The sequence below is a fragment of the Streptomyces sp. NPDC047515 genome, assembly GCF_040643055.1.
GTDB lineage: Bacteria > Actinomycetota > Actinomycetes > Streptomycetales > Streptomycetaceae > Streptomyces.
In genome coordinates this window covers 115,344-173,014 of the sequence record NZ_JBEYTM010000002.1, presented here as the reverse complement: position 1 = coordinate 173,014, position 57,671 = coordinate 115,344, and the positions used below count along the sequence as shown (strand labels likewise).

General features: G+C 70.6%; 49 protein-coding genes, 1 tRNA gene and 1 pseudogene (1 of these 51 only partly in view). 34 read left to right on the top strand and 17 right to left on the bottom strand.

What is annotated here, in order from left to right; all coding sequences use genetic code 11:
• The 5 genes in view from ABZ826_RS02185 to ABZ826_RS02165 are tightly spaced (at most 55 nt apart) and all read left to right on the top strand, a layout consistent with a single transcriptional unit that may run on beyond the window.
• On the top strand, positions 1–2,841 hold the 3' portion of the coding sequence (locus ABZ826_RS02185) for a nitrate- and nitrite sensing domain-containing protein (protein ID WP_361440823.1). The gene continues 204 nt to the left of window position 1, outside the view; only the last 2,841 of its 3,045 coding nucleotides appear in the window; its start codon lies off the left edge, out of view; the stop codon is at positions 2,839–2,841.
• The gene (locus ABZ826_RS02180) at positions 2,838–3,317 is read left to right on the top strand and encodes a roadblock/LC7 domain-containing protein (RefSeq protein ID WP_361440820.1); all 480 of its coding nucleotides are present in this window, start codon (positions 2,838–2,840) and stop codon (positions 3,315–3,317) included. The genes ABZ826_RS02185 and ABZ826_RS02180 overlap by 4 nt, the downstream gene beginning before the upstream one ends.
• On the top strand, positions 3,314–3,727 hold the full coding sequence (locus ABZ826_RS02175; protein ID WP_351077864.1) for a DUF742 domain-containing protein: 414 nt from the start codon (positions 3,314–3,316) through the stop codon (positions 3,725–3,727). The genes ABZ826_RS02180 and ABZ826_RS02175 overlap by 4 nt, the downstream gene beginning before the upstream one ends.
• Positions 3,708–4,358, top strand: coding sequence for an ATP/GTP-binding protein (locus ABZ826_RS02170; RefSeq protein ID WP_361440815.1), 651 nt, complete (start codon positions 3,708–3,710; stop codon positions 4,356–4,358). Before ABZ826_RS02175 ends, ABZ826_RS02170 begins: the two co-directional genes overlap by 20 nt.
• 55 nt (positions 4,359–4,413) lie before the next feature.
• Positions 4,414–5,652: a styrene monooxygenase/indole monooxygenase family protein gene (locus ABZ826_RS02165; RefSeq protein ID WP_361440812.1), complete on the top strand. Its 1,239-nt coding sequence runs from the start codon at positions 4,414–4,416 to the stop codon at positions 5,650–5,652.
• 176 nt (positions 5,653–5,828) lie between these two features.
• Here ABZ826_RS02165 and ABZ826_RS02160 read toward each other — a convergent pair whose 3' ends face one another.
• The 5 genes from ABZ826_RS02160 to ABZ826_RS02140 all read right to left on the bottom strand — a co-directional run bounded on the left by ABZ826_RS02160 (position 5,829) and on the right by ABZ826_RS02140 (position 12,094).
• A complete protein-coding gene (locus ABZ826_RS02160) occupies positions 5,829–7,010 on the bottom strand; it encodes an NlpC/P60 family protein (RefSeq protein WP_361440809.1) in 1,182 nt (393 codons plus the stop codon).
• Positions 7,011–7,162: 152 nt separating this feature from the next.
• The gene (locus ABZ826_RS02155) at positions 7,163–9,769 is read right to left on the bottom strand and encodes a PQQ-binding-like beta-propeller repeat protein (RefSeq protein ID WP_361440806.1); all 2,607 of its coding nucleotides are present in this window, start codon (positions 9,767–9,769) and stop codon (positions 7,163–7,165) included.
• 96 nt (positions 9,770–9,865) lie between these two features.
• Positions 9,866–10,132, bottom strand: a complete 267-nt coding sequence (locus ABZ826_RS02150; RefSeq protein ID WP_361440803.1) for a hypothetical protein — start codon at positions 10,130–10,132, stop codon at positions 9,866–9,868.
• Positions 10,133–10,149: 17 nt separating this feature from the next.
• On the bottom strand, positions 10,150–10,899 hold the full coding sequence (locus ABZ826_RS02145) for a TetR/AcrR family transcriptional regulator (RefSeq protein ID WP_361440800.1): 750 nt from the start codon (positions 10,897–10,899) through the stop codon (positions 10,150–10,152).
• Between the two features lie 259 nt (positions 10,900–11,158).
• Positions 11,159–12,094, bottom strand: coding sequence for a diiron oxygenase (locus ABZ826_RS02140; protein WP_361440797.1), 936 nt, complete (start codon positions 12,092–12,094; stop codon positions 11,159–11,161).
• A gap of 177 nt (positions 12,095–12,271) precedes the next feature.
• On the opposite strand from ABZ826_RS02140, the gene ABZ826_RS02135 reads away from it, so the two are divergent.
• Positions 12,272–13,393, top strand: a complete 1,122-nt coding sequence (locus tag ABZ826_RS02135) for a ferritin-like domain-containing protein (protein WP_361440794.1) — start codon at positions 12,272–12,274, stop codon at positions 13,391–13,393.
• A gap of 245 nt (positions 13,394–13,638) precedes the next feature.
• On the opposite strand, the gene ABZ826_RS02130 is transcribed toward ABZ826_RS02135, so the two are convergent.
• From ABZ826_RS02130 to ligD, 9 genes are all read right to left on the bottom strand, one after another.
• Complete coding sequence (locus ABZ826_RS02130; RefSeq protein ID WP_361440791.1) at positions 13,639–14,115, bottom strand: DUF3291 domain-containing protein; 477 nt, start codon at positions 14,113–14,115, stop codon at positions 13,639–13,641.
• Positions 14,112–15,179 (bottom strand): amidase, encoded by a 1,068-nt coding sequence (locus ABZ826_RS02125; RefSeq protein ID WP_361440788.1) that lies wholly within the window; start codon positions 15,177–15,179, stop codon positions 14,112–14,114. Before ABZ826_RS02125 ends, ABZ826_RS02130 begins: the two co-directional genes overlap by 4 nt.
• 4 nt (positions 15,180–15,183) lie before the next feature.
• Positions 15,184–16,641, bottom strand: a complete 1,458-nt coding sequence (locus tag ABZ826_RS02120) for a penicillin-binding transpeptidase domain-containing protein (protein WP_361440785.1) — start codon at positions 16,639–16,641, stop codon at positions 15,184–15,186.
• Between the two features lie 97 nt (positions 16,642–16,738).
• On the bottom strand, positions 16,739–18,118 hold the full coding sequence (locus ABZ826_RS02115) for an FtsW/RodA/SpoVE family cell cycle protein (RefSeq protein ID WP_361440782.1): 1,380 nt from the start codon (positions 18,116–18,118) through the stop codon (positions 16,739–16,741).
• 117 nt (positions 18,119–18,235) lie between these two features.
• A complete protein-coding gene (locus ABZ826_RS02110) occupies positions 18,236–19,585 on the bottom strand; it encodes a HAMP domain-containing sensor histidine kinase (RefSeq protein WP_361440779.1) in 1,350 nt (449 codons plus the stop codon).
• Positions 19,582–20,331: a hypothetical protein gene (locus ABZ826_RS02105; protein ID WP_361440776.1), complete on the bottom strand. Its 750-nt coding sequence runs from the start codon at positions 20,329–20,331 to the stop codon at positions 19,582–19,584. The genes ABZ826_RS02110 and ABZ826_RS02105 overlap by 4 nt, the downstream gene beginning before the upstream one ends.
• Before the next feature lie 159 nt (positions 20,332–20,490).
• Positions 20,491–20,826: a zinc-ribbon domain-containing protein gene (locus ABZ826_RS02100; RefSeq protein ID WP_361440773.1), complete on the bottom strand. Its 336-nt coding sequence runs from the start codon at positions 20,824–20,826 to the stop codon at positions 20,491–20,493.
• Positions 20,823–23,003 (bottom strand): PBS lyase, encoded by a 2,181-nt coding sequence (locus ABZ826_RS02095; protein WP_361440770.1) that lies wholly within the window; start codon positions 23,001–23,003, stop codon positions 20,823–20,825. The genes ABZ826_RS02100 and ABZ826_RS02095 overlap by 4 nt, the downstream gene beginning before the upstream one ends.
• Before the next feature lie 270 nt (positions 23,004–23,273).
• On the bottom strand, positions 23,274–24,170 hold the full coding sequence (ligD, locus tag ABZ826_RS02090; RefSeq protein WP_361440767.1) for a non-homologous end-joining DNA ligase: 897 nt from the start codon (positions 24,168–24,170) through the stop codon (positions 23,274–23,276).
• A gap of 61 nt (positions 24,171–24,231) precedes the next feature.
• Here ligD and ABZ826_RS02085 point away from each other — a divergent pair, with 61 nt between their 5' ends.
• Complete coding sequence (locus ABZ826_RS02085; protein ID WP_361440764.1) at positions 24,232–25,311, top strand: Ku protein; 1,080 nt, start codon at positions 24,232–24,234, stop codon at positions 25,309–25,311.
• Positions 25,312–25,400: 89 nt separating this feature from the next.
• On the opposite strand, the gene ABZ826_RS02080 is transcribed toward ABZ826_RS02085, so the two are convergent.
• Entirely contained in the window at positions 25,401–27,362 is a 1,962-nt protein-coding gene (locus ABZ826_RS02080) for a S53 family peptidase (RefSeq protein WP_361440761.1), read from the bottom strand.
• Positions 27,363–27,572: 210 nt separating this feature from the next.
• Positions 27,573–29,048, bottom strand: coding sequence for a hypothetical protein (locus tag ABZ826_RS02075; protein ID WP_361440758.1), 1,476 nt, complete (start codon positions 29,046–29,048; stop codon positions 27,573–27,575).
• A gap of 485 nt (positions 29,049–29,533) precedes the next feature.
• On the opposite strand from ABZ826_RS02075, the pseudogene glyA (ABZ826_RS02070) reads away from it, so the two are divergent.
• Both glyA (ABZ826_RS02070) and ABZ826_RS02065 read left to right on the top strand, forming a co-directional pair.
• Positions 29,534–29,932, top strand: a pseudogene (glyA, locus tag ABZ826_RS02070) (serine hydroxymethyltransferase); the annotation flags it as partial.
• Positions 29,933–30,409: 477 nt separating this feature from the next.
• On the top strand, positions 30,410–30,787 hold the full coding sequence (locus ABZ826_RS02065; RefSeq protein ID WP_361440755.1) for a hypothetical protein: 378 nt from the start codon (positions 30,410–30,412) through the stop codon (positions 30,785–30,787).
• 338 nt (positions 30,788–31,125) lie between these two features.
• Here ABZ826_RS02065 and ABZ826_RS02060 read toward each other — a convergent pair.
• A tRNA-Arg gene (locus ABZ826_RS02060) sits at positions 31,126–31,197 on the bottom strand.
• 238 nt (positions 31,198–31,435) lie between these two features.
• Between ABZ826_RS02060 and ABZ826_RS02055 the strand changes: the two genes are divergently transcribed.
• The 25 genes from ABZ826_RS02055 to ABZ826_RS01935 all read left to right on the top strand — a co-directional run bounded on the left by ABZ826_RS02055 (position 31,436) and on the right by ABZ826_RS01935 (position 57,544).
• Complete coding sequence (locus tag ABZ826_RS02055) at positions 31,436–31,849, top strand: response regulator (protein ID WP_361440752.1); 414 nt, start codon at positions 31,436–31,438, stop codon at positions 31,847–31,849.
• 55 nt (positions 31,850–31,904) lie between these two features.
• A complete protein-coding gene (gene nrtL, locus ABZ826_RS02050) occupies positions 31,905–32,900 on the top strand; it encodes an ArgS-related anticodon-binding protein NrtL (RefSeq protein WP_361440750.1) in 996 nt (331 codons plus the stop codon).
• Positions 32,901–32,926: 26 nt separating this feature from the next.
• A complete protein-coding gene (gene lysA / locus ABZ826_RS02045; protein ID WP_361440747.1) occupies positions 32,927–34,318 on the top strand; it encodes a diaminopimelate decarboxylase in 1,392 nt (463 codons plus the stop codon).
• A 125-nt stretch (positions 34,319–34,443) separates the two neighbouring features.
• Entirely contained in the window at positions 34,444–35,793 is a 1,350-nt protein-coding gene (locus ABZ826_RS02040; RefSeq protein WP_361440744.1) for a homoserine dehydrogenase, read from the top strand.
• Between the two features lie 6 nt (positions 35,794–35,799).
• Positions 35,800–36,870, top strand: coding sequence for a threonine synthase (gene thrC, locus ABZ826_RS02035; RefSeq protein WP_361440741.1), 1,071 nt, complete (start codon positions 35,800–35,802; stop codon positions 36,868–36,870).
• A 363-nt stretch (positions 36,871–37,233) separates the two neighbouring features.
• Positions 37,234–38,151, top strand: coding sequence for a homoserine kinase (gene thrB, locus ABZ826_RS02030; protein ID WP_361440739.1), 918 nt, complete (start codon positions 37,234–37,236; stop codon positions 38,149–38,151).
• Between the two features lie 384 nt (positions 38,152–38,535).
• Positions 38,536–40,548 carry a transcription termination factor Rho gene (gene rho / locus ABZ826_RS02025; protein ID WP_361440736.1) on the top strand — a complete coding sequence of 671 codons (2,013 nt, stop codon included), beginning with the start codon at positions 38,536–38,538 and terminating at the stop codon, positions 40,546–40,548.
• Between the two features lie 411 nt (positions 40,549–40,959).
• Positions 40,960–42,063: an LCP family protein gene (locus ABZ826_RS02020; RefSeq protein ID WP_361440733.1), complete on the top strand. Its 1,104-nt coding sequence runs from the start codon at positions 40,960–40,962 to the stop codon at positions 42,061–42,063.
• 142 nt (positions 42,064–42,205) lie between these two features.
• Positions 42,206–42,430, top strand: coding sequence for a 50S ribosomal protein L31 (gene rpmE / locus ABZ826_RS02015; protein ID WP_361440730.1), 225 nt, complete (start codon positions 42,206–42,208; stop codon positions 42,428–42,430).
• A 150-nt stretch (positions 42,431–42,580) separates the two neighbouring features.
• On the top strand, positions 42,581–43,657 hold the full coding sequence (gene prfA, locus ABZ826_RS02010) for a peptide chain release factor 1 (RefSeq protein ID WP_361440727.1): 1,077 nt from the start codon (positions 42,581–42,583) through the stop codon (positions 43,655–43,657).
• 41 nt (positions 43,658–43,698) lie between these two features.
• The gene (prmC, locus tag ABZ826_RS02005; protein ID WP_361440724.1) at positions 43,699–44,544 is read left to right on the top strand and encodes a peptide chain release factor N(5)-glutamine methyltransferase; all 846 of its coding nucleotides are present in this window, start codon (positions 43,699–43,701) and stop codon (positions 44,542–44,544) included.
• Positions 44,545–44,608: 64 nt separating this feature from the next.
• A complete protein-coding gene (locus ABZ826_RS02000; RefSeq protein WP_361440721.1) occupies positions 44,609–45,256 on the top strand; it encodes an L-threonylcarbamoyladenylate synthase in 648 nt (215 codons plus the stop codon).
• Complete coding sequence (locus ABZ826_RS01995; protein WP_361440718.1) at positions 45,253–45,894, top strand: protein-tyrosine-phosphatase; 642 nt, start codon at positions 45,253–45,255, stop codon at positions 45,892–45,894. The genes ABZ826_RS02000 and ABZ826_RS01995 overlap by 4 nt, the downstream gene beginning before the upstream one ends.
• 159 nt (positions 45,895–46,053) lie before the next feature.
• Positions 46,054–47,319, top strand: coding sequence for a serine hydroxymethyltransferase (gene glyA / locus ABZ826_RS01990; protein ID WP_361440715.1), 1,266 nt, complete (start codon positions 46,054–46,056; stop codon positions 47,317–47,319).
• 253 nt (positions 47,320–47,572) lie between these two features.
• A complete protein-coding gene (locus ABZ826_RS01985) occupies positions 47,573–48,958 on the top strand; it encodes an MraY family glycosyltransferase (RefSeq protein WP_361440712.1) in 1,386 nt (461 codons plus the stop codon).
• Positions 48,959–49,220: 262 nt separating this feature from the next.
• Positions 49,221–49,658 (top strand): hypothetical protein, encoded by a 438-nt coding sequence (locus ABZ826_RS01980; RefSeq protein WP_361440709.1) that lies wholly within the window; start codon positions 49,221–49,223, stop codon positions 49,656–49,658.
• Positions 49,659–49,868: 210 nt separating this feature from the next.
• Positions 49,869–50,705: a F0F1 ATP synthase subunit A gene (gene atpB / locus ABZ826_RS01975; protein ID WP_361441129.1), complete on the top strand. Its 837-nt coding sequence runs from the start codon at positions 49,869–49,871 to the stop codon at positions 50,703–50,705.
• Positions 50,706–50,777: 72 nt separating this feature from the next.
• Positions 50,778–51,005, top strand: a complete 228-nt coding sequence (locus tag ABZ826_RS01970) for a F0F1 ATP synthase subunit C (RefSeq protein ID WP_266426509.1) — start codon at positions 50,778–50,780, stop codon at positions 51,003–51,005.
• A 38-nt stretch (positions 51,006–51,043) separates the two neighbouring features.
• Positions 51,044–51,589: a F0F1 ATP synthase subunit B gene (locus tag ABZ826_RS01965; protein WP_361440706.1), complete on the top strand. Its 546-nt coding sequence runs from the start codon at positions 51,044–51,046 to the stop codon at positions 51,587–51,589.
• Positions 51,586–52,401, top strand: a complete 816-nt coding sequence (locus tag ABZ826_RS01960) for a F0F1 ATP synthase subunit delta (protein WP_361440703.1) — start codon at positions 51,586–51,588, stop codon at positions 52,399–52,401. The genes ABZ826_RS01965 and ABZ826_RS01960 overlap by 4 nt, the downstream gene beginning before the upstream one ends.
• Before the next feature lie 138 nt (positions 52,402–52,539).
• Positions 52,540–54,111: a F0F1 ATP synthase subunit alpha gene (gene atpA, locus ABZ826_RS01955; RefSeq protein WP_361440700.1), complete on the top strand. Its 1,572-nt coding sequence runs from the start codon at positions 52,540–52,542 to the stop codon at positions 54,109–54,111.
• A gap of 3 nt (positions 54,112–54,114) precedes the next feature.
• Positions 54,115–55,029 (top strand): F0F1 ATP synthase subunit gamma, encoded by a 915-nt coding sequence (locus tag ABZ826_RS01950; protein WP_361440697.1) that lies wholly within the window; start codon positions 54,115–54,117, stop codon positions 55,027–55,029.
• Positions 55,029–56,471 (top strand): F0F1 ATP synthase subunit beta, encoded by a 1,443-nt coding sequence (gene atpD / locus ABZ826_RS01945; protein WP_361440694.1) that lies wholly within the window; start codon positions 55,029–55,031, stop codon positions 56,469–56,471. The genes ABZ826_RS01950 and atpD overlap by 1 nt, the downstream gene beginning before the upstream one ends.
• Positions 56,472–56,581: 110 nt before the next feature.
• The gene (locus ABZ826_RS01940; protein WP_361440691.1) at positions 56,582–56,956 is read left to right on the top strand and encodes a F0F1 ATP synthase subunit epsilon; all 375 of its coding nucleotides are present in this window, start codon (positions 56,582–56,584) and stop codon (positions 56,954–56,956) included.
• Between the two features lie 141 nt (positions 56,957–57,097).
• Positions 57,098–57,544, top strand: a complete 447-nt coding sequence (locus ABZ826_RS01935; protein ID WP_361441127.1) for a DUF2550 domain-containing protein — start codon at positions 57,098–57,100, stop codon at positions 57,542–57,544.
• Positions 57,545–57,671 lie beyond the last annotated feature (127 nt).

Here is a 57,671-nt window from a genome sequence, read left to right as displayed (position 1 = left end):
CAGCGGCTGGTCACTCTCGCCGAGCTGAACCAGCAGGCCATCGCGCTCGCGCACGCCCTGGCGGACGAGCGTGACGAGGTCACCGCCTACATCGCGGCCGGCCGTGACGAGCAGTCCGGCCCGGTGGCGGAGGGCAAGGGCGACCCCGGCAGCCGGAGCGCCCGCGTCGACCAGCAGGTGGACGAGATCCGGGACGCGGCCCCGGCCGCACTGCGCCGCGACCTCTCGACCATCCCCTCGCTGCGCCGCGACGCGCTCAGCGGCAAGGGCTCGGCGCTGCAGGCCCATCAGGCGTACTCCGAGGTCGTCGCCAAGCTCCACGACCTCGCCGACGAGCTCGCCGAGAAGACCCCGCCGCGCGCCGCCGGGTCCACCCGCGCGCCGCTCGCGCTCGGCCGGGCCACCGAGCAGGCATCCGCCACCCGGGGGCTGCTGCTCGCCGCGCTCTCCGTGCCCCGCCCCGTCACGACCCCGCAGATCGACCCGATCACCGGGCTGCCCGTCCAGACCCAGGACCAGGGCAGCAGCAAGGACGCCCGCGCCCGTGACGAGCTGAGCGCCGCCGCCCAGCAGGCCCGCGTCCGTGAACTCGCCTCGCTCGCCGACTTCGACCAGACCGCGGGCACCACCGCCCGCGACAAGCTGTCGTCCACCGTCACCGGCCCCGAGGTCAACAGTGCGGAGAAGTACCTCAACTCCCTCACCGACCGCCCCGAGCTGTCCGAATCCGACCAGCAGACCAGCGGCAAGAAGGTCGAGGCGGCCCTCTCCGCCCGGATCGACCGGATGCGGAGCGTCGAGTCCGCCCTCGGCACCGCGCAGGTCCAGCGCCTGGAGCAACTGCGCGACGACGACGTCACCGCGCTCGAACTGCGGATCGCGCTGCTCGGCGGCTGTCTGCTGATCGCCGTCGGTGTCTCCACCGCCGTGGCCCGCACCCTCACCCAGCCGCTCGCCGTCCTGCGGATCGGTGCCGCCCGCCTCGTCGCCGAGCCCGACAACGCCGAACCGATCCGCTACACCGGCCGCAATGACGAGTTCGCCCAGGTCGTGCGGTCCATCAACGCCCTGCACGGCAAGCTGCACGGACTGCTCCACGAGTTCAACGGCCGCTTCGAGAGCCTGCAGGCCGAGCGCGCCGAGCTGGTCGCCGGACGCGAGGCCCTCACCGTCCAGCGCGCCGAGCTCCAGGTCCTGACCTCCGACCTGACCGCCCAGCTGGAGCGGCTGACGAACACGGTCAACCACACCTTCGTCAACCTCTCGCTGCGTACCCTCGGCCTCGTCGAGCGCCAGCTCGGCGTCATCGAGAGCCTGGAGGAGAAGGAGCACGACCCGGACCGGCTGGCCACCCTCTTCAAGCTCGACCACATGGCCACGGTCATGCGTCGGCACAGCGAGAACATGCTGGTACTCGCGGGCGCCGAGCACGGACACGGGCACGCGGGCCCGATCCCGCTGGTCGATGTGGCGCGCGCGGCCGTCTCCGAGATCGAGCGGTACGAGCGGGTCACCATCCAGTCCCTGCCGCCGCACGCCCAGATCGCCGGTTTCGCCGCCGACGACCTCAGCCACCTCATCGCCGAACTCCTGGAGAACGCCACCTCCTTCTCGCCGCCGGACTCCCATGTCCAGCTCTCCGGCTGGCTGCTGGAGACGGGCGAGGTGATGATCTCCGTCCAGGACGAGGGCATCGGGATGTCGGCCGTACGCATGGGCGAGCTCAACGCCCGGCTCGGTGATCCGACGCTCTTCGACACGGGCGAGGCGGGCGACAAGGGAGCGTCCGGGGCCGGACTCGGCCTCCAGGTCACCTCGCTGCTGGCCGCACGTCACGGCGTACGGGTCCAGCTGCGCGACCACAAGGGCAGCGGGGTCACGGCCGTCGTCATCCTGCCCAAGGTACTGCTGCCGAAGGCACCGCCGAACGCCACACCGCCGCCGGTGAAGGTGCCCGGGGAAGCGCCCGTGCTGCACCTGCCGGGGTCGGTCGCCGAGGCCAACTCCAACGCCCTGCCGGGGCGTACGCTCGGCCTGCCCGGCGACCCGCTGATCGCCGCGGCCGAGCAGACGATCCGCGAGTCCGGGGCCGCGGTCGAGCCCGAGCAGACGATCCCCGAGTCCGGCGCCGCGGTCGAGCCCGAGGCCGGGCCCGAGTCCGGACAGGCGGCGGACGCCGCGCCCGCTCCGGCCGCCGCCGAGACCGAGGCCGAGACCACGATGCAGGTCCGGCTCCCGGTGGTGCCGGAATTCACGGACGGCCCCGAGTTCACGGCGCCCGACCCGTACGCCATCGGTCCCGACCGCCACGAGCGCTCCGCCGACGAGTCGGCGGAGCCCCGTACCACCCCGGAGCCCGCGGCACACACCGCACCGGAGCCGTACACCGCTCCCGCGCCCACCCCGGAGCCCGCGGCACACACCGCACCGGCCCCCGCGCCGGCACCGGAGCCGTACACCGCCCCCGCGGCCGTCGCCGACGCCCTGCCGGGCCCGCGGCAGCCGGAGCAGTCGCAGCCGCAGCAGGAACGCATCACCGACAAGGGGCTGCCCAAGCGCACCCCCAAGGTCGTGAAGCCCGCCACGGCACCCGCCTCCGAACGCACGGGCAGCCTGGACAAGGAGGCCCTGCGCCGCCGGCTCGGCGGCTTCCACCAGGGCGCGAGGGACGGCCGCCGGGACGTCGAGGCGGAAATCGCCGAGATGACGGCGACCCAGCCGTTCCCCGCAGCCGCCGCTCACGCCGGGCGCCCCGCACATACCGACCACAGTGACCCGGCCGACCGCAATGACGGCCGAACCGATGAGACGGGGGACACAGTCGAGGAGGCACGCAGTTGACTGCGCCCAGCACATTCGGGCTGAGTACCGAGGCCCGGAACCTTCACTGGTTGCTGAGCAATCTGGTGGAGGAGGTGCCAGGGGTCCACTCGGTCACCGTCGTCTCGTCCGACGGACTGATGCTGCTCTCCTCCGACCCCGGCCACCAGACCACCCGCGCCACCGGTCGGCAGGACGGCCCCAGGGGCTCCAGCGCCGACCTGGCGACCATTGTCTCCGGCATCGGCAGCCTCACGGCCGGGGCCGCCAAGCTGATGGACGGCGGCGGCGTCAAGCAGACCATGGTCGCCATGGACGAGGGCAGCGTCTTCGTCATGTCGATCAGCGACGGCTCGCTGCTCGGTGTGCACGCCACCCCGGACTGCGACATGAGCGTCATCGCTTACCACATGGCGCTCTTCGTCGGCCGAGCCGGACACGTACTCACCCCCGAACTCCGCAGTGAACTGCGCAAATCGATGGAGAGCACCCAGTGACGTCCGCTGCTGAACCCGCCCGCAGGCTGCCCGTCCGCGGGTCCGACCGAAGGCCCGCGCGGGTCCGCCCGTACTCCCTCACCGGCGGCCGTACCCGCTTCGGACATGTCCTGCTCGTCGAGACGTTCGTCGCCGCGCTCGAAGCACCCGAGGAACGCCGTGAACTGACCAACGGCAACCTGGCCACCCGCGTCATGCCGGAGCTCCAGGCCATCGTCGAACTCTGCCGCCGGATGCGTACGGTCGCGGAGATCTCCGCCCTGTTGAAGATGCCGCTCGGCGTGGTCCGGGTACTGCTCAGCGACTTGGCCGACCAGGGAAAGATCCGCGTGTACGGGACCGGTCACGGCACCGGCCAGCCCGACCGCGCACTGCTCGAAAGGGTGCTCAATGGACTCCGCCGTCTCTGAGTCGCCACTCTTCGCCCCGCGCCAGCCCGGGGCCAAGGACCAGGCCGAAGAATCGCTGCAGGCCTGGCAGTTGGATCACACCAGGGCCCCCATCGCCACGAAGATCGTGGTCGCGGGCGGGTTCGGGGTGGGCAAGACGACCTTCGTGGGGTCGGTCTCCGAGATCACTCCGCTGCAGACCGAAGCGATGATGACGCAGGCCAGCGAGGAGACCGACGATCTCTCCGCGACGCCCGACAAGGTCACCACGACCGTCGCGATGGACTTCGGCAGGCTCACGCTCGACGACGACCTGGTGCTGTACGTGTTCGGCACACCGGGCCAGCAGCGTTTCTGGTTCATGTGGGACGACCTGGTGCGCGGCGCCATCGGCGCGGTGGTGCTCGCCGACACCCGGCGGCTCGCCGACTGCTTTCCCGCGCTCGACTACTTCGAGAGCTGCGGACTGCCGTACATCGTCGCCGTCAACCACTTCGAGGACACACCGGGTTACGAGGCCGTGGACGTCCGGGAGGCCCTGACCGTGCCCCCGCACGTACCAGTTGTGATCATGGACGCGCGTAACAGGATCACCGTCGTCGAGTCGCTGCTGGCCCTTGTCGGTCACGCCCTCGACGCCACCCCGGCCTAGGAGCGCGCGCAAGCGCCCTCCCAGCTCGCACGTCACACGTAACGGAGAAACCGCGATGCGGAAGATACTCATAGTCGGAGCCGGTCAGTCCGGTCTCCAGCTCGCCCTCGGACTGCAGTCCAGAGGCTACGAAGTCACCCTCATGTCCAACCGGACCGCCGACGAGATCCGCTCCGGCCGGGTCATGTCGACGCAGTGCATGTTCCACACGGCGCTGCAGTACGAGCGCGACTACCAGCTCAACTTCTGGGAGTCCCAGGCCCCGCGCATCGAGGGCCTCGGCGTCTCGGTCGCCGCGCCGGACTCCTCGCGCGCCATCGACTGGGTCGGCAAGCTGGACGGCTTCGCCCAGTCCGTCGACCAGCGCGTGAAGATGGCCGGCTGGATGGAGACCTTCGCCCAGCGCGGCGGACAGCTCGTCATCCACGGCGCCGCCGTCTCCGACCTGGACTACTTCTCCCGCACCTATGACCTGGTGATGGTCTCGGCGGGCAAGGGTGAGCTGGTCTCCATGTTCGGCCGGGACGCGTCCCGTTCGCCGTTCGACGCCCCGCAGCGCGCCCTGGCCGTCGCGTACGTCCACGGCCTGGGCCCGCGCCCCGAGCACCCCGAGTTCGACGCGGTCCGCTGCAACCTGGTCCCCGGCGTCGGCGAGCTCTTCGTGATGCCGACCCTGACCACCTCCGGCCGCGCCGACATCCTCTTCTGGGAGGGCGTCCCGGGCGGCCCGGTCGACGCGTTCCAGGACATCAAGGACCCCTCCGAGCACCTCGCCAAGACGCTGGAGCTCATGGAGCGCTTCCTGCCCTGGGAGTACGCCCGTGCCACCAAGGTCGAACTGACCGACGCCAACGCCACCCTGGCGGGCCGTTACGCCCCGACCGTCCGCAAGCCGATCGGCCGGCTGCCCGGCGGCGGTCTGGTCCTCGGCGTGGGGGACGTGGTCGTCGCCAACGACCCGGTCACCGGCCAGGGCTCCAACACGGCCTCCAAGTGTGCGAACTCCTACCTGAACTCGATCATCGAGCACGGCGACCGCGAGTTCGACGCCGAGTGGATGCAGGCCACGTTCGACCGGCACTGGGAGAACACACAGCACGTCGTGAAGTGGACCAACGCGATGCTCGGCGTACCGCCGGAGCACGTGCTGAACCTGATCGGCGCCGCCGGCCAGCTCCAGCCGGTCGCCAACCGCTTCGCCAACGGCTTCAACGACCCGGCGGACTTCGACAACTTCTTCTTCGACCCGGAGAAGACGAACGCGTACCTCGCCGAGGTCTCGGGCGCCGCGTAGACGCCTGACCGCGACAGCCGGGCCTGGTTCCGTCGGCGATCCGACGGGACCCGGCCCGGCTGTCATGTGCGGGCGCCCCGAGCGCCCTCTCCGCGGGTGGTCCAGGGTCTTTCGACCGGATCGGGCCGGATCGGCGGCCGGGGCGCGCGAGCCCGGCGTGATCCGAGCCAGAGGCCCTAACCCTGGGGCGCCGACGACGAGCCGTACCCCGCGTCCGAGTCGGCGGACGCGCTCTGCGGGAGCTGCGGCAGCTGGTACGCGGAGAGCGGCGTGCTCTGCGGATCCGGCCGTACGGCGCCCAGCAGCGGATTCGACGCCACGGGCGAGACCTTCACCTGGGAGCCGGGCCGGGGCGCCTGCACCACCAGCCCGTTGCCGATGTACAGCGCCACATGAGTGGCCTTCGGGAAGTAGATCACCAGGTCGCCGGGGCGCAGCGCGTTCAGCGGCACCTTCGGCAGCTGCCGCCACTGCTCCTGCGAGGTCCGCGGAATGATCCGGCCCGCCTTCGCCCAGGCCTGCGAGGTGAGCCCCGAGCAGTCGAACGAGTCCGGCCCCTCCGCGCCCCACACGTACGGCTTCCCGAGTTGTCCGATCGCGTACTCCACCGCCGTGCCGCCCGCCTCGGACGGCGGCCTGGCCGAGGACAGGGCGCCCGAGGTGACCAGGGCGCCCTGGGCCTTCGCCATGCCCTGCTGTTCCAGCCGGGAGAGCTCGGCGAGCTGTGCGGCGGAGAGTGTGGCCAGTTTCGCCTCGACGGTCCTGAGCCGCGACCGTACGTCATCCCGTTGCCCCCTCTGCCTCGTGGCCAGGACCTGCTGCCGGTCCAGTACCTTGCGGGACTCGGCCGCCAGGTCGTGGGCGCGCTTCTCGGTGCCGGTGAGCCGCTTCACGGTCGCCGCCCGCTCGGCCGCCGCATGCCGCAGCACATGCTCCTGGTCCAGGAGGTGCTGGGGATCGCGGGCCAGCAGCAGCTGCATGTACGAGGAGAAGTCGGACCGTCCCTGGTACTGCTCCCGGGCCAGCTGCCCCGCCTGGTCGCGGCTGTCGGACAGCGCGGTCCGGGCGGCGGCGAGGGAGGCGCTGAGCCGCTTCGCCTCCGCCGCGCGCCTCTTCAGCTCCGCCGCGGTCCCGTTGTACGTCTCGGTGGCCTCCTCGGCCTGCTGGTACAGCTTCTGGAGCTGGGCCAGCAGCTGGGCGACGCTCTTGTTCGCGGCCGTGGGGGCCGGGGCGGCGGACGGCTTCGCGGTGCCGCTCGTCACGGGGTCCGGGACCACGGGCGCGGCGACTGCCTGCGGGGACGCGAGGAGCGTGACCAGGGCCGCGGTGCCGACCGCACACAGGACACTGCCTGACACGACATCACCTCCGTTGACGGGGCGAATCATGGGGGTGCCCCAAAAGCGAGCACAATGGAACAATTCGACCACTCGGTGTCAGGAGATGCAAGAACCCTGCGGTGTGGCGGCCTGCGGGTTCGCCCGGAAGGCGGTGGCCGCCCGACAGGCTCTTAGGCCACCGGGAACGCGTAGAAGATCCGGTCGCGCTGGACGACGGCCGTCCTCCCGGTCGCGAGCACCCGGTACGGCGCGGTGACCGTGGGTCCCTTCGGGTCCTGGGACCCGATGTCCTGGAACTTCCACAGCCGCCGCCCGTCCTCCGCCGCGAACGCGGTGACCTGGGCCGTGTCCGCGGCCAGCAGCGTTTTGCGGGACGCACTGAGCGTGACCGCGGGGGCGGCGGGGCCGGGTGCCGCCTCCGTCGAGCGCCGCCAGCGCAGCCGCCCCGTCTCCCGCTCGACCGCGCCCACTTCCTGATCGCGGTTGGTGGTGTGCAGCAGGGTTCCGGAGGCGACGGAGGTGCCGTACGCGGTCCCGGTGGTGCCGTTCACCGTCCACTTCGGCTTGCCGTCGGGGAGTTCGAATGCCTGGAGGTCGTCGCCCACCGCCGCGTACAGCAGGCCGCGGGCGTCACCCATGGCGGCACCGTCGGGCGCGACCGTGCCGAACGACCTGCTCCACAGCAGCTTCCCGGTCTTCTGGTCGAAGCCCCGGAAGACGGCTTTCCCCTTGGCGGACTTCACGTCGCCGGAGGTGAGCGTGGCCGGGCTCTGACGTACGACGAGGTCGTCCCGCCCGACCGCGATCAGCCGGTAGACGGGGGCGGCGGGGCCGCGCCCGGTGGGTACGGGGGTCCGCCACAGCTCCTTGCGCCGCGAGACGTCGTAGGCGAAGAGGTAGGACTTGACGGCCTTCTGGTCCTTGCCGCGTTTCTTGCCCTTCTTCGGGGGCGGGGCCTTGACGGTGACTTCGTTGGAGCCGGTGAACCAGACCACCGGTCCGGAGCCGCCGACGATCTCGGCCACCGCGAGATTCGGAACCCCGGCGAACTGGTCCGCGTAGCCGACCCGGTGGGTTACCTTGCCGTCCTTCGGCGACAGCCACAGGAACGCGGACGGACCGGCGACGAAGCAGAGGTCCTTCCCGGCCGGCAGTGCGGCCCGTCCCTTGGCGGCATCGGCGCTCTCCCAGACCCGGCGCCCGGTGCGCAGATCGACACCGGTGGCCCCGTTCTCGCCGGTCAGCACGAGCAGCCGGTCGTTCCAGAGGGCGGCGGTGAGCGGTGACGGCTCGGCCGCCGGGTGCGTGTACACCCAGCGCGGCTGCGGGGGCAGCCCCGCGACGACGGGGCCGCTGCGGCTCGGCGCGGGCTTGGGATCGTCCGTCCTGCCGCCGTCCCCGGACCCGAACGCGAGCGCCCCGCCTCCGCCGACGATCAGCCCCGCGGCCCCGGCGGCGAGTCCGATGAACAGACCGCGCCGGTCGAGGGCGGGGGAGGAGGGGGCGGGGGCGGGCGTGGGACGTACGGGGACCGGCAGCGGTACCGGCGGGAGCACGGCGGGGAGCGCGGCCGGGGGTTCGGCGGCCGTCCCCGCGCCGGGTCCGGTGAGCTCGCGCGGCACGGACAGCTGGGTCGTGGTCCGGTCGGTCCTCGACGCCTGGCGCCCGATGTCCCCGAGCTGCGCGGTACGGGTGTCCCGGGCGGGGAGGGGCTCGCCGGCCGGGGCGGGTACATGGGCAGCCGGGCCGGCCGTCGCCCCCGAAGGCGTGCCGACGCGCGCGTCGGCCGGCCCACCGGCCGGGGCGGCATCCTCGGGTCCGTCGACGGCCCCGTCGGCCGGTCCGCCCGCCGGAGCGTCGACCGGATGACCGGCAGCGGCCAACTCCCGTACCCGCACGGCCTGTTCCGCCACCGCGGCCGCCACCCGCTCAGGCAGTCGGCCGCCCTTCGCCGAACCGGCCGCCCCCTCCGGGGCCAGCTCCGCCGCGACCGTCCCCGCGCTCGGCCGGTCGGCCGGGTCCTTCGCCAGGCAGCGCGCGATCAGATCGCGCAATTGCGCCGGGACCGCACCGAGTTCGGGGTCGGTGCGGGCGATCCGCTCGGCGCCCTCGGCGGCCGGACCGTCGGCGAGCGGGGTCGTGCCGGTCGCCGCGTACGCCAGCAGCAGGCCCAGGACGAAGAGGTCGGAGGCCGGTCCGGGGTCCTCGCCTGCGACCTGTTCAGGGGTGAGATAGCCGAGCCGTACGGACAACTGCCCACCGGGCCGGGCCTCGGCGGCCGCCGCGGCGCCCAGCGGGCCGAACGCGGTGAGCCGCGGCCCGTCCTCGGCCAGCAGCACCGTCCCGGGGGCGAGGCCCTGGAGCACTGCTCCGGTGGCGTGCACCCGGGAGAGCGTCTCGGCGATGCCCGCGCCCAGTATCCGGACGGCACGCTCGGGGAGCGGACCCATGACCTCGATCGCCTCGGTGAGCGTCAGAGCGGGTGTGTAGGGGACGGCCGTCCACGGCGGGACGTCGTCCGCGTCTTCGGCGGAGGCGTCCAGCGACGGCTGGACCCAGCCGCCGGCCAGCCGCTCCGCGGTGCGGGCCTCCGCCTGGAAACGGCGCCGGAAGGCGGGCAGCGCGGCGAGTCGGGGACGGGCGGCGTTGATCACCACGGGTCTGTCGCCGGCCGCGTCGTGCGCGAGGTACTGCACGGCGCTCGCGGTCTCGCGGAACCGCGCCAGTACGGCGTACGGACCGATGCGGCGTGGATCGTCCTGACGCAGCGCCTCCATGGCGCACCCCCTTGCTGACCGTGCCCGGCACCAGAGCGTCGATCTTAGACCGGCCGGTCTCGGCCCTGCCCCACGGCCGGGAGGGGCCGACTGCCCTCAGTCCGGCTTCGACCAGGGCCACTTGGGGCTGTGCCGCGCACGGCCCTCGGGGGCGTACTCGTACACCCAGCCGCGCGGGAGCCCCAGCCGCTCGGAGTGACCGGCCGGGACCCTGTGGTACGCGTACACGGTGGCGGGCCCGCCGTCGGCGGCCGGTACCGGGACCTCGTACCACTTGGGCGGATGGCCGGTCGGGCCGACGAGGACGGGCAGGACCCGCCCGTCCAGGGGGCCGCCGGTGAAGGGGGTGTTCTCGCTTCGCACCGTCCCAGTGTGACCGATCAGTTCTCGGGCAGCAGATGGGCCGCTCCGCCGACCACCGGGATCAGCCGCTCCGCCAGCCGTCCGGCCGGGCCCGCGGCGGTCTCCAGCGGCAGCAGTTCCGTCACCGCCGAGGCGGTCTCCGGGTCCGTCGCCGCCGTGGCGGCCAGCAGCACGATCAGCTGGTCGACCAGCCAGTCGCGCAGATCGGCCGCGGCGGGCCGCTTCCCCTCGTCCAGCCAGATCAGGGACGCCGCCTCGACGGCAGCGATCCAGGTGCGCACCATCATCCGCAGCCGGGGCCCGGGAGCCGTGCCGCCCCGGCCCAGGTGCAGCAGGATCTGCTCGGCCGCCGCCCGCCGTACCTCGTCGACGATCGCCGTCGTACGGGACGTCCCGACGACACTGCCGCCGCGCAGCAGTGCGCTGAACCCGGCGTCGTGCTCGTCGACGAAGGCGAGATAGCGGTCGAGCACCCGCTGCACCCGCTCGGTGGGCGGCCCCACGGGCGGCTCGCTGAAGCACAGGATCAGCTTCTCGGCGGCGGACCGGAGTGCCGCCTCGTACAACTGCTGCCGCCCGCCCGGGAAGTAGCGGTACACGAGCGGGCGGGAGACTCCGGCGACCGTCGCCACCTCGTCGAGCGAGACCTCGTCGGGGGCCCGGTGGGCGAAGAGGGTGAGCGCCGCACCGAGGAGCTGGGTGCGGCGTTCCTCGACGCTGAGCCTTCGGTAGGCGCGGGTCGGCGGGGCTGCGGCGGCGGAGGTCATACGTCGAAGCCTAAGGGCTGTCCCGTAAGCCCTGGCGGGCGTGCGACGACAGCTGAGGCGCCGCGCTGCGTTGTCGGAACGTCCGCATACATCCGGTGTGCGGACGTCTCTCCGCCCTGCGATGCACCGCATCCGACGCCGCGCGCTGATCCGCCAGGGATTACGGGGCAACGCTCAGGGTCTTCCGCCGGGATCGGGTGTGGCCCCGGACGCGATCCGCCGGACAGGCCCCGGGTGGGTTCCGCCCCAGGGGGACGGTTCAGGCCAGCAGGCCCGAGCTCTTCCACAGCCTGCGTCCCACCCCGCCCAGCACCCCGATGTCGTCGAGGAAGTCCGTCAGTCGCTTCGCGCCGCTCTGCATGACCTCCGCCCGGTGGCCGCTCGCCTTCACCTGGGCGACTGCCTCGCGACGGTCCAGGCCGACGCTCTCGTAGGCCCGCGGATTGATGAAGCAGACGGAGAAGACCCGGGCCGCCTCGCCGCAGCTCACCCGGGTGAGTTCGCGCTCCCAGCGCGGGGCGGTCACCATCTGACGGCGCAGCTCCTCGCGGGCGTAGCGGACGTGCCGGGCCTCCTCGACGACATGGATGCGGGTCACCCCGCGCACCAGTGTCTGGACGCGCTCGTCCGGGAACGTCAGCCGCTGCATCCAGTCGAGGATCTCCTCGCCGAGCAGGGTCGCCGCGAACGAACCGGGCGTGGTGGAGATGGTCTTCAGTACGCGTGCGAGGTTGTGATAGACGCGCGGCACGGGGTAGTCGGGTGCCCGGCTCCACTTGATCATGCGGCCGAACATCATCGAGTGCCGGCACTCGTCGGCTATCTCGGTGAGCGCGTAACGGACGTGGTTGCTGGTCGGCGGCTTGTCGTAGATGTGCCGGACCAGCAGCTGCATGAGGATGATCTCGAACCAGATGCCCAGCGAGGCCAGTGACGCCGCCTCGTGCCTGGACAGGTCCATCCGCTGTTCCTCGGACATCTTCCGCCACAGCGGGGTGTCGTAGAGCGAGACGAGCTCGGGCGGCCAGAACCATTTGCCGTCCTCGGTCCCCGCGTCCCAGTCGAGTTCCTTGTCCGGGTCGAAGGAGTGCTTGGCCGAGGATTCGAGCAGCCGCTCGGCGATCTGTTCGCGGTCCCGGAGCGGGCCGAGTGCGTCGCGGAGCAACTGCACGTCGCGTGCGGTCACGGTCGTCATGGCTGGAGATACCTCACCTGTGGGTTACCGGCGGTCACTCCTTATGAGACTGCTCGTCAGCAAGGCCGTCAATCCCTTGCGTGTTACTTGTTGACCCGGTGTCTAGCAACGTGTGAACCTGCCAACTGAGGCAACCGCCGCGGAACTTATCGGAAACGCAAGGCGAAGGAGCCGTCCGTGTCGACACACGACCTCTACACCACCGCCCCCGACACGCCGCTGTGGCAGGTGCCCGCCTCCGGAGCGGCCCGCTTCAGCTGGGACTACGACGACGGCCGCGAACGCCTGCTCGCCCTCTACCAGAAGGGCAAGGACAAGCAGTGGGACGGCAACAAGCGCATCGACTGGTCCCTGGAGGTCGACCCCGCCGACCCGCTCGGCACCCCCGACGACGCCCTCACCCTGTACGACACTCCGCACTGGGCAAAGATGACCGAGAAGGACCGGGGAGAGCTGCGCAAGCACTACACCGCCTGGCAGTTCAGCCAGTTCCTCCACGGTGAGCAGGGCGCCATGGTCTGCGCGGCCAGGATCGTGGAGTCCGTGCCCGACCTGGACGCGAAGTTCTACTCCGCGACCCAGACCATGGACGAGGCCCGGCACGCGGAGATATACGCCCGGTTCCTGCACGAGAAGATCGGCATGCTCTATCCGATCAACGACAACCTCCAGGGGCTGCTCGGCGACACCCTGCGCGACTCGCGCTGGGACATGCCGTACCTCGGCATGCAGGTCCTCATCGAAGGGCTCGCCCTGGCCGCGTTCGGCATGATCCGCGACACGACGAACAAGCCGCTGCCCAAGCAGATCCTGGCGTACGTCATGCAGGACGAGGCCCGGCACGTCGCCTTCGGGCGGATGGCGCTGCGGGACTACTACAAGCAGCTGAGCGACGCCGAACTGCGCGAACGCGAGGAGTTCGTCATCGAGGGCTGCTACCTGATGCGGGACCGGCTCCGAGGCGTCGAGGTGCTGGAGAACTTCGGCGTCGGCAGGAAGGAGGCCAATGACCTCTCGGAGCAGTCGCCGTTCCTGCAGCTCTTCCGCAAGCTGCTGTTCAGCCGGATCGTGCCGTGCGTCAAGGACATCGGCCTGTGGGGCGAACGGCTCCAGAAGGCCTACGTCGACATGGGCGTCTTCGAGCTCGGCGACTCCAGCCTGGACCTGCTCATGGCCCAGGACGAGGAGACCGCCGAGCAACTCGACCGCGACCGGTTCGCGGCCGAGGAGCAGGCCAGGGTCGCCGAGGTCGAAGAGGCGATGGCGCAGGGCGGCGCGGCGGGCCCGTCGGGGGAATGAGGGGGCGGGCGCGGCAGCCGTGGGCGGCAGGGGGTGCTGGGGCGCCGGCGCGACGGCTGTCACCCGCGCGCCGGTGAACCGGGGCGTCAGGGCTTTAGCGCCCGGTGCCGTGCGCCCTGTCCGCCCCCGCCCGGCGGGCCCGTCACGCCCGGTGCCGTTCGCCGAGTCCGGTGCGTCCGTCGCGGCCGGTACGGTTCTCCGCGTCCGGTCGGCCCTTGGCGGCAGGCGGCCTTCGCCCCGCCCGGTCAACCCGTCGCGACAGGCGCGGGGAAGGGCTTCCGCAGGGTGAACGCCCTCTCCGTGGGCCCGTGTTCGCGCAGGTGGCGCAGGCGTTCCTCGGCGTTCCGCACCGTAGGGCGCTCGCCCGACGGTACCCACCACAGGGCCGTCATCGCCTCCTCCACGCGCTCGAACCACTCGCGCCGCCGCGCCAGCAGTTCGCGGTGCTGCCCCTGGTACATGAACGCCGTCAGCGCGTCCGTGTCGCGCCACACCGACATGTTCACGATCAGCCAGCTGTCCCCGAAGACCGGTACGTCGGTGGCGTTGCCGGTCTCGCTCTGCAGCCGCCAGACGAAGCCGGCCGCCTCGTCGGCGACCGCGTTCACCGGGTCGAGGGCGTCGACGAAGTCCTTCAGTTCGGGGGAGTCCAGGGGAAATCTGAGGCGGGCTATGTTCACCTGGGCCAGTTCGTGGCCGGTCTGCCGGTCGCTGAAAGTCATGGCTGCACGGTAGTCAGTGCGCTCTCCACCGCACGGGCCATTCCGAGCAGCGAGACATCCGCCCCGCGCTCCGCGACCAACTGGAGTCCGACCGGGCAGCCATCCGCCGTGAATCCCGCGGGCACGCTCGCGGCGGGATGTCCGCTGAGGTTGAACGCCCAGGTCAGCGCGGTCGAGTAGAGTTCGCCCGGACCGTCGTGCCCGTGCGGGCGGTTGGGGGTGGCCGGGGTGAGCAGCAGGGGCGTACGGGCGAACAGGGCGTCGAGCCGCAGGTCGTTCTCGCGTCGGAGCTCCGAGGCGGCCGGGGTCGGCTCCCCGCTGCGGACCGCCTGCCACGCCTCTCGCGGATCGAGCAGCCCGCACGTACGGTCCACGAGCCGCACCACTTTGGCCGTCACGAGCCGCCGCACCGCCCGCCGGACGACGGACCCGACCTCCGGGTCGACCCGCGCGTACCCCAGATCGGGGCTGAGCACGGCGGGGACGGGGAGGGTCGCGGTCGCCGGTTCGCAGCCGTCCAGGACACAGCGCAGGAACGTCTGGGCGTGCGCCGCCGAACGGGCCAGCACCCCGGCGGACGCGAGCCCGGACCGGTCGGGCGACGGCAGCAGGCCGTTCGTCGTCTTCAGGCCGAACACCCCGCACCATGCCGCCGGGATCCGGACCGACCCCGCCCCGTCGCTGCCGGTCGCCAGGTCCACGAGATCCGCCGCGACCGCCACCGCCGAACCCGCCGAGGAGCCGCCCGGGGTGCGGTCGGGGCGCCACGGATTGACCGTACGGCCGTGCGTGCCCAGCCCCCACGTCTGCCAGGGCGTGCCGGGGCCGGGCACCGAGGTCGCGCCGACCGGCAGGCCACCGGCGGCGATCAGCCGTCGGGCCGTGTACGAACGGATGCCGGCAGGCCCCTTGACCGCGAACGGCATTCCGCCCAGCGGGAGCCGACGGGCGGATTCGGCCCCGGCGGCCACCCTCTCGTGCCACACCTCGATGAACGCGCACAGGCGCGGATCCTCCCGACCGATCCGCTCCAGCGCCAGGTCCGCCGCACCCGCATCCGTCACACGCTCAGCCTCCCAGAGCCGCCCGCATGACGGAACGGGCGATCGGGGCCGCGTTGCCACCGCCGCTGATGTCGGCCCGGTCGGCGGCGGCGTCCTCGACGACCACGGCGACCGCGACGGCCGGCTGCCCCGAATCCGGTGCCTGCGCCCAGGAGATGAACCAGGCGTACGGCCTTCCCGTGTTGTCGATGCCGTGCTGCGCGGTGCCGGTCTTGCCGCCGACCGTCACCCCGTCGATGGCGGCGTTGGACCCGGTGCCCTGCTCCACGACGTCGACCATCATCCTCCGCAGCCGAGAGGCCGTTGGCGAGTCCATGGCCCGGTGGTAGGTGCGCGTGCCTTCGCGGTGGACGGTCGAGCCGCCTCTCGTGGTCGTACGCTCCACCAGATACGGGTACTTGAGGTCGCCGCCGTTCGCCACGGCCGAGGCCACCATCGCCATCTGGAGCGGTGTCGCCGTCGTGTCGAACTGGCCGATCGACGACAGCGCCAGCTGGTCGTCCGACATGCGTGTGTCGAAGTTGCTCTTCGCCACCCCCGACGGGATCTTCAGTCCGGTGTCGTTGAAGCCGAACTTCCGCACCGCGTCCACCATGCCCTTCAGCCCGACCCGCACCCCCAGTTCCGCCATCACCGTGTTGCAGGAGACCCGGATCGCCTCGGCGAGCGAGGCGTTCTCGCAGCCCTGCGCCTCGTTGGGCAGCGTGGTCGTCGTGCCCGGCAGTACATAGGGGGACGGGGTGTCGGTCTCGGCGTCGGGATCGGTGACGACGCCCGCGTCGAGCGCCGCCGCCGCCGTCACGATCTTGAAGGTGGAGCCCGGCGGATAGGTCTGCCGGATCGCCCGGTTGAGCATGGGCTGGCTCCTGTCCGCGTTCAACCGCCGCCAGGCGTCCGTCACGGACGAACCCGTGCCGGAGAGCAGCCCGGGATCGTACGAGGGGGACGAGACCAGCGCCAGGATCCGGCCGGTCGACGGTTCGACGGCGGCGACCGCGCCCCGCCGCCCGCCGAGCCCGTCGTAGGCGGCGCGCTGCACCGTGTCCTTGATGGTCGTGACGACGTTGCCGCCGGGCTGCCGGCCACGGGTGATCTCGTTCCACAGGGGCAGCGGGGCGAGCATCGGGTCGGTGCCGGAGAGGATGTCGTCCTCGGCGTGCTCGATCAGGGTCGTGCCGTACGTCTGCGAGGCGTAGCCGGTCACCGGTGCGTACAGCGGGCCGTCCTTGTACGTGCGCTCGTACGCGAGCTGCTCACCGGTGTTCTCGGAACCGGTCACGGACGTGCCGTCGACCAGGATGCTGCCGCGCGGTTGGTGGTAACGGGCGATCGTGAGACGGCGGTTGGCCGGGTTGTTGTCCAGACTGTCGGCCTCGAAGACCTGGATGCGCGCGGCGTTCAGCAGCAGCGCGACGAGGAGCAGCAGACAGAGCGCGGCGGCCCGGCGGATGTAGCGGATCACGGCCTGTCCTCCGGGGCCGACGGCGGGTGGGGGGTCACGGCTCGCGGGTACGGCGGCACCGCCTGCTGGTGCGAGCGCGCCGCTCGCGGGTACGGGGTCACGGCTCGTCCTCCACCATCCGTGCGACGATTCCGGTCTCCGCATGTTCGGGGTGCGGTCTGCGGGCCTGGTCGCTGACCCGGATCAGCAGCGCCACGATGATCCAGTTGGTGACGACGGACGAACCGCCCTGGGCGAGGAACGGCATCGCCATGCCGGTCAGCGGGATCAGCCCCATCACCCCGCCCGCGATCACGAACACCTGGAGGGCCAGGATCGAGGCGAGACCGATCGAGAGCAGCCGCCCGAAGGGGTCGCGCAGGGCGAGGCCGGCCCGGTAGCCGCGGGCGACGAGCAGCGCGTACAGCAGGAAGATCGCGGTCAGCCCGGTCAGCCCGAGCTCCTCGCCCGCGGTCGCCAGAATGAAGTCGGACTTGGCGGCGAAGCCGATGAGGATGGAGTGGCCGAGCCCGAGCCCGGTACCGAGCATCCCGCCCGCGGCGAACGCGAACAGCGACTGGGCCAGCTGACTGGGGCCCTGGCCCGCCTTGATGGTGGCGAACGGGTCGAGCCAGTCCTCGACCCGGCTGTGCACATGCGGTTCGAGGGAGCCGACCACGAACGCGCCGACGGCGGCGAGCAGCAGGCCGACCGCGATCCAGCCGGTCCGGCCGGTCGCCACGTACAGCATGATCACGAAGAGGCCGAAGAACAGCAGTGACGTGCCCAGATCGCGCTCCAGGACCAGCACACCGACGCTGAGCAGCCAGATCGCCACGATCGGGCCGAGCACCCGCCCGGTGGGGAGCTGGAGCTTCCAGATCTGGCGGCCGGTGTAGGCGAGGGCGTTGCGGTTCGCGGCGAGATACGCGGCGAAGAACACGGCGAGCAGGATCTTGGCGAACTCGCCCGGCTGGAAGGAAAATCCGCCGACCCGGATCCAGATCTTGGCGCCGTTCACCGCGGGGAAGAAGATCGGCACGATCATCAGGACCAGGGCGGTGGCGACCGAGAGGTAGGCGTACCGCTGGAGCACCCGGTGGTCGCGGAGGAAGACGACCACCACGATGAAGAGCGCCACCCCGAGGGTGGACCAGATCAGCTGGGTGGGGGCCGCCTGGTCCTTCGGCGTCTCCAGATCGAGCCGGTAGATCAGCACCAGGCCGAGCCCGTTGAGCAGTACGGCGATGGGCAGCAGCAGCGGATCGGCGTACGGGGCCCGGAAGCGGACCGCGAGATGGGCCAGGAGGGCGAGCAGCCCCAGGCCCGCGCCGTATCCGGCCACATCGGGCGGGACCGCGCCGTTCCGGGCCAGGCCGACGGCGGCGTAGCCGTAGACGGGGATGAGGACGGCCCCGATGAGGAGCAGAAGCTCGACTCCGCGCCGCTTGGGCAGACGTAGATCGGGCGGGGGTGCGTCCGCCGTCGTTGCGGTCATGCCCCGCAACGTAGCAAGAGGTGGTGTCTATTTCCCTTATGTCATAGTGCGTATGTCCGGATGTCTGAAAGGCGCGCTCGGCGTCCGGCAGCGTCGGGGTGCGGCGCCGAAGTGCCGTCACCTCTCCCGGTGCGAAGAGGGATCCGGATCCTCGCGGCTCCCCGCGGCGCCGTCGTCGAACGGTACGTACTCGGGGAGCGTCAGCCGCGCCACCGCTCCGCCGTCCGGGGCGTCGGAGAAGACCAGAATGGCGCCGATCGCCGCCGCCTGCCCGACGGCGATGGTCAGCCCGAGACCGTGTCCCGTGCCGCCCTCGGTGCGGAACCGCTGCGGACCGTCCTCCAGCAGATAGGCCGGGAAGCCCGGCCCGTGATCGCGTACGGTCACCGTCGGCCCGTCGACCGTCAGCACCACCGGGGGCCGGCCGTGCTTGTGCGCGTTGGTGATCAGATTGCCCAGCACCCGCTCCAGGCGGCGCCTGTCGGTCTCGACCCGCACGGGCGCGTGCGGGCCTTCCCGGCCGTCCTCCACGCAACGGATCCCGGTCCCCGCCCCGGACGCGCGCACCACGCGCTCGACGAGCGGCGCCAGCTCGTGCACATCGAGATCGACCGGTTCCGTACGGGCGTCGAGCCGGGAGATCTCCAGCAGGTCCTCCGTCAGCGCCCGCATCGTCCGGACCCGGTCCTGCACCAGCTCCGACGGCCGCCCCGGCGGCAGCAGTTCGGCGGCGGCCGAGAGGCCGGTCAGCGGGGTGCGGAGCTCATGCGCCACATCGGCCGTGAACCGCTGTTCGGTCTGCAGCTTGCGCTGGAGCGTGGACGCCATCGTGTCCAGCGCGCCGGCGACGATCGCCACCTCGTCCTGGGGGCGCGAGGGGTCCGCAGTGCGCGGGTCGTCGACGCGGGCGTCGAGGTCGCCCGCGCTGATCCGGCCGGCCACCTGGGCCGTCTGGTGCAGCCTCCGGGTGACGCGGGTGACGGCGAGCGCGCCGACCAGCAGCGTGGCGCCGGTGGCCAGCAGGGAGGAACCGACGATCGCCCCGTCGAGATCGTCGATGGTGCGGGCGCTCTGGCTGTAGTCCACCGCCGTGGCCAGCGCGCGGCCGTCGGCCGGAGCCGCCGCCCACATGGCCGGCCGCCCGTTCTGATAGGCGACGAGCGTGCCGCGTCGACCGCCCACGGCCAGTGCGCGCAGGGAGTCGGGCAGCCCCGGCGGATCGATGCCGGAACCCGGTGGGAGCGCCTCGCCCGTCTCGTAGGCGACGGTGACGTCCTCCAGTCGTGACAGCGCCTTCTCGCGGGCCTGGCTGACAGTTTGATGCGTGACCTCGCCGTGGACCAGCACGCTCAGCAGTGCGGCGAGGGCGCAGCACATCACGGTGATGAAGACGGCCGACTTCCAGGTGAGCGTCGCGGTCCAGGAAGGCCTGCGCGGTCCGCGCCGCGCCGTCTTGTGGCGGCTCACCGGCGCTCCGCGGAGATACCGGCGGACGGCTTGGCGGTCGGCGGGGCGGTCGTGGTGTGCGGACGTGGGGCCGGGGACGGAGGTGTCCGCAGGATCTCGTCCCGGGTGGGCAGCATCGCGCGCTGCCGGCTGTCCCAGGACCAGGCGGTGCGGTACTCGTAGCCGGTGATGGCCGACGGGGCCCGGATGATCAGATCCCGCCCGGCCAGCTGGACACTGATCACGGCGTCCGAGGTGGACAGGATCCGGGTCAGGCCGCCCGCCTGGGGCATGTAGACCCGTACGGAGAGCTGGTGGTCCGGCAGCCGGATGCCGACCACCATCTCGTCCTTGCCGTCGCCCGTCAGATCACGGAAGTAGGGCCGCAGCACGGGACAGGAAGCCGGATCGGAATGGCACGCGTCGATACGGCGGACCGTTTCGGCGGGCAGGTCGGCGGTGCCGCTGGACCGGTTGGGCCGGGCCTTCAGGCCGGCCCGCACCACCGCCACCGGATCCAGACGGTGCACGTTGCCGTCCGGGACCTTGATCCCGGGTATCCGCGCGGTCTCGCCCTCGCCGTAGTCGTACGGCGCGGCGGAGGCGGGCGGCAGTTCGGGCCAGAGCAGGGCGGGCCCGACGGCGGTCGGGGCCGGCCCGGCGCTCTTCAGCCCGCCGCCGACACCGCAACCGGCCAGGAGTGCGGCGCCGACGACGGCCCCGACCGCCGCCGCCGTGCGGTTCCGCACCCGGCGCTCCCGACGCATGACACCCTCCCTTTCCGTGGTCCATACCTCATAGACCTTATTCGGAAGGAAGTCCTTTATGCCTATTTAGTGCTGAGAGGCTGCCGGTAACGGCTGTCCGACCGGTGCGCGGCCCGGGCCGGGAACGGCTGTCCGCGGCGATGGTGCGGAAGTGACGATTCAGCGCTGGTAGGGGTTCTGGCCCTGTCCGCCCGGCGCGTATCCCGGCTGGCCCTGTCCCTGAGTCTGCGCCTGCCCGAACGGATTGCCGCCCTGCGAGGCGGCGTGCTGCGCCAGCAGCTGCTCGGCCTGCTCCTTGGCGATCTGCTGCTCACCGCCGCAGAACGTGCACTGGGTCGCGAACTTCGTCGAGAACGGGAACAGCGGCACGAAGAACAGCGTGAACTTGGTGACCCGCTTGCGCAGCGTGTGCGCGGCCGGATTGCCGCACCAGCCGCAGACCAGCGTCAGAATGGCCAGCTGGTACAGATATCCTCGCGTACCGAAAATGATCATGTGGTGGGACCCTTCCCCGTCTTCCCCAGAAGTGCCTGCCGGCAGAGCGCCAGCAGCCTTTCGTCCTCGTATGTGTCGTGACTGCCGTATCCGCCGTCCATCGCGTTGTGACGGCGTACGGAGGCGAGCTCGGCGCGTAGTGCGTGTGCCGCGTCCGACCCTGCACCAGTGACCCCCTTCCGCGCCAGGCATTCCGCCACCCGGACCCGGACATGGCGGTGCTGTTCCCAGGCCGCCAGGAGCACCGGCACGGATTCCCCGGCCCGCCCGGACACATCCCACAGCGCGATCGCCGCGTCCACCCGGAGCCACGGCTCCTCGTGCCGGAGCAGTGCACGCAGCCGGGGCGCCGTCACCGCCGCCCGCGTCCCGAGCCCGCCCAGCGCGTTCAGCGCGGAGCGCCGCTCGTGGCCGCGCTCCGCCTGCAGGCCTTCGATCAGCACCGGCAGTACGGCGTCGGTGTCCCCGTCGACCGCCCACAGGGCCTGGGCCACCTCCGTCGCCGAGGCGGCTCCCGGACGGTGCAGCAGCGCGCGCAGCTCGGGTGCGGCGGAGTGCGCCGTGGGCCCGAACGACGCCAGCGCCCGCAGCGCCGCCGTGCGCAGCCACCCGCCCCGGTGGTCCGGCGCGCCGCGCAGCACCCGCAGTACCTCCGGCACCGCCTCGTCCGCCCGCAGCGCGGTGAGTCCCGCGAGCAGCGGCCCGGCCCGGTCGTACGCCCCCGCGTCGAGCCGGACCTCACCGAGCCTGCGGCGCAGCACGTCGGTCAACGGGACGGCCGCCGCCCCCATGTGGCCGATGGCGAAGCCCACGTCGTGCGGCACCTCGGGCCGCTCCAGCGCCGCGGCCAGCGCGGGCACGGCACGGGCGTCGCCCAGCCGGGCCAGCGCCTTCACGGCGCTGCCGAGCCCCGGAGGTCCGTTCGACCAGTTCTGCACCCAGGCGCCGGGGTCGGCCGCCACCCGCGCCGCCAGTGCGTCGGCAGCGGGCGCGGCGAGCCCGAACAGCTCCTCCAGCACATGCGCGGCGGCCTCGGCCAGCCGTGGCTCAGGGGTGGCGAGCTGCTCACCGACCAGCCGGACCAGCTCCTCGTACGAGCCGCGCCAGGCCCTGATCAGCCCGTTGCTCATCCGGAGGGCGTCGATCCGCTGCCGGTGGTCGGGGCTGCGCAGCTGATCGGCCAGCAGCGCCGTCCGCTCGGCGACCCGGTCGTCGAGCCCGACGTGCAGGGTCCGCAGCAGATCCGCCGTCCAGGGGGCGGAGCGCCCGGAGGTCTCCTCGTCGGACAGCGCCCGCAACTGCCCCACCGTGGTCACCGGCGCGACCCGCTCCTCGCCGGGCGGCTCACCGGCCCCCGACGCCTCGGTGTGCGCGTCGACGGCCGCGGCCGCTTCGGCCGGACCGGCCTGTGCATCGGCCGCGGGGGCCGCCCCGGAGCGGCGCCGGGGCGTCGAGCGCAACTGACGCAGCAGCCCCGTCACCACCCGTACGACATCGCCCGGCAGCGCGTCCGGCGCACACCGGGCCAGCTGTGCCAGCGCGGCGAGCCGCAGTCCCGGCGGAAAGCCCTCACCGGCCAGCCGGGTCAGCCAGTCGGCCGCCTGTCCCGCCAGCCCACGATGCCGCAGCGCGACCCGCCCGGCCGCCTCGACCAGCGCGAGCCGCACCTCCTCGGCCGGCTCCACTGGGAGCCGCTCCCGCAGCAGCGCGAGCACCCGCGCCGGGTGGCTGTGGAGCGTGGCCAGTGCCAGGGGTGCGGCGAGCCGCACTCCCGGGTCCTCGTCGGCCATCAGCTCGCAGAACACCCCGGAGCCCGCCGTGACGGCGGTCGCCGCCATCGCGTAGTTGGCCGCGCCCTCGATCTCCTCCTCGTCCAGATCGTCCTCGTCGTCCTCGTCCAGATCGATGCCGCCGATGCTGGTGAGCAGCTCGACGATGCTGCCCCGGTCCTGAATCCCCGGGTCCACGGCCAGCTCGAAGAGAAAAGGAATGCAGGCCAGCGTGCAGGCGTACACATCACCCTGGTGGTGAACGGCCCCGTACATGCCGTCCAGCGCCACCTCGCGCTCCGCCGGATCGGCGGACGCCAGTCCCCGCAGCATCGTCGGCACATCATCGGCAGGCCCATAGGCATGCTCCATCGAGGCCCAGTCGACCTCGTCGATCCCTGCGAACACGCCATCGCCTCCCCACGCACTTCCACGAAGCAGTGTCTGCGAGGAGTCTGCACCACCGCTCGGACGATCCGCCCTCCACATGCGGTCATTTCCTTACGGACATGACAAAGATCCCCGCCATGCGATAACGGCGGGTCGAACCGGAGCGTCCGCTTCTGACGACGGTGACCCGGGTGCGGAGGGCCGGTCGTACGTCGGAAGGCCGGGGCGAGTCCATGGCCGGAGGCCCCTGAGGCCCCTGAGGCCGGAGAGACGGGGGCGGGGGAATGTCTAGCGCGCGACCGGCAGGGGCCGTGCCCGGCCCGGATCGGCGAGCGGCCCGAGCAGGTCCCCGTACCGCTCCAGGCGTGCCCCCATGTCATTCGCCAGGAAGTTCAGTTCCTGCGGCGCCCGGCACTCCTCGATCTCCGTCCAGGTGACGGGCGCGGAGACGGTCGGTTCGGGGCGGGCGCGCAGCGTGTAGGGGGCGGCGGTCGTCTTCGACGCCGCGTTCTGACTGAAGTCGACGAAGACCTTCCCCGGTCGCAGCGCCCGCGTCATCCGGTGCACGACCAGCTCCGGAAGCTCCAGCTCCGCCTCGACGGCCAGCCCTTTCGCGTAGGCCGACACCCGATCGGCGGCGGTCGGCTCCAGCGGTACGAGCAGATGCAGCCCCTTCGACCCGGAGGTCTTCGTGTACGCGGACAGCCCGTCCGCTGCCAGCCGCTCGCGCAGCCACACGGCCACCGCGCAGCACTCCACCGCGGTCGCGGGCGCTCCGGGGTCCAGGTCGAACACCATCCGGTCGGCCGTCCCGGGCGCATCGGTCCGCCACTGCGGGGTGTGGAACTCCACCACCAGGTTGGCCGCCCACATCAGCGAGGCCAGATCCTGTACGACCACCTGGCGGGCCTGCTTGTCCTCGCTGCGCGGCACCGGGGTGGTCCGTACCCAGGACGGCGTACCCGGCGGCGGGTTCTTGGTGAAGAAGCGCTGCCCGTCCGGCCCGTCCGGATAGCGCAGGAAGGACACCGGCCGGTCGCGCAGATGTGTCAGCAGGGCCTCCGCGGCGGTGGCCGCGTAGTAGTGGAGCACCTCGCCCTTGGTGGTCCCGGTGGCCGGATAAAGGACCTTGTCGAGATTGCTGAGCGCCAGCCGCCGCCCCTCCACCTCCGTGATCGGCGTCATACGATAAGAATCACATGCATTTTGGATCTATAGGTATTTATACGGACACAAGGGGTGAACAGTGAGGTCCATCTGGAACGGCGCCATCTCCTTCGGGCTGGTCAGCATCCCGATCAAGCTGGTCAACGCCACCGAGAACCACTCGATCTCCTTCCGCCAGGTCCACTTGGCCGACGGTGGCCGGATCCGCTACCGGAAGGTCTGCGAGATCGACGAGCAGGAGGTCTCCGCGGCCGAGATCGGCAAGGCCTACGAGGACGCCGACGGCTCGATGATCCCGATCACCGACGAGGACCTCGGCGCCCTCCCGCTTCCCACCGCCAAGACGATCGAGATCGTCGCCTTTGTGCCGGCGGCCTCGATCGACCCGCTCCAGATGGACGCGGCGTACTACCTCTCGGCCAACGGCGTCCCGGCGGCCAAGCCGTACACCCTGCTGCGTGAGGCGTTGAAGCGGAGCCAGAAGGTCGCGCTGGCCAAGTACGCCCTGCGCGGCCGGGAACGGCTCGGCATGCTGCGGGTGGTCGACGACGTGATCGCCATGCACGGCCTGCTCTGGCCGGACGAGATCCGCAGCCCCGAGGGTGTCGCCCCGGAGGTCGAGGTCACGGTCCGCGAAGCCGAACTCGACCTGGCCGACGCGTTGATGGCCACCCTCGGCGAGGTCGACATGGACTCGCTCCACGACGACTACCGCGAGGCGGTCGAGGAACTCATCGCGGCGAAGGCGGAAGGCCGCGCCCTGGAGCCGGCGGCGGCGGACGAGCCCGGCGGCAAGGTCATCGACCTGATCGCGGCCCTGGAGAACAGCGTCCGGGCGGCGAAGGAGGCCCGTGGCGAGGAGCCGGAGACCGAGGAGGAGTCGGACCGCCCCAGGGCCGAGGTCACCTCCCTCGCCGGCCGCAAGAAGTCCGGCGGAACCGGGGCGAAGAAGAAGGCCGCGGCGCCCGCCAAGAAGACGGCCGCGGCCACGAAGAAGTCCGCGTCGAGCCGGGCGCCCGCCAAGAAGACCGCCGCACGGTCGACGAAGAAGCCGGCCGTCGAGGCGGGCGCGGGGACCACGGCGAAGAAGACCGCCGCGAAGTCGGACTCGAAGCAGGCGACGAAGAAGACGGCCTCCCGCAAGCGCGCTTCGGCCTGAGGAGGGACGCTTCCCCGGCGGGCGCGCACACGGCCGACGGCCGCCCCGGAGGCAGGCCCCGGGGCGGCCGTCGGCACCGGACCGGTGGCTCAGTGCCTGCGGAACGGGAAGCGGTACGAGTTCACGTAACCGGCCGCCGGAGTCCCGACCCCCGTCACGTCGTCGTATCCCTTGACCGCCTTGAGGGAGGCGTCCTTGCCGAGGCTGCGCAACGAGGTCAGCACGCCGTCCGCGGCGTCGACGCCGTTGGCGAAGTCCACCCGGGCCACCGCGAGATCGCGGTTCGGACTCAGCGGGTGGTCGGTGACGTCGTGGTACGCCTTCGAGCCGTACCGGGCGTAGATCGCCGGGTTGGCGAAGCCGATCGGCAGACCGTGCCGGGCCTGCTGCGCGAGCGCCTGGACACCGGCGATGACCGGCGCGGCCAGTGACGTACCGCCGATGCGGTACTCGTCGTAGCCGAGCGAGCCGTCGGGCAGCGTCTGGGTCTGGCCGACCAGGAAGCCGGTGTTCGGGTCGGCGACGGCCGCGATGTCCGGGGCCGTGCGCATCCGTTGCTTGCCGTTCGCCCGCGCGAGCGAGTCCGGGACGACGCCCCGCTGGTAGAACGGCTGCTTCACGGACGAGCTGGTGCCGCCGCCCGCGCCGGAGGTGTACGCGCCGGGGAAGCCCGTCCAGCTCTTGCCGTTGTCGGCGAGGTTGGCCTTCAGCGTGCCCCAGCCGGTCTCCCACTGGTACGTGTCGTTCTTGCCGACGGCCAGCGCGGTGCCACCGACCGAGGTCACCCAGGCAGAGTTGGACGGGACGTCGATCTGCTTCGTACCCGTGGACGCGACGTTGTCGCCGTCGTCGCCGGAGGAGAAGTAGAAGCCGATGCCCTCGATCGCGCCCATCTTGAAGACCTGGTCGTACGCGGCCGCGATGTCCGGGGTCTCATTGGCCTCGATGTCGCCCCAGGAGTTGGAGACGATGTCCGCGAGCCGATGGTCGACGACCTTGTTCAGCGAGTCCAGCAGATCGGCGTCGTAGCAGGAGGCGCCGCCCACGTACACGATGTCGGCGGCGGGCGCGACCGCGTGCACGGCCTCGACGTCGAGGGTCTCCTCGCCGTACCAGCCGGAGGCCCCGCACTCCTCGGTCTTCGTGTAGTCGTCCGGCAGCACCTGGCTGAGCTGCCCGCGACGGTACGGGGCGTCGCCGTTGCGCTTGGCGTACTCGGCGGCGTCCTTGGCGATGGTCGGCGAGGCGTACGCGTCGGTGATCGCGACGGTGACGCCCTTGCCGGTCCAGTCACCCGCACCGTACGCGGCGCGCAGCTGCTTGCCCGTGTACCCCTTGACGGCGTACGGCACCTTGGAGCCGTAGGCGCTCGGCAGCGACGACGCGGTCTTCGAGCCGTAGTACGAGGAGAAGGGGCCGGAATTGCGGAACACGGCGTCCGGCGGCGGCAGCGTCTCGTCGTGGCTCGACTTGTGCGGCGCGTTGTCCAGGCCGGACACGGCGAGGACGGCGTCGCTCAGCCCGGCGGGCACGGAGGCGTTGGAGGCAGGGGCGCGGTAGGTCCGGTTGCCCTTGCGGTAGTTGCGCAGCTGGGTGCCGAACGTCTTCTCGGCGGCGGCGACATCACCGGTGGCCGAGACGTAGTGCCGGTTGGCGCCGGTGACGGTCAGTCCGTTCGACCTCAGCCACTGACCGACCTGGTCGATCTGCTGCTGAGTGGCTCCGAACCGGGCCTGTGCCCGCTCGGCGCTCAGGTACTTCCCGTACGAGGCGGACCGCGGGTCGGACACGGCGGCGGCGTACGCGGCGAGTCCCTTCGCGTCCCGTCCGGCCAGATGCACCCGGACGCTGACCTTGCCGCTGTCGGACGTGGCCCCCCGGTCGGCCGCGGCGGTCGCCCAGGCGGGCTTGGTGCCCTGCAGTGCGTCCCGCCCGCTCGGCGCGGAGTCCGCGCTGGCGTTCGGTATCCCGAGGGCGAGCGCGCCGGCAAGCAGCGGGAGTGTCGCCGCCATGCTCAGCGCGGCGCGATTTCTCGCGCGGCTGGTTCTCATATAACCCCCTGCGATGTGGGTCTTCGCGTGTGGAGCATGTGCCGGATGATGTGCACATGTAATGCGCCACTCTGGCGAGGAACGCCTCATGTAAGGGGCATGCATTCACCAAGAATCGACCAAGTGAACGCATCTGCAGGGTAGTTCGTGGAGAACATGCCCAATTGCGCCCGCCCGTCGACAAAAGGGCGGGCGGCTCACGCTCCCGCCTCAGGTGCCCTTCGGCTCGTAGCCGAGTCCGGGAGACCTGCTCACGTACGTACAGCCGGTGTACCGGTATCCGGGCTGGATCTTCGAACCGTCCGCGTAGCTCGTCACGCCTGTGCCGGACGAGGCCCCTCGGTGCTTGTACAGGAAGTGGTACTCGCCCGCGGGCAGCCGGAGGGTCACCTTCGGGTAGCTCTTCCCCTGGGCCTTGCAGGCCGCGGCGGCCCCGCTCACCCAGGAGTACGACGTGCACCTGCCGCACCCCTTGATGCTGGTCCGTCCCGTCACCGGCCCGGTGTAGAGGATCTCGACCCCGTCGGGGGCGTCGTTGCTGATGACGAGCTCCATCCGGCCCCCGCCCGGTGGGCCCGGGGGTGGCAGGTGCTTTCCGGCGGCCGGCCGTCTGGCGGCTATCTCGGCGGCGACGGCGATGTCCCGGGCCCGCGCCCGGCGCTTGTCCTTCTTGTACGTGGCGGCGAACTCCGTCAGCGTCAGCTGTGCCTGGTCGAACCGCTTGGACTTGAACTGGGCGACTCCGCAGGCGTATTCGCCGTTCCGGATGCCGCCGTCGGTCTTCGGGGCCAGCGCCGAGACGGACTTGTCCGGCAATGCGAGGGCGGTCGTACGGAGCCGCTGCAACGTGTCCCTGGCGGCGCAGGGGTCGCTTCCGCGCACGGCCCGACTCTGCTCCGAGATCTTTCTGGAGACCGCGGGCCCCACCTTCCCGGCCTCGGCCGAGTCGGGGAACGTACGCAGCAGCTCGCCCAGTTCGTCGCTGTTCCTGGTACCGGTCGGCACGGCACCCAGCTTCGACACCCCGCATTCGTACAGCGAGGCGGCGAGCGGACCGTCGGGGTAGCCGGCGAGATCGCCCAGCAGCTTCGGGTCGATCGACCGTGGCAGGGTCCGCAGGTAGGTCAGCGGCTCGATGGCCTCGCAGAGCTTCTTCTGCCGGTACGGCGCCGAGACCGCCTTGTAGTACGCGTCGAGCCGCTGCGGCACGAGCTTCCCGGCCCTCGATCCGGAGTGCTTCTCGCCGAGCCCCCGATAGATGGTGAGCGCCGCCTGGTAGTCGCCCCGTGCGGCGGCGAAGGGCTTGCCGGAGGCGGTCTCGACACTCCGGTCGCCCCGGTCCAGCCGGTCGAGCAGCATCTGCTCCACGGCCTCGTCCTGCGCGGAGCCGTAGGCCACCACACCCCCGGCAGGCACCGCCAGCAGCACCAGGCCGGCCCCGGCCGCCACCATCGGTTGCCACGACCCGCCGACGGTGCGACGCCGTGCGGTCCTCGCCCCGTCCACGGCCGCCAGGACCAGCACGACGAGATACGCGACGACCATTCCGCTTGCGACCCCGTCGGGATCGGCCGGGAGGGCGGCCAGCAGCAGCGCACCGGTCGCCGCCCAGCAGAGAACCGTCCTGAACCAGCATCGCATCAGCGCGTAGCCGAGCCCGAACCCGCTCAGGTTGAGCAGCCCCACGGCCACGGAGCGCAGAACGCCTCCCGGCGGCGGCGGCCCGACGGTGGGCGGCCGGCTCGGGGGAGGGAGAGGGGGCGGGGGAGGCGAGGCGGACGGCGGCGAGGGACTCGCCCCTGCCCCGAAGTGTTGATCGTCCCAACTCACGTCGGCCCCCCAACCGTTGAGCTATACGGGCCTCGATCCGCGCCCGGTTGAATTACCTTCCACGACGCCCTGAACAGTGTCAATCCGGACCGGTCGTCCGGCCGGTCGGCGGTCGACGAATCGGCCCATATCGCAGCGGCCCGACGCCGCACCCGGTAAAGTGCCCAGTGCCGCGACTGGCGCGTGCCCTGGCAGGGGTGCTCCGTGGAATCGACCACGAGGGAGCGGCACACCCCGGGCCCGCCCGGGGGCGTCATCGCCGGAGAGCCGTCCGCCTGGGCATCCGGGTCCACCGCAGCAATGCGACCGACCCGGGAGGACCCCGTGACCGCACCCGCACGGTCACCAACGCCCGCAGTCTGGGCGAGGAGTTGGCGTCCCGAGGCTTCAACCTGGTCTCCGGCGGCACGGACAACCACCTCCTGCTGATCGACCTGACCTCGCGCGGCGTCCCCGGCAAGATCGCGGCCAAGGCCCTGGACCGGGCAGGCATCGTCGTCAACCACAACACCGTCCCCTACGACCCCCGCAAGCCCTTCGACCCCTCCGGCATCCGCATCGGCACGCCGGCCCTGACCTCCCGAGGCGTCCCGGCCTCGGAGATGGCCGTGATCGCGGAGTGGATCACTCGCGTGGTCGAGGCGGCGCGCACCGACGACGAGGCCACGGTCGAGAAGATGCGCACGGAGGTGAAGGCCCTGATGGACGGCTACCCGGCACCGGGGCTGCCGGTGGGCTGACGGACGCGGGTGCACCGGCCGGGGCGATGACCTCGGCCGCGGCCCCTACCCGAACGCCCCTCGCCACGACCCGTTCCGCAACCCCCATGACTACGTGGGCCGCTCGGGCAGCAACGGGGACAGATCCTGGACCACCGCAAGCTGCCCCACCGGCAAAGCGTTGTACACGCTGGAGCCGCTCCGTCCCCGCACCACCGCCTCGGACCGCGAGCGCACGGCCCTTGGCGTCTTCGCCACGGAGTCGGCGAAGCGGCACGGTTGCGGAGTGCCTGCCGCGGTCGACCACCGGTAGCGGCCCGACTTCGCTGTCCGGCGGTGCCGAGGGTGAGGACGACCCGGGCATTGCGCCGAACGCCGTCACGGACCCCTTCGACCGGGTACTCGTCGCACAGGCACAGGCATGGTCCACCCGAACCGACGGCGTCGGGAAACGCCGACTGATCGCCGCCCGCACGGCTCCACGCCTATGCTCACGGCATGGAGCAGAGCGAAGTGGTGAAGCGCGTGGTGGGCATCCTCACGGAGGCGGGCGAGATCCGTCGGCTCCTCGAAGAGGACGTCGACCGCGACGACGTGCAGACCGATTCGAGCGTGGTGACCGCACTCCTGAACGAGACGATGCCCCGGATCACGATCCCCGAGGACGCCTCGATCGAAGAGGTCGCGGCGGTCGTCGGCCGGGAGGTCGGGGGCGCGGTGGAGCAGCTGGTCGGCGCGTTCACCCTGGCCTTCGCGATGCTGGCCCAGGTGCACGACTCCGGACAGACGGACGTGTCCTCCGCCGATGTGCTGCAGGACCTGGCGTTGCGGGCGGAACAGGTCGGTTCCGGCGGCCCGGAGGACGAGGGCTCGTGATCAAGGTGCTGTCATGCAGGACACGCAGGTCGTCGGGGCCGGCCTGGTCGCCCTCCTCCGCTTTGCGACCCACAGCACCAGACCCTGCTGCCTGATCCGGCCTGATCCAAACGAGCTGCCTGATCCGGCCTGATCCAAACGAAAGGCCCCAGGTGCCCTGTCCGGGGCCGGCCGTCTGAGCCCGGCCCGTTGCGCCGTGGAGGACAGGTCGCCGCCGCGCCGGGCGGGCGCAGATGGTTCCCCGGCCCGTTTCCGGATGCTGGCGACGCATACATGAAAAAGACCCTCTGTTCAGCGTTTCCGCTGATCAGAGGGTCAATTCGGCACCTTGTTCAAGGTGCCCTCGGCAGGATTCGAACCTGCGCACACGGCTCCGGAGGCCGATGCTCTATCCCCTGAGCTACGAGGGCGTATCGCTGTGTTGCTCGGCGACGGGTGAAACACTACCAGCTTCGGCGGGGTGTCCGTGAACAGGTATTTCCGGGCTCCGGAGGTGGCGGCGCGGGTCCCGAGGAGGGGGAGTGCGGTGCGTTCCGGATGCATTCGGCCACCGCTCGCACCACTCGTCCGGGGTCGGAAATAGGCAAAACCCGGACGCAGCCCCTACGTCCCGCCTATTCTCGGAGTGTGTCAGGGGCGTGTGGTCGCGTGCTTGTTGTCGACGACAACGAGGTCATCCGGCAGTTGATCAGGGTCAATCTTGAGCTTGAGGGCTTCGAGGTCGTGACCGCGGCCGACGGTGTCGAGTGTCTGGATCTGGTTCATCGGGTCCGCCCCGATGTGATCACGCTCGACGTCGTCATGCCCAGGCTGGACGGTCTGCAGACCGCCACCAGATTGCGCTCCGATCGGCGGACCGGACATCTGCCCGTGGCGATCATCAGTGCCTGCACGCCCTTCGAGGTGGACAGCGGGGTCGCCGCAGGGGTCGACGCCTTCCTGGCGAAGCCCTTCGAGCCGAGCGAGCTGGTGCGGCTCGTACGGCAGCTGATGGACCGCAAGGACCCGCCGTCGCTCGACGGCAGACACGGTGCCGGGAAGGCGGAGAGCGCCGCAGGGTGACCGCATGGCGAAACCGGGTCGCGGGGTGCCCCCCTTCCTCCCATACGCTTGTCCTGTGACCCCCGCCGATCTCTCCAGGACCGTGCTGCACGCCGTGCGCCGCGCGGTCGACGAGGACGCCTTGCGCGCGCCCGTGCCCGCGCGTGTGCGGGTGGAGCGGACCCGGCCCGGCGGGCGTGGGGACTACGCCTGTGCCGTCGCCCTCCAGCTGGCCCGGCCCGCCGCGCTGCCGGCCAGGGAAGTGGCCGAGATCCTCCGGGCGCGGGTGCAGGGGGCGCCGGGGATCGGCGGCGTCGAGGTCACCGGACCCGGGTTCCTGAACTTCACCCTGGACGGTGACGACGGCCTGGCCGTCCTTGTCGGCGCCATTGAGGCGAGCGGTACCGAGTACGGGCACGGGGACGACCTCGTCGATACCACCGTCTCCTTCGCACCCGTCGACGAGCCGCGCGCCCGCGTCGTCACCGAGACCGTGGAGCGGCTGCTCCGGTCCCAGGGCGCGGAGGTCAGGGAACGTATGGCCGGCGGCGAGGCGCTGCACGTGGTGGCCGTTCCCGCCTCCGACCGCGATCTCTTCGCGCGGCTCGGGAGCGATGCCGCGCGCTGGGCGCTGCTGCGGGCCGCCCCGCACGACCGGCCCCGGTGCACCGGGAGCGACGAGCTGCTCGTGCAGGGGGAGAGCAATCCGCTGTTCCGGGTGCGGTACGCCCACGCCCGGACCCGCGCCCTGAGCTGGAACGCCGAACAGCTCGGGTTCCGCTCCGCGTACGAGGAGAGCGTGGACGCGCCCGTGCTCGGGGCGCTCCTCGCCGACCATCCCGGTGTGCTCGCCGCAGCCGCCCGCCACCGCGAGCCCGACCGGGTCGCCCGGCAGCTCGAAGCGATTGCCCAGGCATTCTTCGACTTCCACGACGGCGCCTCGCCGCTGCCCGTCGGTGACGAGAAACCCTCGGCCGCCCACCGTTCCCGGCTCGCCCTCGCCGAAGCCGCCGGGACGGTGCTGGCAGGCGGCCTGTCCCTGCTCGGCATCAGCGCACCCGAAGTCCTCTGAGAGACCCGAGAGAGCAGAGCAACACCATGAGCCGATCCGCACACCCCGCCGGGCCCCGTCACGCCGATGTCATGACGGAAGGGCACTACACGGCCCCGCCCGCCGATCTCAACGTCCTGGACGAGAAGGTCTGGGCCCGTACCGTCGCCCGTGACGAGCACGGCACGGTCACCGTCGGCGGGATCGAAGTGACGCGACTGGCCGAGGAGTTCGGCACCCCGGCCTACTTCCTCGACGAGAGCGACTTCCGGGCCCGCTGCCGGGCCTGGGCCGGCGCCTTCGGGCGGGACGCCGATGTGTTCTACGCCGGAAAGGCGTTCCTTTCGCGGGCCGTCGTGCGCTGGCTCAAGGAGGAGGGGCTCAACCTCGATGTCTGTTCCGGGGGAGAGCTGACCTGCGCGCTGGACGCCGGGATGCCCGCCGAGCGCATCGCTTTCCACGGTAACAACAAGACCGTCGAGGAGATCGAGCGGGCGGTCACCGTCGGCGTCGGACGGATCGTGCTCGACTCCTTCCAGGAGATCGCCCGGGTCGCGCACGTCGCGCAGCGGCTCGGCAAGCGGCAGCGCGTACAGATCCGGGTGACCGTCGGCGTCGAGGCGCACACCCACGAGTTCATCGCCACCGCGCACGAGGACCAGAAGTTCGGGATCGCGCTGGCCGACGGCCAGGCCGCCGAGGCGGTGCGCCGGGCGCTCACCCTCGACGGGCTCGAACTGATCGGCATCCACTCGCACATCGGCTCGCAGATCTTCGACATGGCCGGTTTCGAGGTCTCCGCCCGGCGCGTGGTGCAGTTGCTCGCCGAGGTGCGTGACGAGCACGGGGTCGAGCTGCCCGAGATCGACCTGGGCGGCGGGCTGGGCATCGCCTACACCTCCGAGGACGACCCGCGCGAGCCGCACGAGATCGCCAAGGCGCTCGGCGACATCGTGACCCGCGAGTGCGAGGCGGCCGGGCTCGCCACCCCGCGGATCTCCGTCGAGCCGGGCCGCGCCATCGTCGGCCCGACCGCGTTCACGCTGTACGAGGTCGGCACGATCAAGCCCCTGGAGGGGCTGCGTACGTACGTCAGTGTCGACGGCGGCATGTCGGACAACATCCGCACCGCGCTGTACGACGCCGAGTACAGCGTCGCGCTCGCATCGCGCACCTCCGACGCCGAGCCGATGCTCGTCCGCGTCGTCGGCAAGCACTGCGAGAGCGGCGACATCGTGGTCAAGGACGCCTTCCTGCCGTCCGACCTGGCCCCCGGCGACCTGATCGCCGTGCCCGCCACCGGTGCCTACTGCCGCTCGATGGCGAGCAACTACAACCACGCCCTGCGCCCGCCCGTCGTCGCCGTGCGCGACGGTCAGGCGCGTGTCATCGTCAGGCGCGAGACGGAGGAAGATCTCCTGCGTCTCGATGTCGGCTGATGCCGATTTTCCCGGGGGACACCCCCGGACCCCCGCAGATGTCTCAGGATCCGGACGGATGGCAGGAACGCTCGTCCGGTGAGTGAGACTGGTCCACACATCAGATGTAAAGGAAACGAGGTCGGATGATGCGTACGCGTCCGCTGAAGGTGGCGCTGCTGGGCTGTGGAGTGGTCGGCTCAGAAGTGGCGCGCATCATGACGACGCAGGCCGCCGACCTCGCCGCGCGCATCGGCGCGCCGGTCGAGCTCGCCGGTGTCGCCGTGCGCCGGCCTTCCAAAGTACGCGAGGGCATCGATCCCGCACTGATCACCACCGATGCGACAGCCCTGGTCAAACGCGGCGACATCGACGTCGTCATCGAGGTCATCGGGGGCATCGAGCCCGCCCGTACGCTCATCACCACCGCCTTCGAGCACGGCGCGAGCGTCGTCTCCGCCAACAAGGCGCTGCTGGCCGAGGACGGCGCCGCACTGCACGCCGCCGCCGAGCAGCACGGCCGGGACCTCTACTACGAGGCCGCCGTGGCCGGTGCCATCCCGCTCGTACGTCCGCTGCGCGAGTCCCTCGCCGGTGACAAGGTCAACCGGGTCCTCGGCATCGTGAACGGCACCACCAACTTCATCCTCGACCGGATGGACACGAGCGGAGCCGGATACTCCGAGGCGCTCGACGAGGCCACCGCCCTCGGATACGCCGAGGCCGACCCGACCGCCGACGTCGAGGGCTTCGACGCCGCCGCCAAGGCCGCGATCCTCGCCGGGATCGCCTTCCACACCCGGGTCAGGATCGGTGATGTGCACCGCGAGGGCATCACCGAGGTCACCGCCGCCGACATCGTCTCCGCCCGCCGCATGGGCTGCACCGTCAAGCTCCTCGCCATCTGCGAGCGCGCCGCCGACGGGCAGTCCGTCACCGCGCGCGTGCACCCCGCGATGATTCCGCTGAGCCACCCGCTGGCCTCTGTCCGCGAGGCGTACAACGCGGTCTTCGTCGAGGCCGAGGCGGCCGGCCGGCTGATGTTCTACGGTCCCGGCGCCGGTGGCTCGCCGACCGCCTCCGCGGTCCTCGGCGACCTGGTCGCGGTCTGCCGCAACAAGCTCAACGCGGCCACCGGCCCCGGCGAGTCCGCGTACACGCGCCTGCCGGTCAGCCCCATGGGCGAGGTCGTCACGCGGTACCACATCAGCCTCGACGTGGCCGACAAGCCTGGCGTGCTCGCCCAGGTCGCGACGGTCTTCGCCGAACAGGGCGTATCGATCGATACCGTCCGTCAGCAGGGTAGAAATGTATCCAGCGGCGACGCGGTCGCCTCCGCCGAGGGTGGCGGCGGGCGGCGGGAGGGCGGCGAGGCCTCTCTCGTCGTCGTCACCCACCGCGCGCCCGACGCCGCCCTCTCGGCGACCGTCGAGGCGCTGCGCAAGCTCGACACCGTGCGCGGTGTCGCCAGCATCATGCGTGTTGAAGGGGAGTAAGGACCCATGACCAGCAAGGGCACCCACCAGTGGCGCGGCATCATCGAGGAGTACCGGGACCGCCTTCCGGTCACGAGCGCGACGCCGGTCGTCACGCTCCGTGAGGGCGGTACGCCGCTCGTGCCCGCTCAGGTCCTCTCCGAGCGCACGGGCTGCGAGGTGCACCTCAAGGTCGAGGGCGCCAACCCCACCGGGTCCTTCAAGGACCGCGGTATGACGATGGCGATCACCCGGGCCAAGGAGGAGGGCGCACAGGCCGTCATCTGTGCCTCCACCGGCAACACCTCCGCCTCCGCCGCCGCGTACGCGGTGCGGGCCGGCATGGTGTGCGCCGTCCTCGTGCCGCAGGGCAAGATCGCGCTCGGCAAGATGGGTCAGGCGCTCGTGCACGGCGCCAAGATCCTCCAGGTCGACGGCAATTTCGACGACTGTCTGACCCTGGCCCGCTCGCTCTCGGACAACTACCCGGTGGCGCTGGTCAATTCGGTCAATCCGGTCCGTATCGAGGGCCAGAAGACCGCCGCGTTCGAGATCGTCGACGCGCTCGGCGATGCACCGGACGTCCACGTCCTCCCGGTCGGCAACGCGGGCAACATCACCGCGTACTGGAAGGGTTACAAGGAGTACGCGGGGGACGGCATGTCCACGCACACCCCGCGCATGTGGGGCTTCCAGGCCTCCGGCTCCGCGCCCATCGTCCGCGGCGAGATCGTCAAGGACCCGTCGACCATCGCCACCGCGATCCGGATCGGCAACCCGGCCTCCTGGCAGTACGCGCTGAACGCCCGGGACGAATCGGGCGGTTTCATCGATGAGGTGACGGACCGCCAGATTCTGGCCGCCTACCGGCTGTTGGCCTCCCAGGAGGGTGTCTTCGTCGAGCCCGCCTCGGCCGCGTCCGTCGCCGGTCTGCTGAAGGCCGCCGAAGAGGGCAAGGTCGACCCCGGCCAGAAGATCGTGTGCACGGTCACCGGCAATGGGCTCAAGGACCCCGACTGGGCCGTCGCAGGCGCTCCGCAGCCGGTCACGGTCCCGGTCGACGCGGCCACCGCCGCCGAGAAGCTGGGCCTCGCGTAAGAGGAGCTCACAAGACTCGCGTAAGAGGAGCTCACAAGATGGGAGCCCGGCCCGCCCCGCCGGGCGCCCGGCTCACCGTCGGCGGGGATCCCGGTAAGAACCCAGCTCAACCGTCCCTTTTCGGGGCGGAGAGCGCATAGGAGGCGGGCGACACGCATCGTGCGCCTCCTGTGCGCCCTATGTCGCCACAGAACCTTCCTTCGATAAGCTGTACCCAACCCGCCCCGCCGCATCTGCCGCGGTGCAAGGGCCGTTGTGGCCGTCGGTTTCCCCGGAATCCCACTCCCCGTCGCCACGACCTCAGCCACTGTCGAGAAATCGCTCCACCACCCCCGCTGCCTCACAAGGAGAGTCGTCCAACCGATGGCCGGTCCTGCCTTCCGAGCCGCCGCCGTCCGGGTGCGCGTCCCCGCGACCAGCGCCAACCTGGGCCCGGGTTTCGACGCCTTCGGCCTCTCGCTGGGGCTGTACGACGACGTCGTCGTCCGCGTAGCCGACTCCGGACTGCACATCGATATCGCCGGTGAGGGCGCTAACACGCTGCCCCGCGACGAGAGCCACCTCCTCGTACGCTCCCTGCGCACCACCTTCGACCTGCTCGGCGGACAGCCCCGCGGCCTGGAGATCGTCTGCGCGAACCGCATCCCGCACGGGCGCGGCCTGGGCTCCTCCTCCGCCGCCATCTGTGCCGGCATCGTCGCCGCCCGCGCCGTGACGACCGGTGGTGACGCCCGACTCGACGACGCCGCGCTGCTGGAACTCGCCACCGAGATCGAGGGCCACCCCGACAATGTCGCGGCCTGCCTGCTCGGCGGCTTCACCCTCGCTTGGATGGACGGCGGATCGGCCCGCGCGATCAGGATGGATCCCGCAGATTCCATCGTTCCGGTGGTTTTCGTCCCCGGCAGGCCGGTCCTGACCGAGACCGCCCGCGGGCTGCTGCCGCGCTCGGTCCCGCATGTCGACGCCGCCTTCAACGCGGGCCGTGCCGCGCTTCTCGTCGAGGCCCTGACCCGGCGCCCCGAACTGCTGCTCACCGCCACTGAGGACCGGCTGCACCAGGAGTACCGCGCCCCGGCGATGCCGCAGAGCGTGGAACTCGTGAACCGACTGCGTGCCGACGGCGTGCCCGCGGTCATCTCCGGTGCCGGGCCGACCGTGCTCGCACTGGCCGAGGACGGTGCGGCCGACAAGGTCGCACGGCTGGCGGGTGAGGGATGGGCGGCCAATCGGCTCACGCTCGATGCCCCCGGTGCGAGTGTGCTGCCGCTCGCCCCATAGCCGAGAAGTGATTGCCGGTGAGTGAGAGGGGGAATGTTTGTTGGAGCCGGAAGTGTTAACCTCAAGTCTGCAACCGACGTCTATGTGGCGCGTTGCTTCGTGTCCCTTTCCGGGACCACATTTCTTCCGGGAGCCTCCCCAACTGCCTGAGCAGCCTGCCTGAGCAGTTTCGTGCACGCTCCGGAACCGGCACGACACCTCTCGCTTGTCCAGGAGTGGGCCGAGCAGGGGGATGCTCGCGCCGGACCCTTGCACACCTTCATCTCTCCGCCGTATCCGGCGGACCACCGCCCCGGCACGGTCCGCAAGAAACAGACCGCAGTCGGACAGCACAACCGGTCGCCGAGCCAGAAGGCCGACGTCCGCTCCAGGGAAGGACCCTTCGTGAGCGACACCACCGATCTGATGGGCGTGACTGCCGACAAGAGCGTCGACAGTGCTGCGCCCGCCGAAGGTGCTGCCACTGGCACCACCACACGGCGCCGCCGCTCCGGCACCGGCCTTGACGGCATGGTCCTGGCCGAGCTGCAGCAGGTCGCGTCCGGCCTCGGCATCAAGGGCACTGCGCGGATGCGCAAGGGCCAGCTGATCGAGGTCATCAAGGAGGCGCAGGCTGGTAACACCGCCGCGCCCAAGGCCGCCGCGCCCGCCGCGGATGCCGAGACCAAGCCGAAGCGCCGTGCCACCTCCAAGGCGCGCACCGGGGACGAGTCCGCGGCCGCCGCGCCCGCCGAGAAGGCCGCGGCCCAGCAGCAGATCGACATCCCCGGCCAGCCGGCCAGCGACGACCAGCCCACGGGCGAGCGCCGTCGGCGCCGTGCGACCGCTCAGGCGGGCAGCCCGGAGAGCAAGGCGGAGGGCAAGCCGGCCGCCGAGGCCAAGGCGGAGGCGCCGGCCGAGCCGAAGGGCGAAGAGCGCGCCGACGCGAAGGCCGAAGCCGCCGCGGACACGGCCGAGGGCCGCCGCGGCGACCGTCAGGACCGCGGACAGCGCGGCGACCGGGGCGACCGCCAGGAGCGCGGGGAGCGCGGGGAGCGCCGCGACCGCCAGCGCGACCGCCGTGGCAAGGGCGACGAGCAGGGCCAGCAGGGCGGCCAGCGCCAGCAGCGCCAGGGCCAGCAGAGCGGCGGACCGCAGGACGACGGTTACGACGACGAGGCGGGCGGCCGCCGCGGTCGCCGTGGCCGCTACCGCGACCGTCGTGGCCGTCGTGGCCGCGAGGAATTCGCCAACGAGGTCCCCGTCTCCGACGACGACGTCCTGATCCCCGTCGCGGGCATCCTGGACATCCTCGACAACTACGCGTTCATCCGGACCTCCGGCTATTTGCCGGGCCCGAACGACGTGTACGTCTCGCTCGCCCAGGTCCGCAAGAACGGCCTGCGCAAGGGTGACCACGTCACCGGCGCGGTGCGCCAGCCCAAGGACGGCGAGCGGCGCGAGAAGTTCAACGCCCTGGTCCGCCTCGACTCGGTCAACGGCATGGCGCCCGAAACCGGACGCGGCCGCCCGGAGTTCCAGAAGCTGACCCCGCTCTACCCGCAGGACCGGCTCCGCCTGGAGACCGACTCCAACGTCCTGACGACGCGGATCATCGACCTGGTCGCACCGATCGGCAAGGGCCAGCGAGGCCTGATCGTGGCCCCGCCGAAGACCGGCAAGACCATGATCCTGCAGGCGATCGCCAACGCGATCACGGTCAACAGCCCCGAGTGCCACCTGATGGTCGTCCTGGTCGACGAGCGTCCGGAAGAGGTCACCGACATGCAGCGGTCGGTGAAGGGCGAGGTCATCTCCTCGACCTTCGACCGTCCCGCCGAGGACCACACCACCGTCGCCGAGCTGGCCATCGAGCGCGCCAAGCGTCTCGTCGAGCTGGGTCACGACGTGGTCGTCCTGCTGGACTCCATCACCCGCCTGGGCCGTGCGTACAACCTCGCGGCTCCCGCGTCCGGACGCATCCTGTCCGGTGGTGTCGACTCGACCGCGCTCTACCCGCCGAAGCGGTTCTTCGGTGCCGCGCGCAACATCGAGGACGGCGGTTCGCTGACCATCCTGGCCACCGCGCTGGTCGAGACCGGTTCGCGCATGGACGAGGTGATCTTCGAGGAGTTCAAGGGCACCGGCAACATGGAGCTCAAGCTCGACCGGAAGCTCTCGGACAAGCGCATCTTCCCGGCGGTGGACGTCGACGCGTCCAGCACCCGCAAGGAAGAAATCCTGCTCGGCAGCGACGAGTTGGCGATCGTCTGGAAGCTGCGCCGGGTGCTGCACGCGCTCGACCAGCAGCAGGCGATCGAGCTCCTCCTGGACCGGATGAAGAAGACCCAGTCCAACGCGGAGTTCCTGCTCCAGATCCAGAAGACGACGCCGGCCCCGGGCAACGGCAACGACTGACGTCGCACCCGGACCGGCCGAACGACAGAGGCCGGACAACAGGGCCGAACACAGGGCCGCCCCCGTCACTCCGGTGACGGGGGCGGCCCTGTGTCGTGGTGTCCGCGCATGTGACGCAGCCGATCCGGCCTTTTCGGCCGATCCGAGACCTTCGCCACATGACGGTCGCGGCAGCGGCTGCCGCCGTGATGCCCGGACGGGGCAAGAAACCGCAGGTGAGCGCGGGATCGCCAGCTGTTCGTCGAGGCCCCGCGTCCCTTTTGTCCTCATGCGGGGGCGACAGGTCGCTGTGCAACCCTTCTTCGTGCCGCGACGTCGTATGAAGTGGCGACAAGTCGCCCGAGCGACGACTCAGTGCCCGAACACCGCTGCAGGGGGTAGCCGGGAGAAGCTGACGACCGAAGGAGACGGATGACCGAGCAGAGCGGGAGCGGCGGCCGAATACGCCCCACCGGCAAACGCCGGAGGAAGCCCTCCCGACGCCACAGGGCGAAGCTGGCGGCGATCTGGACCCTGGCAGCCGTCGTGATCGTCGGCGGTGGCGGGCTCGGATACGCCTACTTCAAACTCAACGGCAATCTCAAGGCCGTCGACATCAACGCGGCGCTCGGCAAGGACCGCCCCGACAACGTCGACAACGGTTCCGAGGACATCCTCGTGCTCGGTTCCGATTCCCGCTCCGGCGCGAACTCCGAGTACGGCGCCGACGAGGGCACGGCCCGCTCCGACACCGCGATGGTCGTGCACGTCAACAAGGGCCACAGGGCGGCCTCGGTCGTCTCCATCCCGCGCGACACCCTCGTCACCCGCCCGGAATGCACCAGTGACACGACGGGGAAGCCCGTCGCCGGCGAGCAGCGCGCGATGTTCAACACGGCGTACGAGGTCGGTGGACCGGCCTGTGCGGTCAAGACCGTCGAGTCCATGTCCGGTATCCGCATGGACCACTACCTCGAAGTCGACTTCACCGGCTTCAAGAAGCTCATCGACGAGCTGGGCGGCGTGAAGATCACCACCACCCGAGCGATCCACGACTCCAAGAGCCATCTCGACCTGGAGCCCGGCACCCACACCCTCGACGGCGAGCAGTCGCTGGGACTCGTCCGTACCCGCAAGAGCGTCGGCGACGGCAGCGACCTCGGCCGCATCCAGCTCCAGCAGGCATTCATCAAGGCGCTCATGGAACAGGTCAAGAGCGTCGGGGTGTTCTCGAACCCGAAGACCCTCTTCGACCTCGCGGACACGGCGACCAAGGCCATCACCAGCGACTCCGACCTGGGCTCGGTCCAGCAGCTCACCGGCTTCGCCAACGGCCTCAAGGGGCTCGGCGCGAAGAACGTCCACATGGTCACCCTGCCCGTGCAGTACGACCCGGCCGACCCGAACCGCGTCGTACCGCTGGAAGAGTCCGCGCAGCAGGTCTGGACGGCGCTGAAGCAGGACAAGGCGATCCCCGCCTCCGCCACCGAGAAGTCGGCGGGCGACAAGGGCGTGGCGGGCAGCGTCGTGCGATGACCGGGCGGGCCGGGAATAGTTGCGGCCCGCCCCCGGTTTTGGGAGATACGGCCGGTCCTGGCAGACTGGTACGTCGGCCCCGGTTCACGGACGCGCAATCCGCGCGGACGACCCGGTGCCCTCCCGAACCTAGGAGAAACCCTTGAAGCGCGACATCCACCCCGAGTACGTCGAGACGCAGGTCAGCTGCACCTGTGGCGCGTCGTTCACGACCCGGAGCACCATCGACGCCGGTACCATCCGCGCCGACGTCTGCTCCGAGTGCCACCCGTTCTACACGGGCAAGCAGAAGATCCTCGACACCGGTGGCCGTGTGGCCCGCTTCGAGGCCCGCTTCGGCAAGGCTGCCGGCTCCGCCAGCAAGTAGCGAGCCACTGCGCCGGTTCCCGGCGTCCTCTTCCCGGGGGCGTCGGAACCGGCGTTTTTTCCGGCCGGGGGTGCGCGGCCCGTATCCCCGCCCGGCCGGCATCAGGCCGTCCAGCAGGCACGTTTGAGTGAAGAAACCAGGAGCCCGAAGATGTTCGAGGCGGTCGAGGAACTGATCGGTGAACAGGCCGATCTTGAGAAGCAGCTCGCGGACCCGGCGGTCCACGCCGACCAGGCCAACGCGCGCAGGCTCAACAAGCGCTACGCCGAGCTGACCCCGATCGTCGGCACGTACCGCTCCTGGAAGCAGGCCGGGGACGACATCGAGACGGCCCGCGAACTCGCCGCCGACGACCCCGACTTCGCCGCCGAGGTGAAGGATCTGGAGAAGCAGCGCGAAGAGCTCACCGAGAAGCTCCGCCTCCTCCTGGTCCCGCGCGACCCCAGCGACGACAAGGACGTGCTCCTGGAGATCAAGGCGGGCGCGGGCGGCGACGAGTCCGCCCTGTTCGCCGGTGATCTGCTGCGGATGTATCTGCGCTACGCCGAGCGCGTCGGCTGGAAGACCGAGATCATCGACTCCACCGAGTCCGAGCTGGGCGGCTACAAGGACGTCCAGGTCGCCGTGAAGACCAAGGGCGGCAACGGCGCCACCGAGCCCGGCCAGGGCGTGTGGGCCCGGCTGAAGTACGAGGGCGGGGTGCACCGCGTGCAGCGGGTGCCCTCCACCGAGTCCCAGGGCCGCATCCACACCTCCGCCGCCGGCGTGCTCGTCACGCCCGAGGCCGAGGAGGTCGACGTCGAGATCCACGCCAACGATCTCCGTATCGACGTCTACCGCTCCTCGGGGCCCGGCGGCCAGTCCGTCAACACCACGGACTCGGCGGTCCGCATCACCCACCTGCCGACCGGCGTCGTCGCCTCCTGCCAGAACGAGAAGAGCCAGCTCCAGAACAAGGAGCAGGCCATGCGTATCCTGCGTTCGCGTCTGCTCGCGGCCGCGCAGGAGGCCGCGGAGCAGGAAGCGTCGGACGTACGGCGCAGTCAGGTGCGTACGGTCGACCGTTCCGAGAAGATCCGTACGTACAACTTCCCGGAAAACCGGATCTCGGACCACCGCGTCGGCTTCAAGGCGTACAACTTGGACCAGGTGCTCGACGGCGACCTGGATTCCGTGATCCAGGCCTGTGTCGACGCCGACTCCGCCGCCAAGCTCGCCGCCGCATAAGCAAGACCCGCCCCGCCCGTAACCCCGTACGGAGAACCGCGATGAACCTGCTGCTCGCCGAGGTGGCCCAGGCCACCCAGCGGCTGGCCGACGCCGGTGTGGCTTCACCGCGATTCGACGCGGAGGAACTCGCCGCGTTCGTGCACGGCGTCAAGCGGGGCGAACTGCACCGTGTGCCGGACTCGGACTTCGACGCCCGCTACTGGGAGGCCATCGCCCGCCGCGAGGCCCGCGAACCGCTGCAGCACATCACCGGACGCGCCTTCTTCCGCTACCTGGAGCTCCAGGTGGGCCCCGGCGTCTTCGTCCCCCGGCCGGAGACCGAATCGGTCGTCGGCTGGGCGATAGACGCGGTGCGCGCGATGGACGTGGTGGAGCCGACCGTGGTCGACCTCTGCAGCGGATCGGGCGCCATCGCCCTGGCCATGGCCCAGGAGGTGCCGCGCTCCCGGGTGCACGCCGTGGAGCTCTCCGACGACGCCCTCAGGTGGACCAGGAAGAACGCCGAGGGGTCCAGGGTCACCGTCCACCGCGGAGACGCGCTCACGGCTCTTCCCGAGCTCGACGGCCAGGTCGACCTGGTCATCTCCAACCCGCCGTACATCCCGCTCACCGAATGGGAGTACGTGGCACCCGAGGCCCGCGACCACGATCCGGAGATGGCCCTGTTCTCCGGCGAGGACGGCCTCGACACCATCCGCGGCATCGAACGCACCGCGCACCGCCTGCTGCGCCCCGGCGGCCTCGTCGTCATCGAGCACGCCGACACCCAGGGCGGCCAGGTGCCGTGGATCTTCACCGAGGAACGTGGCTGGGCCGACGCGGCCGACCACCCCGACCTGAACAACCGGCCGCGGTTCGCCACGGCCCGCAAGGCCATGCCGTGACCGGCGGCCACCACCCGCACGACCCGTACCCGCCATACCCGTACATGCTTGAGGAGGCCGGCTGATGGCACGGCGATACGACTGCAACGACGCGACCGACCGTACGACGGGTCTGCGTGAGGCCGCGTCGGCCGTCCGCCGCGGCGAACTGGTCGTGCTGCCCACCGACACCGTGTACGGGATCGGCGCGGACGCCTTCAGTGCCGAGGGCGTCGGAGACCTGCTGGAGGCCAAGGGCCGCGGCCGCAACATGCCGAGCCCCGTCCTGATCGGCTCCCCGAACACCCTGCACGGCCTGGTCACCGACTTCTCCGAGCAGGCCTGGGAGCTCGTCGACGCCTTCTGGCCCGGCGCACTCACGCTCGTCGCCAAGCACCAGCCGTCGCTGCAGTGGGACCTCGGCAACACCCGCGGCACCGTCGCCGTCCGGATGCCGCTGCACCCGGTCGCCATCGAGCTGCTCACCGAGGTCGGCCCGATGGCCGTCTCCAGCGCCAACCTCACCGGACACCCGGCCCCCGAGGACTGCGACGCGGCCCAGGAGATGCTCGGCGACTCCGTCTCCGTCTACCTCGACGGCGGCCCGACGCCCGGCATCGTGCCGTCGTCGATCGTCGACGTGACCGGCAGGATCCCCGTGCTGCTGCGCGCCGGCGCGCTCTCCGTGGAGGAGCTCCGCAAGGTGGTACCCGACCTTGAGGTGGCCAATTGACCGCCCCTGAGGGGCGTGGCATAGCGGGGCAGTCCGACACCTTCCGCATCCTCCACGTCAGCACCGGCAACGTCTGCCGCTCACCGATCACCGAGCGGCTGACCCGGCACGCCCTGGTGGACCGCCTCGGCGATCCGCGCCAGGGCGGGCTGATCGTGGAGAGCGCGGGCACCTGGGGCCACGAAGGCGCCCCCATGGAGGCCAACGCGGAGATCGTCCTCGCCGACTTCGGCGCCGACACCACCGGCTTCGTCGGCCGGGAGCTGCTCGACGAACACGTGATCCGCGCCGACCTGGTGCTCACCGCCACCCGCGACCACCGGGCACAGGTGATCTCGATGGGTCACTCGGCCGGGCTGCGGACCTTCACGCTCAAGGAATTCACCCGGCTGGTCCGGGCCATAGACCCCGCCACGCTGCCCGACCCGCGCGACGAGGGCGTGGTCGAGCGCGCCCGCGCGCTGGTCCGCGCCGCGGCCGCGCTGCGCGGCTGGCTGCTGGCGCCCACCGCCGAGGCCGACGAGGTGTACGACCCCTACGGCGCCCCGATCACGTTCTTCCGCTCCATCGGCGACGAGATCAATCAGGCCCTCGACCCGGTCGTCACCGCGCTGACCGGCGTGTCGGCCCCGCACTGACGGGCGCGCGCCCGGCGCCACTCTGACGGCCGTACACGTCGGCCGGGTACCCCCTGGGCCCAACGGGTGTACGACGTCGCCGCACAGCGGGCAGGAGGCCCCTCACGGGCCTACATTGGAGCTGACGCCAGCGCACCCTCCAAGGCCCGGAGTTCATCGATGCCGGTCACCACTCCCGCCGCACCCCCCTCCGCAGCCGGGGCCGCCCTGCCGCAGGACTTCGGTGCCCTGCTCCGGGAGGACCCGGAGATCGCCGCCGTGCTGCTGGGGGAGCTGCACCGGCAGTCCAGCACCCTGCAGTTGATCGCCGCCGAGAACTTCACCTCGCCCGCGGTCCTCGCCGCCCTCGGCTCGCCGCTCGCCAACAAATACGCCGAGGGCTACCCCGGCGCCCGCCACCACGGCGGCTGCGACCAGGCCGACGCCGCCGAACGCATCGCCTGCCGACGGGCCACCTCGCTCTTCGGCGCCGAACACGCCAACGTCCAGGCGCACTCCGGCTCCTCCGCAGTCCTCGCCGCCTACGCGGCCCTGTTGCGCCCCGGCGACACGGTGCTGGCGATGGGACTCCAGTACGGCGGACACCTCACCCATGGCTCGCCCGCCAACTTCTCCGGCCGCTGGTTCGAGTTCATCGGTTACGGGGTGGACTCCGAGAGCGGCCTGATCGACTACGAGCAGGTGCGCGCCCTGGCGCGGACGCACCGCCCCAAGGCGATCGTCAGCGGCTCGATCTCGTACCCCCGCCATCCCGACTACGAGCTGTTCCGGGAGATCGCCGACGAGGTGGGCGCGTATCTGATCGCCGATGCCGCGCACCCGATGGGACTGATCGCCGGGGGAGCGGCGCCGAGCCCCGTCCCGTACGCCGACGTGGTCTGCGCGACCACGCACAAGGTGCTGCGCGGTCCGCGCGGCGGGATGATCCTGTGCGGCGCGGAGCTGGCCGAGCGGATCGACCGGGCGGTGTTCCCCTTCACCCAGGGCGGCGCCCAGATGCACACGGTCGCCGCGAAGGCCGTCGCGTTCGGGGAGGCGGCCACTGGGGCATTCACGGCGTACGCCCACCGGGTGGTGGCCCACGCCCGGGTGCTGGCCGCCGGCCTGGAGGCCGAGGGCTTCGACGTCACCACGGGCGGCACCGACACCCACCTGATCGTCGCGGACCCGGCCCCGCTGGGCGTCGACGGCCCGGCCGCCCGTGCCCGGCTGGTGGCGGCCGGCCTGGTGCTGGACACCTGCGCGCTTCCGTACGGGGACGCCCGGGGCATCAGGCTCGGCACCGCGGCCGTCACCACCCAGGGCATGGACGACGCCGACATGGCGCGGCTGGCGGTCCTCTTCGGGGCGGCCGTACGTGAGGAGGGCGACATCCGCGCCGAGGTCCAGGAACTGGCGCGGAAATATCCGCCCTATCCGGTGTAGACGTGTCCCGTGCGACCGTCGGCCCGGCCGCAGTGTCCTCGACCATGAGCCCGACGTAGTCAGACCGTTCGGCAGTCGGGGGCCGGCGTCACGGGGTCGGGCACGCGCATCCGCGGCGTTGTCGTCAGTCGCCTACGCTCCGCGTGGGCTCCCTCCTCCGCCTTGCAGCTGCACGCGGCCGACCCCGCTCCTTGTTCCGCCCCCCGACTGCCGGACGGTCTAAGGTGAGGGGCTGAGATGGCCGGCGAATTCTGTGGGGCAGCCCGTGCGTGATTACCTGCTGACGCTCTGTGTCACGGCCGCGGTGACCTATCTGCTGACCGGCCCGGTGCGAAAGTTCGCCATCGCGGTCGGGGCGATGCCCGCGATCCGTGCGCGCGACGTCCACCGAGAACCGACACCGAGGCTCGGCGGCATCGCCATGTTCGGCGGGCTGTGCGCCGGACTGATCGTCGCTGCCCATCTGCACAACCTCGACTGGGTCTTCAAACTCTCCAACGAGCCGCGGGCACTGCTCTCCGGCGCCGCGCTGATCTGGCTGATCGGTGTTCTGGACGACAAGTTCGAGATCGACGCGCTGATCAAGCTCGGCGGGCAGATGATCGCCGCCGCGGTCATGGTGATCCAGGGCCTGACGATCCTGTGGCTGCCGATCCCCGGCGTCGGCACCGTCGCGCTCACCCAGTGGCAGGGCACGCTGCTCACGGTCGCCCTGGTCGTCATCACCATCAACGCGGTCAACTTCGTCGACGGTCTGGACGGTCTCGCGGCGGGCATGGTCTGCATCGCGTCCGCGGCGTTCTTCCTGTACACGTACCGGCTCTGGTACGGGCACATGATCGAGGCGGCGGCCCCGGCGACGCTCTTCACGGCCATCCTGATGGGCATGTGCCTGGGTTTTCTGCCGCACAACATGCATCCGGCCCGGATCTTCATGGGCGACTCGGGCTCGATGCTGATCGGCCTGGTGCTGGCGGCCGGGGCCATCTCGGTCACCGGGCAGGTCGACCCGGACACGATGAAGCTCTTCGCGGGCAGCGAGCGCGAGGCCACCCACGCGATGCTGCCGGTCTTCATCCCGCTGCTGCTGCCGCTGACCATCATCGCGATCCCGGCCGCCGACCTGCTGCTGGCGATCGTGCGGCGCACCTGGAACGGCCAGTCGCCGTTCGCCGCGGACCGCGGGCATCTGCATCACCGGCTGCTGGAGATCGGTCATTCGCACAGCAGGTCCGTGCTGATCATGTACTTCTGGTCGGCCCTGATCGCCTTCGGCGCGGTCGGCTACTCCGTGCACTCGGCTTCCCTGTGGATCGTGCTGGTGATCATGGGGCTGAGCGCGCTGGGGCTCGTACTGCTGCTGATGCCCCGGTTCACCCCGCAGGCGCCGTACTGGGCGGAACGCTTCGTACCGCCCAGGTATCGTCGTCACCGCGGCCGGGGCGGGGTGCCCGAGGCGGCGCGCTCATCGGCGGACGGAGCCCAACAGCGGCCCCTGGACACGCAGATGGGGCGGGAGGAGCACGAGGGGCAGGAGCGCACACCGGTCGTCGTGGGAGTTTCCGGCGTCAACGGGGCGACTGCCATCGGCCCCCGTTCGCGTTTTTCGGACAGAGACAGGGCCGATTCCGCGCATTGACGATTCGGTCATTGCGGGGCAATACCAGACAAGGCGTTGAGTTGTCTTGCTCACACATGCATGTTCACCCTCACGTGTGACAGCAAGCACACTTTCTTGGTAAAGACCTCATCAAATAGTTTGTGATACCGTTCACGAAGCCCGGTGACGGAGTTGAAGGACCTGAGTACCACGGTCCATCGGCCCGAGGCATCGACTCGGACCGGGCCTACGCTCGTCCATGACGACACACTGCCCACCCCCTGCAAGCGGAGCTGCCGCCATGCCGTCCAACGACGTCCGGACTCTCCTCCAAGCCGCCGTACCCACCGCTGCTGCCGGCGCTGTCGCCGCTGCGGTCAGCGGTGGCGTCGCAGGCGGCAAGGGAGCCCTGGGCGCGGCCGTTGCGGCGATCGTGGTGATCCTCTTCATGGGGATCGGACTCATGGTCCTGCAGCGGACCGCGCGGTCCCTGCCCCACCTGTTCCAGGCGATGGGGCTGATGCTGTATACGGCCCAGCTTCTTCTGCTGTTCATTTTCGTCGCCGCATTCAAGAACACCACGATGTTCAACCCGAAGGCCTTCGCGATCACGCTGGTCGCGACGACCCTCGTGTGGATCGGCGCACAGACGCGTGCGCACATGAAGGCCAAGATCCTTTACGTCGAACCCGAGTCCGACAAGGGCGAAAAGCCCAAGAACCCCGGGTCGAAGACGTGAAGGGTAGGGGCGGAATAAGTGCAAGTCCGGGACCCTGCTATCGTCCGGTTCCAACTGCGGCACTGCGGGCGCGGGCATGTGAGCTGACGCCTGCTCGATCGCGAGGCTCAATGCCTGACTGCCGCTCACACATCCGTAACACCAGTCCAGTGCCGAACCGCGGCTGCGCGCCGCGCCGACACAACGAGGTTGCCGTACCTATGCGCCACGCTGAAGGAGCCCGCGGTGAGTGCTGACCCGACACAGGTGCTCGCCTTCGAGACCGATTGCCACATCTTCTCCGGTTGTGGTTTCCCGGGTCCTGGCTTGCACTCTTTCCTGTTCGAGCCGATCTTCGGTGACGCGGACAGCAACATCTACTTCAACAAGACGATGCTGCTGGCGCTCCTCGGTACGGTCATCATCGTCGGCTTCTTCTGGGCCGCCTTCCGTAAGCCGAAGGTCGTTCCGGGCAAGCTGCAGATGGTCGCCGAGGCCGGCTACGACTTCGTCCGCCGCGGCATCGTCTACGAGACGCTCGGCAAGCGCGAGGGCGAGAAGTACGTCCCGCTGATGGTCTCGATCTTCTTCTTCGTGTGGATGATGAACCTCTGGTCGATCATCCCGCTCGCCCAGTTCCCGGTGACGTCGGTCATCGCGTACCCGGCCGGTCTGGCACTGATCGTCTACATCCTCTGGATGAGCATCACGTTCAAGCGGCACGGCTTCGTCGGCGGCTTCAAGAACCTGACGGGCTACGACAAGTCGCTCGGCGCGGTTCTGCCGCTGGTCATGGTCATCGAGTTCTTCTCGAACGTCCTGGTCCGCCCCTTCACGCACGCGGTCCGACTCTTCGCGAACATGTTCGCGGGGCACACGCTGCTGCTGCTCTTCACCATCGCCAGCTGGTACCTGCTCAACGGCATCGGTATCGCCTACGCGGGTGTCTCGTTCGTGATGGTCATTGTGATGACAGCCTTCGAGCTCTTCATCCAGGCTGTTCAGGCGTACGTCTTCGTGCTCCTGGCGTGCACCTTCGTCCAGGGCGCTGTCGCCGAGCACCACTGATCGCGCCTCCCCTACCCCCAGTCGTCCGGTGGCCAACCCCCGCCGGTCCGTGAAAGAGAAGGAAGAACTGGCATGTCCCAGACCCTTGCCGCCGTCACCGGTTCCCTCAGCTCCGTCGGATATGGCCTGTCCGCCATCGGCCCCGGCGTCGGCGTCGGCATCATCTTCGGTAACGGCACGCAGGCTCTCGCCCGTCAGCCCGAGGCTGCGGGCCTGATCCGCGCCAACCAGATCCTCGGCTTCGCCTTCTGTGAGGCGCTCGCCCTGATCGGTCTGGTCATGCCGTTCGTCTACAGCTGACGAACCGCGACTAGTCCGTTCCGACGAAAGGCACTGATGTGAACCCCCTGGTTCAGCTCGCGGCCGAAAAACCGGAGAATCCGCTCTTTCCGCCGCTCCCTGAGCTCGTCATCGGTCTGATCGCCTTCGTCATCGTCTTCGGCTTCCTCGCCAAGAAGCTCCTCCCGAACATCAACAAGGTTCTGGAAGAGCGCCGTGAGGCCATCGAAGGCGGTATCGAAAAGGCCGATGCGGCCCAGACCGAGGCCCAGAGCGTTCTTGAGCAGTACAAGGCTCAGCTCGCCGAGGCCCGTCACGAGGCCGCGCGCCTGCGCCAGGAGGCGCAGGAGCAGGGCGCCGTGATCCTGCAGGAGATGCGGGCGGAAGGCCAGCGGCAGCGCGAGGAGATCATCGCTGCCGGCCACGCCCAGATCGAGGCCGACCGCAAGGCGGCTGCTTCCGCGCTGCGTCAGGACGTGGGCAAGCTCGCCACCGACCTGGCCGGCAAGCTCGTCGGCGAGTCCCTTGAGGACCACGCCCGGCAGAGCGGCACCGTCGACCGTTTCCTCGACGAGCTCGAGGCGAAGGCCGAGGCTGTCCGATGAACGGCGCGAGCCGCGAGGCACTGGCTGCCGCACGTGAGCGTCTCGACGCGCTGACCGACAACACGTCGGTCGACGCGGCGAAGCTCGCCGAGGAGCTGGCCGCCGTCACGGCGCTGCTCCAGCGCGAGGTCTCACTGCGGCGGGTCCTGACCGACCCGTCGCAGGCCGGCGAGGCCAAGGCCGAGCTGGCCGGGCGACTGCTGCGCGGTCAGGTGGGCGGCGAGACCGTCGACCTGATCTCCGGCATGGTCCGCTCCCGCTGGTCGCAGTCGCGTGACCTGGTCGACTCGGTCGAGGAACTGGCGAACATCGCGGACCTCACCGCCGCCCAGCGCAGCGGAGACCTCGACGACGTCGAGGACGAGCTGTTCCGGTTCGGCCGGATCGTCGCCTCCGACAAGGAGCTGCGCGCCGCGCTCACCAGCCGGTCCGCGTCCGCCGCCGCCAAGAGCGAGCTGCTGCGCAGCCTGCTCGGCGGCAAGGCACGGCCCGCCACCGAGCGCGTCGTCGTGCGGCTCGTCACCCAGCCGCGTGGACGTAGCCTGGAAGCGGGACTCGAGTCCCTCTCCAAGCTTGCCGCGGAGCGCCGGGACCGGATGGTCGCCGTGGTCACCTCGGCAGTGCCGCTGAGCGATCAGCAGAAGCAGCGCCTCGGCGCCGCACTGGCGAAGATCTACGGCCGTCCGATGCACCTGAATCTCGATGTGGACCCCACGGTCCTCGGCGGGATCGCGGTGCGGGTCGGTGACGAGGTCATCGACGGCACCATCGCGGAGCGCCTCGACGAGGCGACCCGTCGCATGGCCGGCTGACGAGCACAGCGCAGCAACAGAACAGAGCAAGACCAGCGGCCCGGTTGGGCCGTGCAGAAATTGCAGAAGATTCCTGGGGGTCGGCCCCCAGACCCCCTTAAGAAACTTCGGGCCCAACAAGGAGAGCAGGGAACCCAGATGGCGGAGCTCACGATCCGGCCGGAGGAGATCCGGGACGCGCTGGAGAACTTTGTCCAGTCGTACAAGCCGGACGCGGCCTCGCGCGAGGAGGTCGGTACGGTCAGCGTTGCTGGCGACGGCATCGCGAAGGTCGAGGGTCTTCCCTCGGCCATGGCGAACGAGCTGCTGAAGTTCGAGGACGGCACCCTCGGTCTCGCCCTCAACCTTGAGGAGCGCGAGATCGGTGCCATCGTCCTCGGCGAGTTCAGCGGCATCGAAGAGGGCCAGCCGGTGCAGCGCACCGGTGAGGTGCTCTCCGTCGGCGTCGGCGAGGGTTACCTCGGCCGCGTCGTCGACCCGCTCGGCAACCCGATCGACGGTCTCGGCGAGATCGCGACCGACAGCCGCCGCGCCCTCGAGCTGCAGGCCCCTGGCGTCATGGTCCGTAAGTCGGTGCACGAGCCGATGCAGACCGGTTACAAGGCCGTCGACGCCATGGTGCCGATCGGCCGTGGCCAGCGTCAGCTGATCATTGGTGACCGTCAGACGGGTAAGACCGCTCTGGCCGTCGACACGATCATCAACCAGCGCGACAACTGGCGCACGGGCGACGTGAACAAGCAGGTGCGCTGCATCTACGTCGCCATCGGTCAGAAGGGTTCCACCATCGCCTCCGTGCGTGGTGCCCTGGAAGAGGCCGGCGCGCTTGAGTACACGACCATCGTCGCCGCTCCGGCGTCCGACCCGGCCGGCTTCAAGTACCTGGCGCCGTACACCGGTTCGGCCATCGGTCAGCACTGGATGTACCAGGGCAAGCACGTCCTGATCATCTTCGACGACCTCTCGAAGCAGGCCGACGCCTACCGCGCCGTGTCGCTTCTGCTGCGCCGTCCGCCGGGCCGCGAGGCCTACCCGGGCGACGTCTTCTACCTCCACTCGCGTCTGCTGGAGCGCTGCGCGAAGCTCTCCGACGAGATGGGCGCCGGTTCGATGACGGGCCTCCCGATCGTCGAGACCAAGGCGAACGACGTGTCGGCGTTCATCCCGACCAACGTCATCTCCATCACCGACGGCCAGTGCTTCCTGGAGTCCGACCTGTTCAACGCCGGTCAGCGTCCGGCCCTGAACGTCGGTATCTCGGTCTCCCGTGTCGGTGGCTCCGCCCAGCACAAGGCCATGCGCCAGGTCTCCGGCCGGCTCCGTGTCGACCTCGCCCAGTACCGCGAGCTGGAGGCGTTCGCCGCCTTCGGTTCCGACCTGGACGCGGCTTCGAAGGCGTCGCTGGAGCGCGGTAAGCGCATGGTCGAGCTGCTGAAGCAGCCGCAGTACGCCCCGTTCCCGGTCGAGGAGCAGGTCGTCTCCATCTGGGCCGGCACCAACGGCAAGATGGACGACGTCCCGGTCGAGGACATCCGTCGCTTCGAGACCGAGCTGCTGGAGTACCTGCGCCGCGAGCGCAAGGAGCTCCTGACCAGCATCGCCGAGGGCGCCAAGATGTCCGACGACACGCTGCAGGCGATTGCCGACGCCGTCGCCGCCTTCAAGCAGCAGTTCGAGACCTCGGACGGCAAGCTGCTGGGCGAGGGCTGATCGATGGGCGCTCAGCTTCGCGTTTACAAGCGCCGCATTCGCTCCGTCACCGCCACGAAGAAGATCACCAAGGCGATGGAGATGATCGCCGCCGCGCGCATCGTCAAGGCGCAGCGCCAGGTGGCGGCGTCGACGCCGTACGCGACCGAGCTCACCCGCGCGGTGACCGCGGTGGCGACCGGCTCCACCACCAAGCACCCGCTGACCACCGAGGCCGACGCTCCGGCGCGGGCCGCGGTCCTGCTCATCACGAGCGACCGCGGTCTGGCCGGCGGTTACTCCTCCAACGCCATCAAGGCCGCGGATCGACTGACCGAGCGGCTGCGCGGTGAGGGCAAGGAGGTCGTCACGTATGTGATCGGCCGCAAGGGTGTCGCCTACTACGGATTCCGCGAGCGCAAGGTCGAGGATTCGTGGACGGGCTTCACCGACAGCCCGACGTACGCGGATGCGAAGCGGGCCGCGGCTCCGCTGATCGAAGCGGTCACCAAGGAGACCGCCGAGGGCGGCGTGGACGAGCTGCACATCGTCTTCACGGAGTTCGTGTCGATGATGACGCAGAACCCGGTGGACAACCGGATGCTGCCGCTCAGTCTCGACGCCGCGAAGGAGGAGGACGGCAAGGGAGAGATCCTGCCGCTCTTCGACTTCGAGCCGTCGGCGGAGGACGTCCTCGACGCCCTGCTTCCGCGGTACGTCGAGAGCCGGATCTACAACGCGCTGCTGCAGGCCGCTGCTTCCGAGCACGCTGCCCGCCGCCGCGCGATGAAGTCGGCCACCGACAACGCCGGTGAGCTCATCAAGAGCCTCTCCCGGCTTGCCAACGCGGCCCGCCAGGCCGAAATCACCCAGGAAATCAGCGAGATCGTCGGTGGTGCCAGTGCGCTGGCCGACGCGACCGCGGGGAGTGACAAGTAATGACGACCACAGTTGAGACGGCCGTTGCCACGGGCCGCGTCGCCCGGGTCATCGGCCCGGTCGTCGACGTGGAGTTCCCCGTCGACGCGATGCCGGACATCTACAACGCGCTGACCGTCGAGGTGGCCGACCCGGCCGAGGACGGCAAGCTCAAGACGCTGACGCTCGAGGTCGCCCAGCACCTCGGTGACGGTGTGATCCGCGCGATCTCGATGCAGCCCACCGACGGTCTGGTCCGCCAGGCCCCGGTGACCGACACGGGCGCCGGCATCACGGTCCCCGTCGGTGACATCACCAAGGGCAAGGTGTTCAACACCCTCGGCGAGATCCTGAACAAGCCCGAGGCCTCGGCCGAGGTCACCGAGCGCTGGCCGATCCACCGCAAGGCGCCCAGCTTCGACCAGCTCGAGTCCAAGACCGAGATGTTCGAGACCGGCGTCAAGGTCATCGACCTTCTCACCCCGTACGTCAAGGGTGGAAAGATCGGTCTGTTCGGTGGTGCCGGTGTCGGCAAGACCGTTCTGATCCAGGAAATGATCTACCGCGTCGCCAACAACCACGACGGTGTGTCGGTGTTCGCGGGCGTCGGTGAGCGTACCCGTGAGGGCAATGACCTCATCGAGGAAATGTCCGACTCGGGCGTCATCGACAAGACGGCACTCGTCTTCGGTCAGATGGACGAGCCGCCGGGCACGCGTCTTCGTGTGGCGCTGGCCGGTCTGACCATGGCGGAGTACTTCCGCGATGTGCAGAAGCAGGACGTGCTCTTCTTCATCGACAACATCTTCCGGTACACCCAGGCCGGCTCCGAGGTGTCCACCCTGCTCGGCCGTATGCCGTCCGCGGTGGGTTACCAGCCGAACCTGGCCGACGAGATGGGTCTGCTGCAGGAGCGCATCACGTCGACCCGCGGTCACTCGATCACCTCGATGCAGGCGATCTACGTCCCCGCGGACGACCTGACCGACCCGGCCCCGGCCACCACCTTCGCCCACCTCGACGCGACGACGGTTCTCTCCCGTCCGATCTCCGAGAAGGGCATCTACCCGGCCGTGGACCCGCTGGACTCCACGTCCCGGATCCTGGACCCGCGTTACATCGCGCAGGACCACTACGACACCGCCATGCGGGTCAAGGGAATCCTGCAGAAGTACAAGGACCTCCAGGACATCATCGCCATTCTCGGTATGGACGAGCTCGGCGAGGAGGACAAGCTCACGGTCTTCCGCGCCCGTCGCATCGAGCGCTTCCTGTCCCAGAACACCCACGTCGCCAAGCAGTTCACCGGCGTGGACGGTTCGGACGTTCCGCTCGACGAGTCGATCGCCGCGTTCAACGCGATCGCCGACGGTGAGTACGACCACTTCCCGGAGCAGGCGTTCTTCATGTGCGGTGGCATCGAGGACCTCAAGGCCAACGCCAAGGAGCTCGGCGTCTCCTGAGCCCATGGCTCACCGAGGGGGGTGGGTGCGTCCCGCCCCCCTCACCACGCCCCGTAGAATTGACCCAACACCCGGCTCGAACGGCCGGGTGGTGACCCGAGGAGCCACCCTTGGCTGCTGAGCTGCACGTCGAGCTGGTCGCCGCGGACCGCAGTGTCTGGTCCGGCGAGGCCACCCTGGTCGTCGCGCGCACCACGTCCGGCGACATCGGCGTCATGCCCGGTCACCAGCCGCTTCTGGGTGTGCTGGAATCGGGCCCGGTGACGATCCGTACGAGCGACGGCGCGACCGTGATCGCCGCTGTGCACGGCGGTTTCATCTCGTTCGCGGACGACAAGCTCTCGCTGCTCGCGGAGATCGCGGAGCTGGCGGACGAGATCGATGTCCGGCGCGCCGAGCGTGCGCTGGAGCGTGCGAAGTCGGGCACGGACGCCGCTTCCGAGCGGCGCGCCGAAGTGCGACTGCGTGCGGTGGCGGTGCGCTAGCGCTCCGCGACAACGTAGCTTTAACCTCAGCCGCGGCCCGAGCTGGAGACCTCTCCAGACCGTGCCGCGGCTGAGGCGATGCAGGTGCAGGTGCGGTTCTGGCGGTATCCGTTACTCGACGACGCGAGGAGGTCGGTGGAGATGTTCCTCGCGCTGTGGGTGGGCGGGCTGGTCGTCGCACTGGTCGCGGTTGGTCTCTTCGTCTTCGGTCTGCGCCGGCGGCTGATTCAGCGCTCCGGCGGGACCTTCGACTGCAGCCTGCGATGGAATGTGCCGGAGGAGCCCGATTTCTCCGGCAAGGGCTGGGTGTACGGGGTCGCCCGGTACAGCGGCGACCGGATCAACTGGTTCCGGGTCTTCTCGTACGCTCCCCGCCCGCGCCGGGTCCTGGAGCGTTCCGCGATCGAGGTGATCGCCCGTCGGCTGCCCGAGGGCGAGGAGGAGCTGGCGCTCCTGTCCGACGCCGTGGTGCTCGGCTGTCTCCACCGTGAGACCCGCCTGGAGCTGGCCATGAGCGAGGACGCGCTGACCGGATTCCTCGCCTGGCTGGAGGCGGCTCCGCCCGGCCAGCGGGTCAATGTGGCGTAACCGGAGGGCTCGCCGGAAGGGAGTACCTCATCTCCCGGACGTGGACGAGGCCCGGGGGACCGCGGGCGCGGCCTGACGGCCCCGTACGGTGTCGGCCCGCGAGGTCCCGTACGGCAACGCACGAAGA

Coding starts and splice junctions, on each gene's coding strand:
- ABZ826_RS02170 (WP_361440815.1), top strand. CDS start 3,708: ATGGACTCCGCCGTCTCTGAGTCGCCACTCTTCGCCCCGCGCCAGCCC.
- ABZ826_RS02165 (WP_361440812.1), top strand. CDS start 4,414: ATGCGGAAGATACTCATAGTCGGAGCCGGTCAGTCCGGTCTCCAGCTC.
- ABZ826_RS02155 (WP_361440806.1), bottom strand. CDS start 9,769: ATGGAGGCGCTGCGTCAGGACGATCCACGCCGCATCGGTCCGTACGCC.
- ABZ826_RS02145 (WP_361440800.1), bottom strand. CDS start 10,899: ATGACCTCCGCCGCCGCAGCCCCGCCGACCCGCGCCTACCGAAGGCTC.
- ABZ826_RS02140 (WP_361440797.1), bottom strand. CDS start 12,094: ATGACGACCGTGACCGCACGCGACGTGCAGTTGCTCCGCGACGCACTC.
- ABZ826_RS02130 (WP_361440791.1), bottom strand. CDS start 14,115: ATGACTTTCAGCGACCGGCAGACCGGCCACGAACTGGCCCAGGTGAAC.
- ABZ826_RS02115 (WP_361440782.1), bottom strand. CDS start 18,118: ATGACCGCAACGACGGCGGACGCACCCCCGCCCGATCTACGTCTGCCC.
- ABZ826_RS02105 (WP_361440776.1), bottom strand. CDS start 20,331: ATGCGTCGGGAGCGCCGGGTGCGGAACCGCACGGCGGCGGCGGTCGGG.
- ABZ826_RS02100 (WP_361440773.1), bottom strand. CDS start 20,826: ATGATCATTTTCGGTACGCGAGGATATCTGTACCAGCTGGCCATTCTG.
- ligD (WP_361440767.1), bottom strand. CDS start 24,170: ATGACGCCGATCACGGAGGTGGAGGGGCGGCGGCTGGCGCTCAGCAAT.
- ABZ826_RS02080 (WP_361440761.1), bottom strand. CDS start 27,362: ATGAGAACCAGCCGCGCGAGAAATCGCGCCGCGCTGAGCATGGCGGCG.
- ABZ826_RS02065 (WP_361440755.1), top strand. CDS start 30,410: ATGGAGCAGAGCGAAGTGGTGAAGCGCGTGGTGGGCATCCTCACGGAG.
- lysA (WP_361440747.1), top strand. CDS start 32,927: ATGAGCCGATCCGCACACCCCGCCGGGCCCCGTCACGCCGATGTCATG.
- ABZ826_RS02040 (WP_361440744.1), top strand. CDS start 34,444: ATGATGCGTACGCGTCCGCTGAAGGTGGCGCTGCTGGGCTGTGGAGTG.
- thrC (WP_361440741.1), top strand. CDS start 35,800: ATGACCAGCAAGGGCACCCACCAGTGGCGCGGCATCATCGAGGAGTAC.
- thrB (WP_361440739.1), top strand. CDS start 37,234: ATGGCCGGTCCTGCCTTCCGAGCCGCCGCCGTCCGGGTGCGCGTCCCC.
- ABZ826_RS02020 (WP_361440733.1), top strand. CDS start 40,960: ATGACCGAGCAGAGCGGGAGCGGCGGCCGAATACGCCCCACCGGCAAA.
- prfA (WP_361440727.1), top strand. CDS start 42,581: ATGTTCGAGGCGGTCGAGGAACTGATCGGTGAACAGGCCGATCTTGAG.
- prmC (WP_361440724.1), top strand. CDS start 43,699: ATGAACCTGCTGCTCGCCGAGGTGGCCCAGGCCACCCAGCGGCTGGCC.
- ABZ826_RS02000 (WP_361440721.1), top strand. CDS start 44,609: ATGGCACGGCGATACGACTGCAACGACGCGACCGACCGTACGACGGGT.
- glyA (WP_361440715.1), top strand. CDS start 46,054: ATGCCGGTCACCACTCCCGCCGCACCCCCCTCCGCAGCCGGGGCCGCC.
- ABZ826_RS01980 (WP_361440709.1), top strand. CDS start 49,221: ATGCCGTCCAACGACGTCCGGACTCTCCTCCAAGCCGCCGTACCCACC.
- ABZ826_RS01970 (WP_266426509.1), top strand. CDS start 50,778: ATGTCCCAGACCCTTGCCGCCGTCACCGGTTCCCTCAGCTCCGTCGGA.
- ABZ826_RS01960 (WP_361440703.1), top strand. CDS start 51,586: ATGAACGGCGCGAGCCGCGAGGCACTGGCTGCCGCACGTGAGCGTCTC.
- atpA (WP_361440700.1), top strand. CDS start 52,540: ATGGCGGAGCTCACGATCCGGCCGGAGGAGATCCGGGACGCGCTGGAG.
- ABZ826_RS01950 (WP_361440697.1), top strand. CDS start 54,115: ATGGGCGCTCAGCTTCGCGTTTACAAGCGCCGCATTCGCTCCGTCACC.
- atpD (WP_361440694.1), top strand. CDS start 55,029: ATGACGACCACAGTTGAGACGGCCGTTGCCACGGGCCGCGTCGCCCGG.
- ABZ826_RS01935 (WP_361441127.1), top strand. CDS start 57,098: ATGTTCCTCGCGCTGTGGGTGGGCGGGCTGGTCGTCGCACTGGTCGCG.